The 57,671-nt window shown below is 58.8% G+C and carries 47 protein-coding genes and 1 pseudogene (1 of these 48 running past the window's edge); 25 read left to right on the top strand and 23 right to left on the bottom strand.

All coding sequences use genetic code 11. The features are described 5' to 3' along the window. A protein-coding gene (gene uvrD, locus QYH43_RS12220; protein ID WP_095057895.1) for a DNA helicase II crosses the window boundary here: on the bottom strand, window positions 1–1,500 show its 5' portion. Its footprint begins 684 nt before the window's first position; the window shows 1,500 of its 2,184 coding nt (coding positions 1–1,500); it begins with the start codon at window positions 1,498–1,500; its stop codon lies off the left edge, out of view. Window positions 1,501–1,756: 256 nt separating this feature from the next. Here uvrD and QYH43_RS12215 point away from each other — a divergent pair, with 256 nt between their 5' ends. The 3 genes from QYH43_RS12215 to QYH43_RS12205 all read left to right on the top strand — a co-directional run bounded on the left by QYH43_RS12215 (window position 1,757) and on the right by QYH43_RS12205 (window position 6,038). Continuing rightward, window positions 1,757–4,630: an EAL domain-containing protein gene (locus tag QYH43_RS12215; RefSeq protein ID WP_301157121.1), complete on the top strand. Its 2,874-nt coding sequence runs from the start codon at window positions 1,757–1,759 to the stop codon at window positions 4,628–4,630. 134 nt (window positions 4,631–4,764) lie between these two features. Then, entirely contained in the window at window positions 4,765–5,631 is an 867-nt protein-coding gene (gene hexR, locus QYH43_RS12210) for a transcriptional regulator HexR (protein WP_007954250.1), read from the top strand. A 200-nt stretch (window positions 5,632–5,831) separates the two neighbouring features. Next, window positions 5,832–6,038 carry a PA3496 family putative envelope integrity protein gene (locus tag QYH43_RS12205; RefSeq protein WP_095057893.1) on the top strand — a complete coding sequence of 69 codons (207 nt, stop codon included), beginning with the start codon at window positions 5,832–5,834 and terminating at the stop codon, window positions 6,036–6,038. Here QYH43_RS12205 and QYH43_RS12200 read toward each other — a convergent pair. Then, a complete protein-coding gene (locus QYH43_RS12200; RefSeq protein WP_095057892.1) occupies window positions 5,980–6,942 on the bottom strand; it encodes a LysR family transcriptional regulator in 963 nt (320 codons plus the stop codon). The two genes, QYH43_RS12205 and QYH43_RS12200, sit on opposite strands and share 59 nt — an antisense overlap. A 190-nt stretch (window positions 6,943–7,132) precedes the next feature. Between QYH43_RS12200 and QYH43_RS12195 the strand changes: the two genes are divergently transcribed. Further along, window positions 7,133–8,548, top strand: a complete 1,416-nt coding sequence (locus QYH43_RS12195) for an acetyl-CoA carboxylase biotin carboxylase subunit (RefSeq protein WP_008045577.1) — start codon at window positions 7,133–7,135, stop codon at window positions 8,546–8,548. Window positions 8,549–8,559: 11 nt separating this feature from the next. Then, on the top strand, window positions 8,560–10,368 hold the full coding sequence (gene oadA / locus QYH43_RS12190; RefSeq protein ID WP_095057891.1) for a sodium-extruding oxaloacetate decarboxylase subunit alpha: 1,809 nt from the start codon (window positions 8,560–8,562) through the stop codon (window positions 10,366–10,368). An 83-nt stretch (window positions 10,369–10,451) separates the two neighbouring features. Here the strand turns inward: oadA and QYH43_RS12185 are convergent, their stop codons facing one another. Continuing rightward, window positions 10,452–12,902 (bottom strand): autotransporter domain-containing protein, encoded by a 2,451-nt coding sequence (locus QYH43_RS12185; RefSeq protein ID WP_301157120.1) that lies wholly within the window; start codon window positions 12,900–12,902, stop codon window positions 10,452–10,454. A gap of 403 nt (window positions 12,903–13,305) precedes the next feature. On the opposite strand from QYH43_RS12185, the pseudogene QYH43_RS12180 reads away from it, so the two are divergent. Continuing rightward, window positions 13,306–14,467 (top strand): annotated as a pseudogene (locus QYH43_RS12180) (HipA domain-containing protein). Further along, entirely contained in the window at window positions 14,464–14,742 is a 279-nt protein-coding gene (locus tag QYH43_RS12175) for a helix-turn-helix domain-containing protein (protein ID WP_095057889.1), read from the top strand. Before QYH43_RS12180 ends, QYH43_RS12175 begins: the two are co-directional and overlap by 4 nt. A 62-nt stretch (window positions 14,743–14,804) precedes the next feature. Here QYH43_RS12175 and QYH43_RS12170 read toward each other — a convergent pair whose 3' ends face one another. The 3 genes from QYH43_RS12170 to QYH43_RS12160 are packed head-to-tail and all read right to left on the bottom strand — an operon-like array spanning window position 14,805 to window position 16,572. Continuing rightward, complete coding sequence (locus QYH43_RS12170; RefSeq protein ID WP_095057888.1) at window positions 14,805–15,476, bottom strand: GNAT family protein; 672 nt, start codon at window positions 15,474–15,476, stop codon at window positions 14,805–14,807. Between the two features lie 17 nt (window positions 15,477–15,493). Next, window positions 15,494–15,940, bottom strand: a complete 447-nt coding sequence (locus tag QYH43_RS12165; protein WP_095057887.1) for a GNAT family N-acetyltransferase — start codon at window positions 15,938–15,940, stop codon at window positions 15,494–15,496. 2 nt (window positions 15,941–15,942) lie between these two features. After that, complete coding sequence (locus QYH43_RS12160; protein ID WP_095057886.1) at window positions 15,943–16,572, bottom strand: FMN-binding negative transcriptional regulator; 630 nt, start codon at window positions 16,570–16,572, stop codon at window positions 15,943–15,945. 91 nt (window positions 16,573–16,663) lie between these two features. Here QYH43_RS12160 and QYH43_RS12155 point away from each other — a divergent pair, with 91 nt between their 5' ends. Further along, entirely contained in the window at window positions 16,664–18,220 is a 1,557-nt protein-coding gene (locus QYH43_RS12155; protein WP_301157119.1) for a PLP-dependent aminotransferase family protein, read from the top strand. A 14-nt stretch (window positions 18,221–18,234) separates the two neighbouring features. Here the strand turns inward: QYH43_RS12155 and QYH43_RS12150 are convergent, their stop codons facing one another. From QYH43_RS12150 to aspA, 5 genes are all read right to left on the bottom strand, one after another. Beyond that, a complete protein-coding gene (locus QYH43_RS12150; protein WP_301157118.1) occupies window positions 18,235–22,734 on the bottom strand; it encodes a DUF6543 domain-containing protein in 4,500 nt (1,499 codons plus the stop codon). 188 nt (window positions 22,735–22,922) lie between these two features. Further along, a complete protein-coding gene (locus QYH43_RS12145; RefSeq protein WP_095057883.1) occupies window positions 22,923–23,954 on the bottom strand; it encodes a histone deacetylase family protein in 1,032 nt (343 codons plus the stop codon). 150 nt (window positions 23,955–24,104) lie between these two features. Next, window positions 24,105–25,103, bottom strand: a complete 999-nt coding sequence (locus QYH43_RS12140; RefSeq protein ID WP_095057869.1) for an AraC family transcriptional regulator — start codon at window positions 25,101–25,103, stop codon at window positions 24,105–24,107. A gap of 182 nt (window positions 25,104–25,285) precedes the next feature. Continuing rightward, on the bottom strand, window positions 25,286–26,290 hold the full coding sequence (locus QYH43_RS12135) for an asparaginase (RefSeq protein ID WP_095057868.1): 1,005 nt from the start codon (window positions 26,288–26,290) through the stop codon (window positions 25,286–25,288). Window positions 26,291–26,477: 187 nt separating this feature from the next. Continuing rightward, window positions 26,478–27,902 carry an aspartate ammonia-lyase gene (aspA, locus tag QYH43_RS12130; RefSeq protein WP_008045549.1) on the bottom strand — a complete coding sequence of 475 codons (1,425 nt, stop codon included), beginning with the start codon at window positions 27,900–27,902 and terminating at the stop codon, window positions 26,478–26,480. A 180-nt stretch (window positions 27,903–28,082) separates the two neighbouring features. On the opposite strand from aspA, the gene QYH43_RS12125 reads away from it, so the two are divergent. After that, the gene (locus QYH43_RS12125; protein ID WP_095057867.1) at window positions 28,083–28,994 is read left to right on the top strand and encodes a LysR substrate-binding domain-containing protein; all 912 of its coding nucleotides are present in this window, start codon (window positions 28,083–28,085) and stop codon (window positions 28,992–28,994) included. A 61-nt stretch (window positions 28,995–29,055) separates the two neighbouring features. Here the strand turns inward: QYH43_RS12125 and QYH43_RS12120 are convergent, their stop codons facing one another. Both QYH43_RS12120 and QYH43_RS12115 read right to left on the bottom strand, forming a co-directional pair. After that, a complete protein-coding gene (locus tag QYH43_RS12120; protein ID WP_095057866.1) occupies window positions 29,056–29,613 on the bottom strand; it encodes a hypothetical protein in 558 nt (185 codons plus the stop codon). An 85-nt stretch (window positions 29,614–29,698) separates the two neighbouring features. Then, window positions 29,699–30,289 (bottom strand): reprolysin-like metallopeptidase, encoded by a 591-nt coding sequence (locus QYH43_RS12115; RefSeq protein WP_301157117.1) that lies wholly within the window; start codon window positions 30,287–30,289, stop codon window positions 29,699–29,701. A gap of 363 nt (window positions 30,290–30,652) precedes the next feature. On the opposite strand from QYH43_RS12115, the gene purE reads away from it, so the two are divergent. The 4 genes from purE to QYH43_RS12095 all read left to right on the top strand — a co-directional run bounded on the left by purE (window position 30,653) and on the right by QYH43_RS12095 (window position 33,216). Beyond that, entirely contained in the window at window positions 30,653–31,144 is a 492-nt protein-coding gene (purE, locus tag QYH43_RS12110) for a 5-(carboxyamino)imidazole ribonucleotide mutase (protein WP_034149342.1), read from the top strand. A gap of 11 nt (window positions 31,145–31,155) precedes the next feature. Continuing rightward, window positions 31,156–32,238, top strand: coding sequence for a 5-(carboxyamino)imidazole ribonucleotide synthase (locus QYH43_RS12105; protein WP_095057864.1), 1,083 nt, complete (start codon window positions 31,156–31,158; stop codon window positions 32,236–32,238). Window positions 32,239–32,351: 113 nt separating this feature from the next. Beyond that, entirely contained in the window at window positions 32,352–32,597 is a 246-nt protein-coding gene (locus tag QYH43_RS12100; RefSeq protein WP_301157116.1) for a GlsB/YeaQ/YmgE family stress response membrane protein, read from the top strand. Window positions 32,598–32,679: 82 nt separating this feature from the next. Then, window positions 32,680–33,216 carry a DUF3299 domain-containing protein gene (locus QYH43_RS12095; protein WP_095057862.1) on the top strand — a complete coding sequence of 179 codons (537 nt, stop codon included), beginning with the start codon at window positions 32,680–32,682 and terminating at the stop codon, window positions 33,214–33,216. Window positions 33,217–33,291: 75 nt separating this feature from the next. Here QYH43_RS12095 and QYH43_RS12090 read toward each other — a convergent pair whose 3' ends face one another. Next, on the bottom strand, window positions 33,292–34,191 hold the full coding sequence (locus tag QYH43_RS12090; protein WP_095057861.1) for a D-hexose-6-phosphate mutarotase: 900 nt from the start codon (window positions 34,189–34,191) through the stop codon (window positions 33,292–33,294). A 69-nt stretch (window positions 34,192–34,260) separates the two neighbouring features. Further along, window positions 34,261–34,665, bottom strand: coding sequence for an acyl-CoA thioesterase (locus QYH43_RS12085; RefSeq protein WP_053164119.1), 405 nt, complete (start codon window positions 34,663–34,665; stop codon window positions 34,261–34,263). A gap of 372 nt (window positions 34,666–35,037) precedes the next feature. On the opposite strand from QYH43_RS12085, the gene QYH43_RS12080 reads away from it, so the two are divergent. The 8 genes from QYH43_RS12080 (at window position 35,038) to QYH43_RS12045 (ending at window position 45,800) form a co-directional block, all read left to right on the top strand. After that, the gene (locus QYH43_RS12080; protein WP_095057860.1) at window positions 35,038–36,336 is read left to right on the top strand and encodes an MFS transporter; all 1,299 of its coding nucleotides are present in this window, start codon (window positions 35,038–35,040) and stop codon (window positions 36,334–36,336) included. Between the two features lie 235 nt (window positions 36,337–36,571). Then, complete coding sequence (locus tag QYH43_RS12075) at window positions 36,572–37,573, top strand: phosphate ABC transporter substrate-binding protein PstS family protein (RefSeq protein WP_095057859.1); 1,002 nt, start codon at window positions 36,572–36,574, stop codon at window positions 37,571–37,573. A gap of 465 nt (window positions 37,574–38,038) precedes the next feature. Further along, window positions 38,039–40,072, top strand: coding sequence for an ABC transporter permease subunit (locus tag QYH43_RS12070; protein ID WP_177408800.1), 2,034 nt, complete (start codon window positions 38,039–38,041; stop codon window positions 40,070–40,072). A 16-nt stretch (window positions 40,073–40,088) separates the two neighbouring features. Continuing rightward, on the top strand, window positions 40,089–41,759 hold the full coding sequence (gene pstA, locus QYH43_RS12065; protein WP_095057857.1) for a phosphate ABC transporter permease PstA: 1,671 nt from the start codon (window positions 40,089–40,091) through the stop codon (window positions 41,757–41,759). 164 nt (window positions 41,760–41,923) lie between these two features. Then, entirely contained in the window at window positions 41,924–42,757 is an 834-nt protein-coding gene (gene pstB, locus QYH43_RS12060) for a phosphate ABC transporter ATP-binding protein PstB (protein WP_095057856.1), read from the top strand. A 120-nt stretch (window positions 42,758–42,877) separates the two neighbouring features. Continuing rightward, window positions 42,878–43,639, top strand: coding sequence for a phosphate signaling complex protein PhoU (phoU, locus tag QYH43_RS12055; protein WP_008064514.1), 762 nt, complete (start codon window positions 42,878–42,880; stop codon window positions 43,637–43,639). Between the two features lie 168 nt (window positions 43,640–43,807). After that, window positions 43,808–44,704 (top strand): response regulator, encoded by an 897-nt coding sequence (locus QYH43_RS12050; protein ID WP_301157115.1) that lies wholly within the window; start codon window positions 43,808–43,810, stop codon window positions 44,702–44,704. A 175-nt stretch (window positions 44,705–44,879) separates the two neighbouring features. Then, on the top strand, window positions 44,880–45,800 hold the full coding sequence (locus QYH43_RS12045; RefSeq protein ID WP_301157114.1) for a peptidoglycan DD-metalloendopeptidase family protein: 921 nt from the start codon (window positions 44,880–44,882) through the stop codon (window positions 45,798–45,800). A gap of 69 nt (window positions 45,801–45,869) precedes the next feature. Here the strand turns inward: QYH43_RS12045 and QYH43_RS12040 are convergent, their stop codons facing one another. The 3 genes from QYH43_RS12040 to phoB all read right to left on the bottom strand — a co-directional run bounded on the left by QYH43_RS12040 (window position 45,870) and on the right by phoB (window position 49,386). Beyond that, window positions 45,870–47,210, bottom strand: a complete 1,341-nt coding sequence (locus tag QYH43_RS12040; protein WP_095057853.1) for a hemolysin family protein — start codon at window positions 47,208–47,210, stop codon at window positions 45,870–45,872. 124 nt (window positions 47,211–47,334) lie between these two features. Continuing rightward, on the bottom strand, window positions 47,335–48,621 hold the full coding sequence (phoR, locus tag QYH43_RS12035) for a phosphate regulon sensor histidine kinase PhoR (protein ID WP_256580321.1): 1,287 nt from the start codon (window positions 48,619–48,621) through the stop codon (window positions 47,335–47,337). A gap of 75 nt (window positions 48,622–48,696) precedes the next feature. Further along, a complete protein-coding gene (gene phoB, locus QYH43_RS12030) occupies window positions 48,697–49,386 on the bottom strand; it encodes a phosphate regulon transcriptional regulator PhoB (protein ID WP_003229608.1) in 690 nt (229 codons plus the stop codon). A 151-nt stretch (window positions 49,387–49,537) separates the two neighbouring features. Here phoB and QYH43_RS12025 point away from each other — a divergent pair, with 151 nt between their 5' ends. Next, window positions 49,538–49,921: a hypothetical protein gene (locus QYH43_RS12025; RefSeq protein ID WP_095057851.1), complete on the top strand. Its 384-nt coding sequence runs from the start codon at window positions 49,538–49,540 to the stop codon at window positions 49,919–49,921. A 57-nt stretch (window positions 49,922–49,978) separates the two neighbouring features. On the opposite strand, the gene ubiA is transcribed toward QYH43_RS12025, so the two are convergent. Beyond that, complete coding sequence (gene ubiA, locus QYH43_RS12020) at window positions 49,979–50,869, bottom strand: 4-hydroxybenzoate octaprenyltransferase (protein ID WP_095057850.1); 891 nt, start codon at window positions 50,867–50,869, stop codon at window positions 49,979–49,981. Then, window positions 50,869–51,432 (bottom strand): chorismate lyase, encoded by a 564-nt coding sequence (locus tag QYH43_RS12015; protein ID WP_095057849.1) that lies wholly within the window; start codon window positions 51,430–51,432, stop codon window positions 50,869–50,871. Before QYH43_RS12015 ends, ubiA begins: the two co-directional genes overlap by 1 nt. Before the next feature lie 200 nt (window positions 51,433–51,632). On the opposite strand from QYH43_RS12015, the gene QYH43_RS12010 reads away from it, so the two are divergent. The 3 genes from QYH43_RS12010 to QYH43_RS12000 all read left to right on the top strand — a co-directional run bounded on the left by QYH43_RS12010 (window position 51,633) and on the right by QYH43_RS12000 (window position 53,439). Next, entirely contained in the window at window positions 51,633–51,800 is a 168-nt protein-coding gene (locus tag QYH43_RS12010) for a rubredoxin (RefSeq protein WP_003437744.1), read from the top strand. A gap of 20 nt (window positions 51,801–51,820) precedes the next feature. Next, window positions 51,821–52,969, top strand: coding sequence for an FAD-dependent oxidoreductase (locus QYH43_RS12005; RefSeq protein ID WP_301157113.1), 1,149 nt, complete (start codon window positions 51,821–51,823; stop codon window positions 52,967–52,969). A gap of 194 nt (window positions 52,970–53,163) precedes the next feature. Further along, window positions 53,164–53,439 (top strand): HU family DNA-binding protein, encoded by a 276-nt coding sequence (locus tag QYH43_RS12000; RefSeq protein WP_003195589.1) that lies wholly within the window; start codon window positions 53,164–53,166, stop codon window positions 53,437–53,439. A gap of 93 nt (window positions 53,440–53,532) precedes the next feature. Here the strand turns inward: QYH43_RS12000 and QYH43_RS11995 are convergent, their stop codons facing one another. The 3 genes from QYH43_RS11995 to QYH43_RS11985 all read right to left on the bottom strand — a co-directional run. Next, complete coding sequence (locus QYH43_RS11995; RefSeq protein WP_301157112.1) at window positions 53,533–53,928, bottom strand: DUF6124 family protein; 396 nt, start codon at window positions 53,926–53,928, stop codon at window positions 53,533–53,535. A 555-nt stretch (window positions 53,929–54,483) separates the two neighbouring features. Continuing rightward, entirely contained in the window at window positions 54,484–54,822 is a 339-nt protein-coding gene (locus QYH43_RS11990) for a tryptophan synthase subunit beta (RefSeq protein WP_095057846.1), read from the bottom strand. A 146-nt stretch (window positions 54,823–54,968) separates the two neighbouring features. Further along, window positions 54,969–57,671 (bottom strand): Ig-like domain-containing protein (locus tag QYH43_RS11985; protein WP_301157111.1); only part of this gene is annotated, 2,703 nt, incomplete at its 5' end.

The following is a 57,671-nucleotide window of genomic DNA, read 5'->3' as shown; positions in this document are numbered from 1 at the left end:
TTTTTCCGCTTCGTGGTAGGCAATCAGGCCAGACTGCTCGATGACCGTCTGGGTCATCAGGTGCAGCGGCATGTCCATGCACTTGGCGGCGAGGTTTTCGATCAGCTCGATAAAGGCGCCCAGGGCACCCGCTGCACGACCGGTCAGGCCCTTATTGGCCACCAGCAAGCGCATCGCTTCCCACATCGACACATCGCTATGACGGGCATGATCGCGAATAGCCTCGACGGTTTTTTCGCCAATGCCACGGGCTGGCACGTTGATCACTCGCTCAAGCGCGGCATCGTTGCCCCGGCCTTCGAGCAGGCGCATATAGGCCATGGCGTTTTTGATTTCCGCCCGTTCGAAGAAGCGCTGACCGCCATAAATGCGGTACGGAATGCGCTCGCGCAGCAAGGCTTCTTCCAAAACGCGCGATTGGGCGTTGGAGCGGTACAAAATCGCGATATCGCTACGGGAAAGTCCGGTTTTCAGCGCACTTTCGATGGTTTCGACAACGTAACGAGCTTCGTCGTGTTCATTGAACGCGGCGTACAGGTTGATCGCTTCGCCGTCGCCGCCATCGGTCCACAGTTCTTTGCCCATGCGGCCAGTGTTGTTGGCGATCAGGGCGTTGGCGGCTTTGAGAATGCCGGCCGTAGAGCGGTAGTTCTGCTCCAGACGAATGGTCTCGGCATCCGGGAAGTCGTCGGAATACTGGTAGATGTTCTCGATTTTCGCGCCACGCCAGCCGTAGATCGACTGATCGTCGTCGCCGACCACCATGAGGCTGTCGCCACCTTTGGCCAGCAGGCGCAACCAGGCGTACTGCACGGCGTTGGTGTCCTGGAACTCGTCGACCAGAATGTGCCGGAAGCGTTTCTGATAGTGCGCCAGCAGGCCTGGGTGATCGCGCCACAGGTCGAGGGCGCGCAGCAGCAATTCGGAGAAATCGATGACGCCCGCACGCAGGCACGCGGCCTCGTAGGCTTCATAGATGCTGCGCATGGTGGCCAGGAACAGATCGCCGCTGGCTTGAATGTGTTGCGGGCGCAGACCTTCGTCTTTCTGCCCGTTGATGAACCATTGGGCCTGTCGGGCCGGCCAGCGTTGCTCGTCCAGACCCAGTTCGCGGATCACCCGCTTGACCAGGCGTTGTTGGTCGTCGCTGTCAAGAATCTGGAAGGTCTGGCTCAGGCCGGCTTCCTGCCAGTGCGCCCGCAGCAAGCGGTGCGCCAGGCCGTGGAAGGTGCCGACCCACATGCCGGCCGGGTTGATACCCATCAACTGCTCGATGCGATGACGCATCTCGGCAGCGGCCTTGTTGGTGAAGGTCACCGACAGGATGGAGTGGGGCGAGGCGTTTTCGACCTGGATCAACCAGGCGATACGGTGCACCAGCACTCGGGTTTTACCGGAACCAGCACCGGCCAGGACCAACTGACGACCCACGGAGGCAGCTACGGCCTGGCGTTGGGCATCGTTGAGGGAGTTCAGCAGAAGGGAGAGATCATCGCGCATCGGGGCATTCTAGGGGGCGGCGACACACCGGGCAAACTTCGCTTCGCTTTTGCCGATGAAAGATCGTTCGGGACGACCGGTCAGTCATTGGCCGCAAGCGTTGACGGGACACGCTCATGGTCTTTTCAGGGGGATCGGGGGGCGAGAATTTTGGCGAATTATTGATCAGATGCAGTTTGGTCCAGGCCCCTGCTTGTGTATGCTCCGTCGACGTTTCGGGCCCATGCTCATCATTATAAGAACAAGAACATTGCCTATGACCCTCAGCTCCGACCTGTCGGGCCCCACTGTGGAGCCCCGGGTTATCCGCAAACAGTACGTCCTGGAAATGGCGGTCGAACGCACGCGCCTGCTGTATCAGGGTTCCTTGTTGCCCACTTTGTTCATGCTGATCAATGGCCTGGTGTGTGCCGGATTGCTCTGGAGCCCGCAGCGCTATTTTCTGCTCAGTGTGTGGTTGATCTGGTTGTTGTCGCTGGTGGCCCTGCGGGTCATTCAGGTCGCCGCTTTTGACTCGGCCATTCCTCACCGTCAGGCCAATCCAATCTGGCGTCGCATGTTCTTGCTCGGTTCGGGCCTGACCGGGCTGACCCTGGCCGGCGCCGGTATCGCCCTGGTACCGGCCGATAACTTCATCCAGCAAGCCTGGGTGTTCGGCCTGATCGGTGCCGCAGCGCTCTCGGCCAGCGTGGCCTACGCGGTCAGCTTGCCGGCCTTCCTGTCCTTTGTCTTGCCCTGCCTGTTGCCGGCCATTGCCTATATGTTTTGGGGCGGTGACGAACAACAGCACGGCTGGGGATGGTTTGGCCTGATCCTGCTCGGCGCGTTGAGCGTAGTGGCCTGGCAAGTCAATCGGGTGATCGATCGTGGACTGTTACGGCGTTTTCAGAACCAGGCGCTGATCGAGCATTTGCAGCAGGCTCAAAACGACAGCGACCAGCTCAATCAGAAGCTGGCCCAGGAAATCGACCAGCGCCGACGGGCCGAGGATGAACTGCGGCAGATTCAGATCGAACTGGAAAGCCGTGTTGCCCAGCGCAGCCTGGAGCTGGACGCGGCCAATCAGGCCTTGAGCAAAAGTGAGGCGCGTCTGGCACTGGCCTTGAAAGCCAGCGAACTCGGGTTGTGGGACTGGAACCTGCAAACCGACGAAGTGCATCACACGCAGATTCAAGAGTTGTTTGGGCTCGAGCCCGATCACGTGACCGCGATGCTACGCCACCTCAAGCCGCGCTTGCACCCCGACGACCTTCCGGCCCTGCGGCGAGCACTGGTCGAGCATTTGAAGGGGCGCAGCGAGGATTATCAGGTCGAGTACCGTGTGCGCCATGGCGCGGGTCATTGGGTCTGGATCGAGGACCGAGGGCGAGCGGTCGAGCGCAGCGCAAACGGCCGGGTGATCCGCATGGTCGGGACGCGCCGCGACATCAGCGTCAGCAAGGCCATGGAAGAGCAGCAGCAACTGGCAGCGACAGTGTTTGAAGCAGCCAGCGAAGGCATCGTGATTTTCGACCCCCAATACGCGTTGCTCGCGGTCAACCAGGCCTTTAGTCAGGTGACCGGTTACGACATCGAAGAGATTCTTGGGCGCAACGTGGTCGAGTTGCCGTGCAGCCGCGACGCACGCCGTCATTACGCAACCATCCATCAGGCGCTGGAGCAGCATGGCAGTTGGCAGGGAGAGCTCGTAGAGACCCGTAAAAACGGTGAAATGTATCCACAATGGCTGCAGCTGAATATGGTTCGCGATCCTCGGGGAAGGGTCAGTCATATTGTCGGCTTCTTTGCTGATCTCTCCGCAAGGCGCGAATCTGAAGAGCGCATGCGATACCTGACCCATTACGACGAACTCACCGGGCTGGCGAACCGGTCGCTGTTCCGTGAACGGCTCAGCGAGGCGCATCAACGGGTGCGCCAGGGCGGTTATCGCAGTTTGGCGTTGCTGCATATCAATCTGGACCGCTTCAAGTTGCTCAATGACAGCCTGGGCCATGAAATCGCCGACCAGTTGTTACAGAAGATGGCCCGTCGCCTGGTCAACGCGCTGCCGGAGGCCGACACCATCGCTCGGCTGTCGGGCGATGAGTTCGCCGTGCTGTTCAACTCTTACGGCAACCTCTCGAGCCTGGCGCGGGTGGCGACACGATTGGCAACCAAACTGCGGGTACCGATCGCGGTCAATGGGCATGAGTTGGTGATCAGTGCCTCCATGGGCATCAGTCTGCTTCCAGACAACGCCCGGGAAATTTCGGCACTGGTCAATCAATCGAACATGGCCATGCAACATGCCAAACATTTGGGCGGTAACAATTTCCAGTTCTATACCGACAGCTTGCAGGCCAGCACGATGGAGCGTTTGAATCTGGAAAACCAGCTGCGTAAAGCCATCGAGGAGCAGCAGCTCAAGGTGTTTTACCAACCGAAACTGTGCCTGGCCACGGGGCGGCTGAATGCTGCCGAAGCACTGGTGCGCTGGGATCATCCGACCATGGGGCGCGTGCCGCCAGGGGACTTTATCGGGCTGGCCGAAGAAACCGGGTTGATTGGTCCGATCGGCGAATTTGTGTTGCGCCAGGCCTGCTGGCAAGCCTGCGAGTGGCAGCGCCAAGGGCTTGAGCCGATTCGGGTGTCAGTCAATTTGTCGGTGTATCAGTTACGCCAAGGCAAGCTGGTCAGTCTGGTGCGGCAGGTGCTGGAAGAAACCGGGCTGGCGCCGCACTTGTTGGAGCTGGAACTGACCGAAAGCCAGTTGCTGGACAACGTCGAGCACATCATCGCGACGTTCCAGCAGTTACGTGATCTTGGGGTGAAACTGGCGATCGATGATTTTGGCACCGGTTACTCGTCCTTGAGCTACCTCAAGCGCATTCCAGTGGATTACGTGAAGATCGATCAGGCGTTTATCCGCGGACTGGGGGAGGGCACAGCAGATTCGGCGATCACCCGCGCGATCATCGCCATGGCGCATGGCTTGTCATTGAAGGTGGTGGCTGAAGGCGTGGAGCGAGAGGAGCAGCTCGAGTTTCTGAGGAAAGAGCGCTGCGATGAGGTTCAGGGGTATTTGATCAGTCGGCCGGTCGAAGCGAGGGATCTGGCCGTGCTGCTAGATATGAGTGAAAAGGCCCTGTAGGGCTACATGGAGTGTACGACGCGTGAAATGGGGACATCGAGTTACGCATTGAGCAGGCAAAAAGCCGATTCATGTAGTATAACTACAAGCGTGCTACATCCCCGGCGCCTGCCAATAACAAAGAGTCCAGCCCTTTGAATCTGCTGCAACACATCGCCCAGTCTCGCCACCTGTTACGCAAGTCGGAGCTCAAGGTCGCTGACCACGTGCTGCTCGATCCTGCGGCCGTGATGCACAGTTCCATGGCCGACCTGGCCCACAGCGTGGGTATCAGTGAACCGACCATCGTGCGTTTTTGCCGTGCCATCGGTTGTTCCGGGTTTCAGGATCTGAAGCTGAAGCTCGCCCAGAGCCTGGCAGCGGGTGCGAGTTTCGGGCAGTTCGCGATCCACGAAGACGATTCGGTCGCCGACTACAGCCTGAAAATCTTCGACACCACCCTGCATACACTGATGGAGGTTCGCGAGAAGCTCGATCCGCTGGAATTGCAGCGAGCCGTGACGTTGATGTCCCAGGCTCAGCGTGTCGAGTTCTACGGTTTCGGCGCTTCCGGCGCGGTAGCGGCAGACGCCCAGCACAAATTTTTCCGGTTGCTGCTGACGGCGGCGGCGTATTCCGACCCGCACATGCAGGCGATGTCGGCGGTGACGTTGAAGCCGACCGACGTGGCGATCTGCATTTCCCAGTCCGGACGTTCCAAGGATTTGCTGATCACCGCTAACCTGGTGCGCGAAAGCGGCGCTTCGTTGATCACGCTATGCCCGAGCCAGACACCGTTGGCCGAGCTGTCCACCGTCAACCTGGCGATCGACGTGCATGAAGACACCGAAATCTATACGCCGCTGACGTCGCGTATCGCCCACCTTGTGGTGATCGATGTGCTGGCGATGGGCGTCGCCATGGCGCGTGGCCCGAGCCTGGTCAACCACCTCAAGAGCGTGAAGCGCAGTCTGCGCAGCTTGCGGTTGTCGCCCAAGTCGGTGAAAGCGCTGGACGACTGACGTCGTCGTAAGGTCGTTCCGACCTTAATCGCGAGCAGGCTCGCTCCCACCTTTGACCCGATCTCCTGTGGGAGCGAGCCTGCTCGCGATGGCGTCCTCGAATACGCAGCAATTTTCATCAGCCTGTAACACCCAAGCCGCCAAACCGTCATCCCCCACGCCTATCTTGAAACTCCCGTACTCGCCTTGGGAGACTCGAAATGGCCCCTTACGAAGAACGCAACAGCGCTGTCAAAACCCGTCGTCAGCAAGAAGATCAGCGCCGCATGGAATTTCGCCGCGCCATCGAAGATCGCTGTGAACGCCGCCAGCTGTTGGCCGAAATTGGTGACTTTCCTGAATTGGAACTCAATTTCTGGCAGGCATCGCCCTCGACTTCCCGTCGAAACGCTCAACCAGCGCGCTGATCTGAATTCGTTCGCTACGAATAAACGCAAGGAAGGCGTGAGCCACGGGTGACAGGCGTTTTGCCTTGGCCTGCACCAGACACCAACTGCGCATTAACGGAAGCTCTTCGACCGGTAATTCGATCAGTCCGCCGGTTGCCAACTCAAGGTTCAGGGCGTGGCGCGTCAACAGCGCAACGCCCAGGCCTGCCAACACACACTCGCGCTGGGCTTCGGCCGATGAGACTTCCTGAGTCTGGTTGAAGTGCACACGTTTCTCTTTGAAGTATTCTTCGCAGGCGAGCCGCGTCCCGGAACCGGGTTCGCGCAGCAGCAATGTGTAGGGCTCCAGATCCTGCAAGCGCAACGGTCCCAGATGACACAGTGGATGATTCGGAGGCGCCACGGCGACGATCGGATTATTGAGGAAGGGCAAGAATTCCAGCCCCATGTCCTGCGGCACCATGGACATGATCACCAGGTCGTCGCGATTGTCCGACAGGCGTCGAATGACTTGGCCGCGATTGACTACAGTCAGTTGCAGGTTCACTTCCGGGTGCTGGCGTTTGAATGCGGCAAACAGGTGCGGCACGAAATACTTGGCGCTGGATTCCACCGCCAGTTTCAATTGCCCCTGCAACGAGCCCTGCATGTCCGACAGCTGCATGTCGAGGTTTTCCAGGCGCCCGAAAATGTCCCGACTGGCCCGCTGTAACGCTTCAGCGGCTTCGGTCATGTAAAGCTTTTTGCCGACGTAATCGAACAATGGCTGACCGACCAGCTCCTCAAGTTGACGAATCTGTAGGCTGACGGCAGGTTGTGTGAGTGACATTTCGTCGGCTGCGCGGCTGTAGGAACGTAAATCGCAGACCTCGTTGAAAATCTGCAATTGACGCAATGTCAGGCGCATCAATGACTTACGCATTATGTAGGCGCTCGCGTCGCTGGGGATGCCTCAACTATAAGTCTTTACTTATGCATGACCCAATAATTATTCATTTTTGTTAATCCCTTGTGCACGCTAGTGTGGACCTGCGACTAAATTGAAACATTTGGTCACGCGTCGACCTGGGTCTAGCAGGTCGTGGGTACCACCGGCTCAAGGGAAACTCCAAGTGATAACAAAGATCCTGATCGCCAACCGTGGTGAGATTGCCGTACGAATCGTACGTGCCTGTGCCGAAATGGGCATTCGCTCGGTCGCGATCTACTCCGACGCCGACCGTCATGCTTTGCACGTTAAACGTGCAGATGAGGCCCACAGCATTGGTGCCGAGCCGCTGGCTGGCTACCTGAACCCGCGCAAGCTGGTGAACCTGGCGGTGGAAACCGGTTGCGACGCACTTCACCCAGGCTACGGCTTCCTTTCGGAAAACGCCGAACTGGCGGAAATCTGCGCCGAACGCGGGATCAAATTCATCGGTCCATCGGCTGAAGTGATTCGCCGCATGGGCGACAAGACTGAAGCTCGCCGCAGCATGATCAAGGCCGGCGTGCCGGTCACTCCAGGCACCGAAGGCAACGTGTCGGGCATCGAAGAAGCCCTGACCGAAGGCGATCGCATCGGTTACCCGGTGATGCTCAAGGCCACCTCCGGTGGTGGCGGTCGCGGCATTCGTCGCTGCAACAGCCGTGAAGAACTCGAACAAGCATTCCCGCGCGTCATTTCCGAAGCCACCAAGGCCTTCGGTTCGGCGGAAGTGTTCCTGGAAAAGTGCATCGTCAATCCGAAGCACATCGAAGCGCAGATCCTCGGCGACAGCTTTGGCAACGTGGTTCACCTGTTCGAGCGTGACTGCTCGATCCAGCGCCGCAACCAGAAGCTGATCGAAATCGCCCCGAGCCCGCAACTGACCCCGGAACAGCGCGCCTACATTGGTGACCTGTCGGTGCGTGCAGCCAAGGCCGTGGGTTACGAGAACGCCGGCACCGTGGAGTTCCTGCTCGCCGAGGGCGAGGTGTACTTCATGGAAATGAACACCCGGGTGCAGGTGGAACACACCATCACCGAAGAAATCACTGGCATCGACATTGTCCGCGAGCAGATTCGCATTGCCTCCGGCCTGCCGCTTTCGGTGAAACAGGAAGACATCCACCACCGTGGTTTCGCCCTGCAATTCCGGATCAACGCCGAAGACCCGAAGAACAACTTCCTGCCGAGCTTCGGCAAGATCACCCGTTATTACGCACCCGGCGGCCCCGGTGTGCGCACCGACACAGCGATCTATACCGGCTACACCATTCCGCCGTACTACGACTCGATGTGCCTGAAACTGGTGGTGTGGGCGCTGACCTGGGAAGAGGCGATGGACCGTGGCTTGCGCGCCCTCGACGACATGCGTCTGCAAGGGGTCAAGACCACCGCCGCGTACTACCAGGAAATCCTGCGCAACCCGGAATTCCGTAGCGGCCAGTTCAACACCAGCTTCGTTGAAAGCCACCCTGAACTGACCAACTACTCGATCAAGCGCAAACCCGAAGAGCTGGCCCTGGCCATCGCCGCCGCCATCGCCGCCCACGCAGGCCTGTGAGGAATAGAATAATGAGCAAGCAAATCCACGTTACCGACACAATCCTGCGCGACGCCCACCAATCGCTGCTCGCGACCCGCATGCGCACCGAAGACATGCTGCCGATCTGCGACAAGCTCGACAAAGTCGGCTACTGGTCGCTGGAATGCTGGGGCGGCGCAACGTTCGACGCCTGTGTACGTTTCCTCAAAGAAGATCCGTGGGAGCGTCTGCGCCAGCTGCGCGCCGCGCTGCCTAACACTCGCCTGCAAATGCTGTTGCGCGGTCAGAACCTGTTGGGCTACCGCCACTACAGCGACGACGTGGTCAAGGCCTTCGTCGCCAAGGCAGCTGTCAACGGCATCGACGTGTTCCGCATCTTCGACGCCATGAACGACGTGCGTAACCTGCGCGTGGCCATCGAAGCCGTGAAAGCCGCCGGCAAACACGCCCAAGGCACCATCGCCTACACCACCAGTCCGGTGCACACCATAGAGGCCTTCGTAAACCAGGCCAAGCAAATGGAAGCCATGGGTTGCGACTCGGTGGCGATCAAGGACATGGCTGGACTGCTGACCCCGTACGCCACCGGCGAGTTGGTCAAGGCTCTAAAAAGCGAGCAATCGCTGCCCGTGTTCATCCACTCGCACGACACCGCTGGCCTGGCCGCGATGTGCCAGATGAAGGCCATCGAAAACGGTGCCGATCACATCGATACCGCGATCTCCAGCTTCGCTTGGGGCACCAGCCACCCGGGCACCGAATCGATGGTCGCCGCCCTTAAAGGCAGCGAGTTCGACACCGGCCTGAACCTGGAGCTGTTGCAAGAGATCGGCCTGTACTTCTACGCCGTGCGCAAGAAGTACCACCAGTTCGAAAGCGAATTCACTGCCGTCGACACCCGTGTTCAAGTCAACCAGGTGCCGGGCGGGATGATTTCCAACCTGGCCAACCAGTTGAAAGAGCAGGGCGCACTGAACCGCATGAGCGAAGTGCTGGCTGAAATCCCGCGTGTTCGTGAAGACCTCGGTTTCCCTCCTTTGGTGACCCCGACTTCGCAAATCGTTGGTACCCAGGCGTTCTTCAACGTTCTGGCCGGCGAGCGCTACAAGACCATCACCAACGAAGTGAAGCTGTACCTGCAAGGCGGCTACGGCAAAGCGCCGGGCATCGTGAACGAACAACTGCGTCGCCAGGCCATCGGCAGCGAAGAAGTGATCGACGTTCGCCCAGCCGATCTGCTCAAGCCGGAAATGGCCAAGCTGCGTGCCGACATCGGCGCTCTGGCCAAGTCTGAAGAAGACGTGCTGACCTTCGCCATGTTCCCGGACATCGGTCGCAAGTTCCTCGAAGAACGCGCGGCTGGAACCCTGACACCTGAAGTGCTGCTGCCGATTCCGGAAGCCGGCAAGGTGGCTTCGGCGGGCGGCGAAGGCGTGCCGACCGAGTTCGTCATCGACGTTCACGGCGAAACCTACCGCGTCGACATCACCGGTGTGGGCGTCAAGGCCGAAGGCAAGCGTCACTTCTATCTGTCCATCGACGGCATGCCGGAAGAAGTGGTGTTCGAACCGCTCAACGAATTCGTCGGTGGTGGTGGCAGCAAGCGCAAGCAAGCCACTGCACCGGGCCACGTCAGCACCACCATGCCGGGCAACATCGTTGATGTGCTGGTCAAGGAAGGCGACACCGTCAAGGCTGGCCAGGCTGTGCTGATCACCGAAGCGATGAAGATGGAAACCGAAGTCCAGGCTGCCATCGCCGGTAAAGTCACCGCCATTCATGTGGCCAAGGGCGACCGGGTCAACCCGGGCGAAATCCTGATCGAGATCGAAGGCTGATTTAACAGCCTCGATACAACGCTTTAAACCTCGGGGGGGCATGTGCTCCCCTTTTTTTCGTCCGGGATTTGTGGAGACGGTTTTTAGAAGGTCATCCGCCACTGAGCCGTTGCGCCATGGTTTCGGCTGTCGGTTGCCATCTCGCCATTTACGCCGACGCCCAGCGTCTGTCGCGCCGAAAGCCCCAACTCCAGCCCCGCGTCCACCATCAGGCTGTCCCGATCCAGCGGCGCACCGGAAACGGTGTACTTGCGACCACCCGTGATCAACCGTTGGCGGGTTTCTGTGGCGATCTCTCCGTAGGTATGTTTCCAGCTGGCACTGAACCGTGGCGTCAGTTGCATGCCGTTATCCAGGGTATTGATCTTCGCCAGTCTCAGACCAAAGGTGCTGTTGAGGTTGTTCTGTTCCTGACCATCGACCTTCAACGCCGCCGCGCCGCCTTTTTCCGTGTAGCCATTGCGCTGATAGCGTTGGTAGCCAAGACCTGCGAAGGGCTCAATGCTGGTGTTAGCCCGGCCGAGGTTATAGCCCACTTCTGCAAACGCCTGCTGGGTGCTGGAATCGTACTGACCTTCCAGGCGATCACTGAAACCCTTGAAGGCTACGCGGCGTTTTGTGCTGCCGTCGTGGTTGCTGTAGGTCGCGCCGAGACGCAGAGACATCGGACCGTTCTGACGCAATGCATAGGCCCCCAGATGCCAGCTATCGAGATCACCGTCGAGTTCTCGGCTGTCCATGCGCGTTTGGGATTTGCCGCCGATCAGGCCGATGCGCCACTCGTGGTCGACGGCCCAATCCGTCCCCATGACCAGACCTTGGGTGGAGTGTTTCAAGGTATCGAAGTCACGATCCAGTTTTCCGCCATGTCCCAATGCCTGGAGCCAGACGCGGCCATTGGCTTCGTTACCGGCCGCCAGTTGAGGTGCTCTTTTCCGGCCACCAGAAGCGGCGGCACTGTTCAGTTGGCGCATGGCCGCGAGCATCGAGGCGCTCACGGGAGCGTCGCTGTTCAACGTCACTTTCGCGAGGTTGGGGATGCTGCCGCCGGCCAGTTGTTCGATGGCGTAGGGCGCAGTTTTTTTGTCGGTGGCGAGTATGGCTGCGACAGCTGCGTTCGTTGGAGTAGCCGTTTTGGGCGCAGGGCTCGTGGGATTTGTCGCAGGCGTTGGTGCCGGGGTTGTCGGAGCTGGATTGGCGGCAATGGTTGGCATTGAAGGGGTGGTCGGCGTCTGCGCTGCGATGGATGCAGTGTCGATTTCGGTCGTACCGGCAGTTACCTCTGAAGTGATGGCGACATTATCGGGTGGCAAATGCGCTAAAGGCTCTGATGGAGGCAACGTGGCTGGCGTTGAATTGGCCAATGCTGGTTCGTTGTCGGTCGGCGCTGCAGAGGGGGCTGGAGTTTGCGCTGTAGTCGGTGATACGGCGGGAGTCTCGACAGTGTCTGCCTCTTGATTGTGAACTACGAAATCCGGGGGCACATCGTCATCAGAGAGCAGGAGGCTCGGTATGTCTTGGTTTTCTTCAATGCTTTCAGCGAGGTTTCGGCCATTATCGTTGGTTGCGAAGATCGCGATTGGTTCGCCATTACGTTCGAAGGTCAGCCCGACCGATTTTGCGAAGCGACGGGGGGTTGCTTTCATGTACGCCAAATCGTTTTTAATGACGCCGAATTCACCTGTGATGCTACCGGCCTTGATGATTGTGTACTGTCGGTTTTCCAGATAATTACCCGGTAGCGCGACGACTTTGAGCGTTGCGCCTTCGATGTTGGCGTTACCGCTGACCTTGATCGTTTCCCCGCCACCGTCGGGAGAGACTTCGTAGGCAAGTACCCCGATGTCAGAAATAACCAGGTCACCTTTGACCCGTGGAGCACCGTTCAATTTATCGACGTTCAGCTGACCGGAGACATCCAGGCTCCCAACACTGCCAGCACCTGCAAAACTGCCCCCCTTCATGACGATCACATCGCCCTTGATATCGCCCTTGTTGAAGAGACTGCCACTCACTAGCGCGCTGCCTTCGACTTTTCCATTGTTGGTCAGGGTGCCGCCTTGCTGTACGAGTACGCCTTGTTTGAAATCCCCCACACTGTTCAGCAACCACGTTCCTTGTGTGACATACAGGCCGTCAAAGTTACGAGTATTGCCCAATTCGCCGCCGCCCTCAGCTGCAGCAAGTTGTATGACGTTTTCGCCTTTACCCCCATCGACCCGGCCTTCAAAGCTAGCTCCATTCCTGATGATGAGGAGGTCATCGCTGTCGCCCAGTTTCAGGGATACGCCTTTTGTTGCAGGGTGAGCCGAATCAACTTCCTTGAGCACCGTGGTATCAGCGGTGATAAGGGCCTGGAGCCTGCCGATGAGGTCTGTCTCTGGAACCTTACCTTGGTGCTCGACCATTTCGCCGGGGATTGTCGGTTCAATGTCATTGGTTGGCTGTTGGGCACTTGAGTATTCAGTGCAACCCAATGCCAGTGCTATGGCGAGTGCCAGATATTTGGGCCGGAATCTGTGTTGAATGTGCATCGAATTTGGTCTCGGTTTAAATGAGGCCAAACTCTAAAAGAGGGGCTATAGGCGCCGATGTCAGCTGCTTCCGGCACCTTTGAAAGACGTATCAGATCGTCGTGTAGAAAATGACTGATGACTTGAGAAGGGCAGTTTTTATCCCTTTGATCTGACGTATTTTCTTACAGCAATTCGAGATGTGCGCGGCTATCGCAGCTCAAAGAGCAGGTCTACCGTACTGCTCGTGCAGTATTCAATACCAAAGGTGATCTGCATTGTTTTGCGTAATTCTCGGCACAAGTTACGCAGGTCTGCATTTTATTGCGTACTTTCTAGTTTTTCACGATTGAGAATGCACTATATTGCAGTTCATGGTTCGGGCGCTGCACAACAATGTGCATTTAGATGCAGGTACCGCTTTATGTACGATCTGACCTTACAAATCTATGAAGCCGGGAACTGGCAGGACGCTATGGTTTTGAGCTTCGACAGTCCTGAAAAAGGATTCGAAAGTCGATGCAGCTTTGGTTATGCGCAAACCTATCTTTTTGATAACTATGAGGACATCGGCACGCCATTCGCCAAAGCGGTGAGTGCGAGGTTTCCCTTGGATTGGGATGGTCGGAGATCCAACGCACCGGCATTTGTGCATGACATTGCACCTGCCGGTGCGGCCAAAAGGTTTCTTCTGGCGCGCATGGGGCGAGACAAGCCTGTTGATGTGGGTGCTGACCTTTTCTTGTTGGCCAGAAGCACTCCGGCGCCGATCGGGAACATGCGGGTAAAAGAATCCGCTGAAGCGATGGACCAACGTGAGTCGATGGGGTTTGAACGGCAGGACGTTATTAGTCGCGATAATCGGTTTCTTGAGTATGCCTATGAGCAGGGTGCTGCCATTGGCGGTGCTACGGGGGCTGGTGGTGAGGCACCGAAGCTATTGTTGACCCAGAACAAGGCAGGTCTTCTTTACCCTGATGCAGCGTTCTGACCGCCATGTAAACCAAACAGGTGTCGAGCGCTTTGCCGTGGAGTCCATCTACTCGCTGGCAAACATCACTACACCGGGTAGTGCTATGGATCACATGGAAGTTATCCGGTTATTGGCAGGGCTTTGGCGTGAAGCGGGGCAGACGGAGCAAATTCCTGATCTTGTAGCCGATTACTTGCGTCGGGATTTGCTCAACAAAATCCTCGGTAACTCGGATAACCATGGGCGCAACATCGCAATTATCCGTGACGTGGCTTCGTTTCGCCTGGCACCGATCTACGATCTGGCGCCTATGGTGATGGACGATGAAGGTATTACTCGGTCTACCAAATGGCCAAAGAATTTAGAACGAGCGGGAGACGTCGATTGGCGTGGTGTGTGCCGGGCAATATCCAACATCGACAATCCGAAAGACCCGTTGGCAGGGTTGAGTGATTTGCAAGACTCTTTTGAGCGCCTGCGTGAAGATGCCAACCATTTTATGGCTCTCCCGGACATCCTGGCAGCGGGCGGATTACCTGAAGTAACCATGAATCATCCGCGAATAGCATTGAAGAATCTGGAGCAACGTTTGAAAGACTGGGGCTTGAAATGAGCATGACCGTTGCCGAGCGCACTTTGCTCATAGAAAGTATTCAAGAGGCGTTAGCTCAAGGCACGCTTGAAGTTGGCGAAGCGGTTCGCCGATTGCGCGTTGAAATCACCGGTCTGCACCAGACGCAATTCGCGAAGATGTGCAAAATTTCGGTACGGACGCTGGTGCATATCGAGCATGGAGAAGGGAATCAGACGCTTAAATCGTTGAATGCTGTATTCAGACCATTCGGATTGAAGATGGGTGTGGTGCGAATTCGGCGTGAATTCAGCTGATCTCTCAAAGATCGCAGTCTTCGGCAGCTAGCTCTCTCGAAGTCTGCGATCTCTCAGGAATCTTATCCTCGGCACTCCACAAGGCCTTTCACCTGCCCGGACGCCGTCTGATTCTCATCGCTCAACCACGTTTCAAACCCGGCGCCAATCGCAGGCCATTCCGAATCCAGAATTGAATACCACGCGGTATCACGGTTCTGTCCCTTGACCACCATGTGCTGGCGGAACACCCCTTCAAAACTGAAACCCAAACGCTCGGCGGCGTATTTGGAGCGGGCGTTGGCGTTGTTGCACTTCCATTCCAGGCGACGATAACCCAGGGCGAAGGATTCCTTGGCGAGCAGGTAAACCGCTTCGGTGCTTTTCGGTGAACGTTGCATCGGCGCGCCGAAAGTGACGTGGCCGATTTCGATGCGGCCTTGGGCCGGGACAATCGACATCAGGCTGAGGATGCCTTGTACATCGCCGCTCGCGCGGTCAATGACGGCGAAGAAGTACGGGTCGCTTTGGGTCGCGTGGTTGTTCAGCCAATCGTTGAATACGCTGCGCTCCGGGAAGGGGCCGTAAGGTAAGTAATCCCACAGTTTCGGGTCGGCGCCCGGGCCTTGCAGGGCTTTGAACAAGCCGTCGCTGTGGCGCGCCGGGTCGAGTCTTTCCAGGCGGACGAAGCGCCCTTCGATCAGTTGAACGCTAGGTGCCGGGACGCCTTTCCAGTCGGCGAGTGAGGTCGACATATTGCTCTCCTTGAACTTTAAATGGCTTTGCGAAACTGGATGAGCCCGGGGCGTTCGGCGATGCGCTCGTAGAGCTGGATCGCGGTCGCGTTGGATTCGTGGGTCAACCAATGGACCTTGCTGCAGCCGTCGGCCTTGGCCGTGGTGTAGACGAATTCGATCAACTGGCGGCCGACGCCGGTGCCGCGGGTTTCTGGCGCTACCAACAGGTCTTGAAGGTAGCAGGAATTTTCGATGGCCCAGTTCGAGCGATGGTAGATGAAATGCACCATGCCTACCGCTTTGCCATCGGCCCAGGCGAGGGCGGCGTGGGTCGGTTCGCTCGGGTCGAGCATGCGCTGCCAGGTGCTTTGGGTGACAGACTCCGGCAATTCGGTTTTATAGAAGGCCAGGTAGGCCTGCCACAGCGGCAGCCAGGCAGCGTGGTCGTCGGCGCTGACCTGGCGGATTTCGATCTGACTCATGTTCATTCCTTGGGCATCAAATGGGCGCAGGTCTGGTCGTGGACGTCGGGGCTGGCGCTCAACCCTTCACGCACGCCGGCGATGTCGGCGGCATTGCGGTTCTGGCTGAGCTTGCGTTTGCCTTCCAGGCGCTGGATCGGCAGGGCAAACCCGACGATAGCCTTGAGCATCCCTTCAATGTAGTCGGCGGGTGCATCGGCGACTTTCCATGGCTGGGCGCGGCTGGCTTCATGACGGTCGGTCAGGGCGCTGACCAGCTTGAGCAAGCGCTCGGCGTCGGTGAACACTTCAGCACTGCCGTAAGCGTGCACGGCCACGTAGTTCCAGGTCGGTACGACTTTGCCGTGTTCAGCTTTGCTCGGGTAAAACCCGGGGCTGACGTAGGCGTCGGCGCCGGCAAAAATGACCAATGCTTCAGCGCCGTTTTGCAGCTCCTTCCATTGCGCATTGGCTTTGGCGAAATGACCGTACAGCGTTCCGTTCGGCCCTTGCTCGGCATCAAGCAGTAGCGGTAGATGGCTAGCCTGCAGGCCTTGCTCACCGTGGGTGACCAGCAAGGCGAGGCGGGTGCCGAGTATCTGTTGCTGCATTTCCTGCAGGTCGTCGATGGCGAAGGCTTTTGGCGTGTACATGGAAATTTCCCCTTGGCGAATGCTTGCATCCTAGGCAGGATATTGGTCTGGTGTAAGAGCCATTTATGTGTAATTTCATAGGTCCATTGAAATGACCAACGAGCCACTGTCCTTGTCATTCAACCCCGCGGGTATCGAACTGGATCGCCGTCAGGGGTTGAGCCGTCAGCTCTATCAAGCGTTGCGGATGCGGGTGCTGGACGGACGCCTGGCCAGTGGCACGCGCTTGCCGGCGAGCCGCGATCTGGCGGCGGCGTTGGCGATTTCCCGAAACAGCGTGGTGCGTGCCTACGATCAGCTCTATGCCGAAGGGTTTATTGAGGGGCGGGTTGGAGACGGGACTTATGTCGCGCAACTGCCTCAGAATGCCTTGTCGCCAAAAAAACTATCCACAAAAGTATCCACAGGCTTTTCAACAGGGTTACCCACAGCCTTATCCACAAAACGGCTTGATTTACCTGTGGATCCATCCAGCAAAATTATCCACAGTGCTGCTTTAGGGCGCGTTGAAAAACACCATTTGCCCACGCCACCGAGTGGCCCGCCGCGGGCTTTTCGGGTCGGTGTTCCGGCATTTGATCTGTTTCCTTTCGAGGTTTGGGCCAAGCTGAACGCGGCTTTCTGGCGTAAACCGGATTTGCAGCAGCTGTGCTATGGCGACCCGGCGGGTGATGCACGATTGCGCGGCATGATCGCGGCGTACTTGCGCAGTTCCCGAGGCATGCAATGCACGGCTGAGCAAATTGTGATCACCAGTGGCGCACAGCAGGGGATTAGCCTTTGTGCACAGCTGCTGGTGGAGCCGGGGGACGGGGTTGCCATAGAAAATCCGGGGTATCGAGCAGCCGGGCATGCGTTCGCGGTGGCGGGGGCTCGATTGCACGGCGTAACGGTGGACAGCGAGGGCATCGCCTGTACTGAGTTGGCGGCGCTGGGCGATTGTCGTTTGGCCTATGTCACGCCGTCGCACCAGTACCCGACCGGGGTGGTCATGAGCCTGGCACGGCGTCTGGAATTGCTGGCCTGGGCCGAGCGTACTCAAGGCTGGATCGTCGAGGACGACTACGACGGCGAGTACCGCTACAGCGGCGCACCGTTGGCGCCGCTGGCGGCACTCGATCGCAGTGGTCGAGTGTTGTACGTCGGCACCTTTGGCAAAGTAGCCTTCCCGGCGTTGCGCCTGGGATATCTGGTGTTGCCGCCGGGGCTGGTGGACGCCTTTGCGCAACGTCGGGCGGTGGATGTGCGTCATTCCGAAGTGAGCACCCAGGTGGTGATGGCCGAGTTCATGGCCGCCGGGCACTTCCAGCGGCATATCCGGCGCATGCGCCGCGCCGCCTTGAGTCGACGCAATGCCTTGATGAGCGACTGGCCTGTGGATATCCCGGGCGTAGGCAGCTTGCCCAGTGTGGCGGCGGGGCTGCACATGACCGTGCCGGTAGACAATCTGGAGCGCGAACGTGAGTTGGTTGAAAAGGCTGCCAGTGTCGGTGTCGAAATCAATCGACTGAGCAGCTATTGGCTGCCAGATTCAAAGACACCGGAGGACAATCGTGCAGGTCTGGTCCTGGGGTTTGCCGCTGTGCCTGAAGCGGCGATAGCGGCAGCCCTGGTGCAACTGAAAGAGGTATGGCGTGGCCCCGATTAGCCGGCCAGCCGGTGTCAGGTTTTGGGTTCCAGATCAAAAAATACCGCCGGCTCGGTGATGGCGCGCAATACGTAGTCGATGGGCGCCAGGTCCATCAGTTCCTTGCGACGTTCAACACTCAATGTGGCCAAATGCTGATCAGCGATTTTCAGGTGTGCTGCAGTGAATTGCTCTTTCGCAGCCCCAAGCGTGTCGTAGTGAAAGTGCGCCAGCCACAATGGCTGATCCTTGTTGGTGAAGTCGAGAATCCGGTATTCCTCAAAGTAATCCTTGCGTTGTTTTGTCTTGATCCGGCCTTGCTCGTTTTTGACGATCCGTACCTGGTTATTGCTTAGCATCCATTGCAGATAGGCCTGACGGGGATAGCGCTCCTTGAGCATCATGGCGCGGGTTTTGATGCCTTCCTTGCGTAAGCGGGTGGCCTTTGCTCTGAGCTCTCCGGGGAGGGACGCGACGGGAAACGTACCTGGGGACTTGCGCAGGATCTGCTCGACATCGACAGCCATTTGCTCCATCCGGTTCGCTCGTAGATCGAAGAGGTCCTGCATGTCTGCGGGCACTCGCTGGGGTTTAAGGGCATCCTTACGTGTTCGCTCGACGAAGTTATCAACGTCCAGGTTTAACTCATCGCCCTCGTAGACAGTAAGCCTGTCGGTACGTACCGGTAACAAGGCAGGAGCTGCCTTGACGGGCAGAGCCGCTTCAAAATCCTGATCCTCGTTCTGCGACTGTTCAGGTTCCGAAACCTTTGATTTCGCAGAGGCCCGCGGTCGGCTTTTACTGACTTTGCCGGCGAGCCTTGAGGGGCCTGCGACGGCGTGTTTGACGGTGGTAGTTTTAGCGGTCGCCTGACTGGGTATCAGTTTGCCCAACTGGTCTTGCCCCGACGCCTTGAATTCGCAGATCAGGCCGCGCACCCGCTCCAATTCGACAGGTTGAACCTGTTCCGGGAAGTCGTTGGGTAAATCCTGCAAGCGCTGTTCGGCATCGGCTAATGTGTCGATCTGAGTGCTTAAGGTTTCGATGCGAATTGCGGTGGTCGTATCGTCTGCTGGTGTTTTCAGGAGTTTTGCCACTTGTCGGCTGGCGGTCGTTGCATCCACGATGACCTTGGCAACAGCTTCGGATACCGGCTCCATATCGATGCCGGCAGCGGGCTTCAGAGTCAGCTCGTAGGACATGGCAATCTGGTTGGCCTTAAGGTCCCACTGTGTGAAAGCTGGCAGCAATCTCTTCATCGCGGATGCTTGAGGTATACCGATTTTGCCAACATCAATGAGTCGATCCATGGTTGCGTGGGAAAGTTGGAGCTGGGCAATCATCTTGTCGCTCAACTGAATGGCCTTGTTGGCATCGTCCAGCAAGGTTTGCCGTGAAGCGGTTGCCCCAGATTCGTTCGTCAGACGGCGAAGGAGCTCTGCGTAGGTCTTTCTTTTAGCTAAAAACCACAGGCCGATGTATTTTTCCAGTTCACAGGACAGGTTTCTAAAGTCCCGCTCATTGCCACCATTGCTACCAGCCTTAGGCAACGACCTCAGCTCCTCGACTTGCTCCAGAGCCGCCTTGTAGTCCGTGATTTGCTGTTCGAGAAGCGTAAGGAACGAACCCTCTGTTTCTTCTTCGAGCTTTTCAGGAGTGGTTGCCAATTGCTCTTGTGAGTTTTCGAAGGCAGCACGTTTGGTGTCCTCAAGGTTTTTGAATTCCTTTATCGCCTTTTCCAGCTCCTCTTTTCTTGCGAGGTCTTTTTTGCGCTTGGCGTGCAACTGGCTTTTGAGGCTTACCCCGCCGGCACCACCACGCAGCCGCAGGCGCAAGTCCAGATGCCAATGCCCCTGTAGATCATGAATCAATAGAGGACCCGTACGTGCAGGGTTGGCCGGGTAAGCAATTTTTACATCCCCGTCTTCATCTTCAACAACCTTGAACCAGCGCTCGCCGACTTCTGCGAATAGTGTGTCCTCCAGTTGATGCAACGAAGCGTTGCCTCGTTTGAGCAGCGTCAAACCGTCACTCGCCAGATCAGGCATCGGGACTTTGATGCTGTCCAGATATTTACCCAGCGCTGTGGGTGAGCGGCGGGGGATGGAACCGCCGACTTCAAGCGATGAGTAGTGGCTGATGGGCAGGTCGCCGGTGAGGGGCGTGACATTCATTTCTATCGTCGGCGGCGTGACGGGTTCTGGGCGAATGATCGTTTCGGCCATCTCACTTCGTCGTCCTGATTCAGGCGTCACTTCTGCCTTGCGTCTTGAAACAGCTCGATGGGCCAACACCATGCCCAGCATCAACAGCAGGTCACCCATTGCCGACCACTGAGTAAGTTTGTCGCCACGCAAATTGGCATCCTGCGCTTGCTGAATATCGGCGAATGCTTGCCAGACCCACACCGCGACGCCCGCCGCGCCACTGAAGAAATTCGACGCGACGTTGAACACTGCCCACCCGCTTTCGCGCAGCAATGCCCACCTTCGCTCGGCGTTGGATTGCGATTGCCGATCAGCGAGTTCGGCCAAGGCTTTGGCATTGCTCTTGAACAGCACGGAAAACACATCGCCCGTCAATTCATCAGAAGAGAGCCCGACCGGGCCGGCCCATGTGATTGAAGTCCAGGGTTCGGCCAGTATTTGGGTCGACAGCCAAGGCGAAGGCAGGCCGACAGGAAATGCGTACTGGGCATATTTGAAGCTCAGGGCGGTGTCGGGCAGCCAGGCCAGAACTGAGTCACGCAGCTCTCCCGGTTGATGCAGGGCATAAATCAGGTTTTGCTCTGCAGGGAACTGCAGCAAGGGTTTTTCGAACAGCGGGCGATAGAGCAGGCAAGGCCCGACGTCGGTATCGCGTGCAGCGATGATGAACATGTTGGCGACGTTATCGCCGGTATGCCTGCCGCCATGGGTGAAGGTGAGAGGGCGAATGACCACGGGTTGCGGATTGCCCGGCGTGGGGTTGAGCCATGCACGCAGGGTACGGTAGCCCTGTTCATCAATGCCTGCGAGTTGACGAAGTTTGTGCTCCAGCGCCATAAGCGGCAGCAGTACGCGCAATTGCTTGATGTAAGCACTTTCTTGCAGAGCTGACTGAACGTTGTCATCAATCAGCTTGCTCTTGATCAACGTCGGATACGTCTCACCAATATTGACCTGAGCTGCCTTGGCCGTCAGGTAATCGATGGTCAGCCAGTCGGGGACTGTGTGTTCATCTGTGAAGCGCAGAGTGGCCTGGTAGGGCGCCTCGTTTTCGAGAGCATATTCACCGAGCGTTTCGGTGTGCCTGTCGAGCGGGTTCGGGAGTGTCAATCCACCCGCTTCGAAGCTGTTGGTGATAGTGATTTCGAGCTTGTCGAGGGGCAGCGCGGCAGCGTTTGTCTTGTTGTCCGCCAGGATCGCTTCACGCATTTTTTGCTGAGCAAAGTCAGTAATGGGCGGGATCTTGTAGAGCGCAGGGTCGGATACTTTGAGCAATTTACCCATGGCCTTGATGGATTGACTGTAGACATCCAGATCCGCAGCCGAGGCATCAGCCAGCCAGTCAGGTATCGCCTCGTCAAGTTGGCTTCGCGCAGGCCCTTGAGGGGCGTTGTGATGCAAGGGTTCTTCCGATGGGTTTTCACCGGTGATGGCACTCAACGTGTCAATTTGCGTACTGATCAGCGCCCAGGCCATGTGGTCGAAAAAATTGCCGTCTGGTTCGAACAAGCGCCATTGCATGCTACGCCTTGCCAGCTCGTCGTCTATCCGTGCAGGCAGCGAAGCGCCGAGTTTTTCCAGTGAGTCGAAGGATTCATAATCGTCTTCTACGGAGTACATCATCACTAGGTTGCGACCTTTGTATTGCCCGGTAATGACGGCTGCGCCGCCGATCATCAGATGTCGGGTGCCTTGCGCGTCGACAGTATCAATGTCGATCAGACAGACCTTGATGTTGGCAACCGTTGGATCCTGCTTTGTTCTTTCCTGTTTATCGGGATATTGAAATACAGCTCGCGCCACATAGCATTGATCGCTGTTCCAGCCGTTGGCGCTATTTACGTCCAGCATTTTTTGCAGCGCGTTGGACAGCTCCTGCCAGCGAGGCGCGCTGTGCCCCTTGTCGTTCCAGAACGCTAACTGGCGCTGGCCAAATGCGACAAACAAAAGAGGCGCGTAGTCGTTGAGCAACTCGCCGATTTCTTCGATGCTGATGTTCAGGTGCACGACGGGCGTGAGCAGCGGCAGGCGGGTCAGGAACTGCTCACCTTCGAAATAGTGGGCGGTGGAGGAGGTGAAGAACTGTCGCACCAACGCCTGGGTCAGCGTTTCGTATTGAATCGGGCCGGCGATCAGTTGATCTTCAATGTATTGCCACTGCGGGGTGCCGATGAGTATCTGGTCGGGATCGAGATCGCGGGTCGGGTAGCGCTCTTTCAAGGCCTGTCGCAGCATTTGCGCCGCCACATCGCTGACGGTGGGGCCTTGTCGGGTTTCGTGGGCCGCAGTACTTTTCTTCGGCAGCGGTGTGTTAGCCGTCTCTGTCATTGTCATTTCCCTGTGACGATGTGGGCGATGGGATCATCGCCTCGGGACATCTACGGTAGGGGAGCATGTACCTGACAGGGTGGTAGATATGTATCGGTTACCTTTCGATCAGCGAAAAACTGTGGCGAGGGAGCAAGCTCCCTCGCCACAGGGTTCAGTGTTGCGCTTAAGTGCATTGCAGTCGTTGTTCACTGGCCGCTTTCAAAGCCCTGCAAAACGTTCACGGCGTTGATGCCGATTTCTTCCACCGCGTAACCGCCCTCCATCACAAACAGTGTCGGCTTGCCGAGGCCGGCGATGCGCTTGCCCATGGCCAGGTAATCCGGGCTGTCGAGCTTGAACTGCGAGATCGGGTCGTCCTTGAAGGTGTCGACGCCCAGGGAGACGACGATGATGTCGGCGCCGTAGCTGTTGATCTCGTTGCAGGCGTGCTCCAGCGCCGCGCTCCATGCCTCCCAGCCCGAACCGGCCGGTAACGGATAGTTGAAGTTGAAGCCTTCGCCGGGGCCTTCTCCCGGCTCGTCTTCATAGCCGAGGAAGAACGGGAATTCGGCTTCCGGATGGCCGTGGATCGAAGTGAACAGCACGTCGCTGCGTTCGTAGAAAATCGATTGCGTGCCGTTGCCGTGGTGGTAATCGACGTCGAGGATCGCGACTTTCTTGTGGCCCTGATCGAGGAACGCCTGGGCGGCGATGGCGGCGTTGTTGAGGTAGCAATAACCGCCCATCAAATCGCCGGCAGCGTGATGTCCCGGTGGACGGCACAGGGCGAATGCACTGCGTGCGCCGCGCTGGATTTCCGCTTGGGCCGTCAGGGCGACTTGCGCTGCGCTGTACGCGGCTTGCCAGGTTCCGGCGGTGATCGGCGCGCCGCCGTCGAAGCTGTAATAACCGAGCTGACCGTGCAGGCTGGTCGGTTTGATCGGTCGCAAGGTGCGGGCCGGCCAGGTGTAGGGCAGCAGATCACCGTCGGTGTTGAACTCGGTCCAACGGGCCCAGGCACCCTTGAAGAAGTCGAGGTAGTCGCGACTATGAATACGCTCGATCGGGTCGCGGCCGAAATCCTTGGGCGCTTCCACCGGGCCCAGATTCTGGTTTTGCACCCTGGCCAGCACATGGTCGGCGCGCGAAGGCATCTCGAAGCAGGGCTTGAGTTGCCCGTCTATCAATTCGCAACGGCCGTGGTGCAGGTGGTGATCGTCCGAGTAGATCGTCAGCATTTCTTGTTCTCCGAAGGCGGATTCGATTGAACACAGTCTTGCGGCATGGGCAGTTTTGGAGAACGGCAGGAAAGGCCAAAAGGGGATCGATACGGCCAAAAAAACTGACCGAAATTCGCCCCTTACTTGTCAGGGCGCGCTCCTACAGTGTTATCCGTGTGGGCGGAACTGGCTCGGCGCCACACCGCTCCAGCGCACAAACGCATGGCGAAAACTCGCGGTCTCGCTGAAGCCCAAAGCCTCGGCGATTTGATAGATCGGCAGCTGATCCTCACACAACATTTGCTTGGCCTGCTCGAAACGCAATTCGTCGAGCAATTCCTGATAGCTGCAACCCAGATCCTTGAGATGTCGGCGCAAGGTGCGCGCTGAGCAGTTCATCTGCTCGGCCAGTCCTTCGAGGCCTGGCGCGGCATTGAGCTGTGCGCTGAGCAATTGCCGAATCCGCCCCAGCCAGGCCTGACGTCCGGTGAACTCTACATTCTGTTTGCGGCAGCGCTCGGCCATCGTTTGATGGGTGATGATATCGGCCAGTGGCAAGGGTTGATCGAGCCAGCGTTTGTCGAAAGCGAACGCATTGTTGGGGCCCTCGAACTGCAGCGGGCAATTGAAATGCTCGGCGTAGGTCGCTTCGTAGTCGGGCGCGGTATGTTCGAAACGTGCGGCGAGCAAGGGCAGCGGGTGGCCGAGCAAGTCGTCGCAGGTGACTTTCAGTGAAACCAGGCAGAACTCGGCATTGAACACCGCCATCGAGGGGCTTTCACGATAATCGGCGGCAGAGAACCAAACCCGTTCGCCATCTTCTTCCAGGCTCAGCTCGAACACTGTTCCCAATAGCGCCGGATAGCGCATCGCCAGACGCAAAGCGTCACCGAAGGTGGCACTGGTGAGCAGGGCGTAACCGAGCATGCCGTAGCAGGAGACGTGCATCCGCCGGCCCAGTTCCAGGCCGATATCGCGTTTGAGCGCGACGGCGTTGGCGCAGACCTGCATCTCTTGATTGGTGGTGATGTGCGTGTCGGCCCGGCTCAGGTCCGCCGCACTGATACCGCTGCCGGCCAGCAGTGCCTCGCTGGACAAACCCTCGGCCTTGAAGGTGTTGAGGATCAGCGAAACGGCGTTGAGAGTGGTGAGGTGGGAGTGGAGCATGAGTACTTCCAGCCTTTGGGATGCTGGAACACGGAGCAAGTTGTGTGCCGAGACTGGTTGGGCTGGCATCGATCCTGTAGGAGCGGGCTTGCCCGCGATTGCGGTGTGTCATTCACGAGAATGCCGGATGTGCCGCCGTCATCGCGGGCAAGCCCGCTCCCACAGGTTTACAGGGTGTCAGGTCAATTCAGTTCGCCGCACAGGTCCAGTTCGACAAGTCGCCGTACTTCCTCTGTATCAAGCCCCGCACCCAACAGTGCATGCAACTTGCCGAACGCTGCCTCGCGGGTCATGCCGCCACCCGACAACACGCCCACATCGCGCAAACGGCTGCCGGCCTCATACACATCCAGCTCGACGCCTCCTTCATGACACTGCGTCAACGCGACCACCACCACACCCTTGTCCCGCGCACGGCCCAGGCTGGCGAGAAACTCGGGGTTGTCGCCCGGCCCGGTGCCGCTGCCGTAGCACTCCAGCACCAGACCCTGGATGCCGCTGTCGACCAGGCCATTGAGAATCCCGGCGCTGATGCCGGGAAACAGCGGCAGCACTGCAACGTTCGCCAGCTGTTTGGGTTGCTGGTAGTTCAGCTGTTGCGGCATCGAAGACACTTTCACGCCACCACCCTGGCGCTCCAGGCGCTTGAACGGATGACGACCGAAACTGCGGACCTTCGCGCAATGGGTCGGGTCAAGCAGCTCGCCGTGAAAGTACAAGTGAACGCCCGGCGCCAGGCCTTGGCCAAGGGCAACCAAAGCGCCGCCGAGATTTTCCCAGGCATCGCTGTCGGTCACGCCGGCCGGCAGCATGGAGCCGGTGAAACACACGCGAGCATGCAGGCCGAGCAACTGGAAACTCATGGCGGCGGCGCTGTAGGCCAGAGTGTCGGTGCCATGCAGGATCAGCACGCTGTCGCAGCCTTGCACATCCACCGCATCGACCACTGCTTCACGCAATTGCTGCCAATACACCGGCGTCATGTTGGCGCTGTCGATCAGCGGCGACATCTCGCGAAAGCGCCACTGCGGTACAACCAGTTCAGGCTGACTGTGCAGGTAATCGCGCATCCGCGCTTCGAAACCGGACGCCGGGGCCAGGCCATGCGCGCTGGCTTGCATGCCGATGGTGCCGCCGGTGTAGAGCACCATGACGTGCTGGGCGGCAGGGTAGGTCGAGGCATTCATGGTGGATCTCCGAAAAAACTGAAACGGCTTGAGGCGGAGCATGACGCTGAGCGTCAGCCGTGTCACGTCGTACGGTACCGAAAAAAAAGCAAAAAAAAGGGCCTGGAGAATGATCTCCAGGCCCTCAAAAGGTGAGAGGTGTCTAGTCCCTCGACCTGGTGAGCGGTGCTACAAGTAACGCGTCGGTTCAGGCTTTGAGCGGAACCAGACGCGGAGCAATCATGTTTTCCGGGCGCAGGATGTCGGCGAGCATGGCTTCGTCGAGCAGACCTTCTTCGCGCACCAGTTCCAGCACGCCGCGGCCGCTTTCAAGGGCGAGGCCGGCGATACGGGTGGCGTTTTTGTAGCCGATGTACGGGTTCAGCGCGGTGACCAGGCCGATCGAGTGCTCGACCAGTTCACGGCAGCGGGCTTCGTTAGCGGTGATGCCGACGATGCAGTGCTCGCGCAGCATGTCCATGGCGCGTTGCAACAGGCGGATCGAGTCGAAGATCTTGAAAGCGATCAGCGGCTCCATCACGTTCAGTTGCAGTTGGCCGCCTTCGGCTGCCATGGTCAGGGCCAGGTCGTTACCGATGACCTGGAACGCTACCTGGTTCACGGCTTCCGGGATAACCGGGTTGACCTTGCCTGGCATGATCGAGCTGCCTGGCTGACGTGCCGGCAGGTTGATTTCGTTGATGCCGGTACGCGGGCCGCTGGACAGCAGGCGCAGGTCGTTGCAGATCTTCGACAGCTTGACCGCGGTGCGCTTGAGCATGCCGGAGAACAGTACGAAGGCGCCCATGTCGGACGTGGCTTCGATCAGGTCGGCCGCCGGAACCAGCGGTTGACCGCTGATCAGCGCCAGGCGCTGTACCGCCAGCGCTTGATAACGCGGGTCGGCGTTGATGCCGGTGCCGATCGCGGTGCCGCCCAGGTTCACTTCAGTCAGCAGTTCCGGGGCCAGCGTCTTCAGACGGGCCAGGTCTTCGCCCATGGTGGTGGCGAAAGCGCGGAATTCCTGACCCAGGGTCATTGGTACGGCGTCTTGCAGCTGGGTACGACCCATCTTCAGGACGTGGTTGAATTCCTGGCCCTTGGCCGCGAACGCCTGAATCAGGCTGTCGAGGCTGGCCAGCAGCGCGTCGTGACCCAGTAACAGACCCAAGCGGATTGCCGTCGGGTAGGCGTCGTTGGTCGACTGCGCCATGTTCACGTCGTCGTTCGGGTGCAGGTATTGGTATTCGCCTTTCTGATGGCCCATTGCTTCGAGCGCAATGTTGGCGATCACTTCGTTGGCGTTCATGTTGGTGGAAGTACCGGCGCCACCTTGAATCATGTCGACCACGAACTCTTCGTGGAAATCACCGCGGATCAATCGTGCACAGGCTTCGCTGATGGCAGCGTGTTTGGCTTCGCTCAGATGACCCAGCTCGCGGTTAGCGTCGGCAGCGGCCTGTTTGACCATTGCCAGGCCCACAACCAGTTTCGGGTAATGCGAAATCGGAACGCCCGAGAGGCGGAAGTTGTTCACCGCTCGCAGGGTCTGGATGCCGTAATACGCTTGAGCCGGTACTTCGAGGGCGCCAAGCAGGTCGTTTTCTGTGCGGAAAGATGCAGCGGAGGACATGATAGAAATCATCTCGATATGAACCCGGTCTATGCCGGAACGCTGCGAATGCTAGGCTCGTGGAGATTTTTGGGCCAATGCTGTTAAACACTAGGCTATGCATATTCGGCATAATGCCCGTGTGACGCCGGATTGACGGCGAGCGTGTGACCTAAATTGGTGCGTGTCCGGGAGGACGTGATGAATCTGGAAAGCAAATGGCTGGAGGACTTTAGTGCTCTGGCTGCCACCCGCAGTTTCTCCCAGGCGGCTGAACGACGTTTCGTCACGCAGCCGGCGTTCAGTCGGCGCATCCGCAGTCTGGAGGCAGCGTTGGGGCTGCAGTTGGTCAATCGCTCGCGCACGCCGATCGAGCTGACGGCAGCGGGGCAATTGTTTCTGGTCACTGCCCGAACCGTGGTTGAGCAACTCGGTGAAGTGCTGCGCCATCTCCATCACCTGGAAGGCGGGCAGGGCGAAGTGATGCAGGTCGCGGCCGCGCACTCGCTGGCGCTGGGTTTCTTTCCGCGCTGGATCGCACAGCTGCGTAACGAAGGTTTGAACATCGCCACACGCTTGGTGGCGACCAACGTCGGCGACGCCGTGCATGCCCTGCGCGAAGGCGGATGCGACCTGATGCTGGCGTTCTATGACCCGGACGCGGCGATGCAGATGGACCCGGAAATTTTCCCCTCGTTGCACCTGGGGCACACCGAAATGCTGCCGGTCTGCGCGGCGGATGCGGATGGCAAACCGCTGTTCGATCTGGAAGGCGAGGGCAGCGTGCCATTGCTGGCCTACAGCGCCGGTGCGTTTCTTGGCCGTTCGGTGAACATGTTGTTGCGACAACGGGCATTGCGCTTCACCACCATCTACGAAACTGCCATGGCCGATAGCCTGAAAAGCATGGCCCTGGAAGGTTTGGGCATCGCCTGGGTACCGCAACTTAGCGTGCGCGCCGAACTGGCGCGCGGTGAGCTGGTGGTTTGTGGTGGGCCGCAATGGCATGTGCCGCTGGAGATCCGTTTGTATCGCTGCGCACTGGTGCGCAAGGCGAATGTGCGGTTGCTCTGGCGCAAGCTTGAAGGGGGCGCGGCGAGCTCTGCTGTATGAGGGCGAAATCCTCCTGGCCACGCGAGTGGCCTGGATCCAGCGGCGTTGTCGCAATCCTGTCTCAATCGTACTGACCGAGGTAACGGCGAATATTGTCCTCATTGCTTTGGCTGAAGCGGGCGCCGATACCGTCAGCGGTTGCATGCATGAGCGACTTGGCGGGTCCGTAGTAAGTCGTGATGTCGCCGCTGTCCTCATGGCTCGCACCGAGCATGTGACCCAGTTCGTGGGCCGCAGTGAAATAGTCCGTGATCGATGCGACTGCGAAAGCGCCTGGACTGGCAGCCACCCCCAGGGTTGTTTCGTTAATGATGTCGCGCGTTAACAGCATGTATTTGTGAATGGCATTTTCGAAACTACCGTTAGTATTTTTTACATAAAGTACGACTTCGGCATTAAATTTTTTAAGAAGGTGCTGAAGATCCTCGGTTTTGTAATCGATGCTGCTGATGCCAGGCGCGTCTGAAGGTTTTATGAATTCGGTATTCATGTCGCGACCTGAAATTACGGTGATGTGGTCTTCCAGCCAGTCAAAGTAATGACTGCAGAGCAGATTCAGGTTTTGGTCTTTCAGATCTTCATGCAAAAAAACGGTTAAGGTAATCGGAAGTAGCGGCATCAGTGATTCCTTTCTATGGAAGCGCTATATCGACAAGTCAGAATTTCAAAATGGGTTTTGGTGTCGGTTGTTGGCGGTACTTTGACTATGCAAATTTGTTGAGGTGTTCGCGAATGTTTTCCCTGTTCTTGTCACTGTATCGATAGGCGTTTCCGCGCACGCCTGAGAACGAGTCCGACAACATGATCGAATCGTGCCACCAGCCGTCATAGATGACTTCGCTGTCTTCATGTGTTGCGCCAAGCATGTGTCCAATTTCATGTGCGGGAGCGCGGACGGATGTGATTGCTGCAATTGCACAGTGCCCTTTGATTTCGGCGTATCCGAGTGTCACTGCGATAAGTCCGCCTGCCGTTGCGTTGATGTTGTTTCGAGTCAATAAAAGGAATTTGGTCAGGTTCGACTCATACTCGCCGGTTTGCGTCAGGCTTATATACCAGTCTTGTATCAAGTCTCTCCAGCCATCCAGCGATGCCGAAGCGTCTTCGTTCCTGAAGTTGTACTCTGCCAGTTTCGGTACTTCATCGTGATGAAGCATATAAAACCGGACATCCCGCCCGGAAATGGATTCGAGCTCTGGTTTTAGCCACGAAAAATAATCGGCATATAAAGCAGCTTTTTGATGGTTTTGAAGGTCTTTATGAATGACGATCATTATCGAGATGGGTTTTTTCATGTTTTGAACTTCCTGTTCAGTTACGTATCAATGTCATTGATAATTATCTTGGTGTAAGTCTTCTGGCAAGTTTCAAGTTGTTTTAAGTTATTTAAGGTGTTCGATATTTACTGATCCAGAAAATCAGGGAAGTTCACGATCGGCCGGCATTCGATTGACTGACTTGATAGTCAGGAAATACCTGTTTTTTGCCCGTATGACAGATGGTCACCACAGGGGCTGTTTATCTGCTTCTTTGAGGTATACTGCGCGGCCTTCGGCCGGTTACGACCGGCCATAATTTCGTACAATCAAGCCACGCATAATGCGTGGCTTGTTGTTTTTTGATGCGCCTGCGGGCGCCCAGAGAGAAGAGGCACGACGATGAGTGCATTGGTTGGCGTGATCATGGGCTCCAAGTCCGATTGGTCCACCCTTAGCCACACCGCCGATATGCTGGAAAAGCTCGGCATCCCTTACGAGGTGAAAGTGGTTTCTGCCCACCGCACCCCGGACCTGCTGTTCCAGTACGCTGAAGAAGCCGAGGCGCGTGGCATCGAGGTGATCATTGCCGGTGCCGGTGGCGCGGCCCACTTGCCTGGCATGTGTGCGGCCAAGACCCACCTGCCGGTGCTCGGTGTGCCGGTGCAGTCGGCGATGCTCTCGGGCGTCGATTCGCTGCTCTCTATTGTGCAGATGCCTGCGGGCATTCCGGTCGCCACCCTGGCCATCGGCAAGGCTGGTGCGATCAACGCTGCCTTGCTGTCGGCGAGCATCCTGGGCGCCAAGCACCCGCAGTTCCATGAAGTGCTGAAAACCTTCCGTGCTGAGCAGACAGACAGCGTCCTGGAAAATCCAGACCCACGCATCGCCTGAGGTTGTTGACGATGAAGATCGGTGTAATCGGTGGCGGCCAGTTGGGTCGCATGTTGGCGCTGGCGGGCACTCCGCTGGGCATGAACTTCGCTTTCCTCGACCCGGCGCCGGACGCTTGCGCGGCGGCGTTGGGCGAACACCTGCGTGCCGACTACGGCGATCAGGATCACTTGCGTCAACTGGCCGATGAAGTCGATCTGGTGACGTTCGAGTTCGAAAGCGTTCCAGCCGAAACCGTGGCGTTCCTGTCGCAGTTCGTGCCGGTTTATCCGAGCGCCGAGGCCCTGCGCATCGCCCGCGATCGCTGGTTCGAAAAGAGCATGTTCAAGGACCTGGGGATTCCAACCCCGGCGTTCGCCGACATCCAGTCCCAGGCTGATCTCGATGCCGCCGTGGCTTCCATCGGCCTGCCGGCCGTGCTCAAAACCCGCACCCTGGGTTACGACGGCAAGGGCCAGAAAGTCCTGCGCACCCCTGAAGACGTCGTCGGCACGTTTGCTGAGCTCGGTAGCGTGGCGTGCCTGCTGGAAGGCTTCGTGCCGTTCACTGGCGAAGTCTCGCTGATCGCCGTGCGCGCTCGAGATGGCGAAACGAAGTTCTATCCGCTGGTGCACAACACCCACGACAGCGGCATTCTCAAGCTGTCCGTGGCCAGCACCGATCACCCGCTGCAAGCCCTGGCCGAAGACTACTCCAGCCGTGTGCTCAAGCAGCTGAATTATGTCGGCGTGATGGCGTTCGAGTTCTTTGAAGTCGACGGTGGCCTGAAAGCCAACGAAATCGCCCCGCGTGTGCACAATTCCGGGCACTGGACCACCGAAGGCGCCGAGTGCAGCCAGTTCGAAAACCACCTGCGGGCCGTGGCCGGTCTGCCGTTGGGTTCGACGGCCAAGGTTGGCGAAAGCGCCATGCTCAACTTCATCGGTAAAGTACCGGACACCGAGAAAGTCGTGGCCATCGCCGATTGCCATCTGCATCATTACGGCAAGGCGTTCAAGGTCGGCCGCAAGGTCGGTCACGCCAACCTGCGTTGTGCAGACCGCGAGACGCTGGCCGCGCAGATCCTCAAGGTCGAAGCGCTCATCGCCGAATAGTTTCATGTGGCAGCGGTGGAACCATTGAGGTTGCACCGTTCTCTGATGGCAGGATGCCAAAGTCTGACTAGGCTTTGGCTAGGACTCAGCCAATTCAATCAGAGGGAAATGCCATGGGAATTATCGGAACCATCTTTATCGGCTTGATTGTCGGCCTGCTCGCGCGGTTCCTGAAACCGGGCGATGACAACATGGGCTGGATCATGACCATCCTGCTCGGTATCGGCGGTTCGCTGGCAGCCACCTACGGCGGCCAGGCCCTGGGTATTTATCATGCGGGTGAAGGTGCCGGCTTCATCGGTGCACTGGTAGGCGCTGTTGTATTGCTGGTGATCTACGGCCTGGTCAAAAAGAGCTGATTCAAGTGACAAACCCTCTCGGCCGTGCAAGCCGGGAGGGCTAGAATGCTCGGCGATTTCCTTATCCTTGCCGAGCACCTTCATGCGCCGTCTTCTGCTGACTTTTCTATTACTGGGTGCGGGCCTTGCCCATGCCGGCGAGCTGCCGGAAACCGACTGGCTCGACCTGATGCCCAAGTCGGACCAGAAAGCCCTCGAGGCCATGCCCGAAATCGATCACGACTCGCCCGAAGCCACTGGCACCTTTACCGAAAAGGGTGGGATGAAGCAGGCCAAAGGTTTGCCGGCGGTGATGTATTCGACCAAAACCGTGGCGTCGATGAACGACAAGAACATTCGTATCGGCGGTTATCCGGTGCCGCTGGAAACCGACGCCAAGGGGCACAGCACATTGTTCTTCCTCGTGCCGTATCCGGGCGCCTGCATCCATGTGCCGCCTCCGCCGCCCAACCAGTTGGTGCTGGTGCGGTATCCGAAAGGCTTGAAGCTGAACGATATCTACACGCCGCTGTGGGTGACCGGTACGTTGAAGGTCGAGAAGGTCAGCAATGATCTGGCTGATGCGGCGTATGCGCTGGATGCGGCGAAGGTCAGAGTCGTGGAAGAGTCGGATTTGTAAAAGTACTGTAGGAGCCGGCTTGCTGGCGAAAGCGATCTTGAGGGCGCCATCGCCGGCAAGCCGGCTCCTACAGGTTTACAGCGGTTTGCTACCGATACTCACGCCAAGGGTATGACTGGCACCCGGTGCCAGATTCACCACATCACCCATCACGTTCGCCGTCTCGATGCACAGCATGCGTTGCCAGCCATCGTCAGCCATGTCGCTGAACGCGGCGGCGCGAGCGATCCATGGATTCCAGATCACCGCCGAACGCGAGCCGCTGCTGGTGAGTTCAATGCGTCGTTCCCATTGCGGATCAACGATGCTCAATTGCGCCGGCGTGTCGAGGTAGATGCGGTCGGTTTCGCCGGCAAAATGCAGGTCACCGCGCTGGGTGACAGTTTTCCAGTCGTCCAGGGTCTCGATGTAGTTCAAACCATCGAGGCCTTCGACATGCACCTGGCGCACATCACTGACGGCGAAATAACTGTGCAGCGCCTGGCTGATGCTGACGGTTTCAGCGCCCTGGTTATGGCTGGTCAGGCTGATATGCAGTTGCTCATCCAGACGAATGCTCAGCTTCAAGTCCACCTGGTGCGGCCAGCCTGGCAGGCCACCTTCGGGGTAGGGCAGAAGGAACTCGATCTTCAGGCTTTCGCCTTCGGCTTCGATGCCGCCCAACTCCCAGTCCATCGCTCGCACCAACCCGTGAGCCGGCGGCGCTTCAGCGCTGACGCGCATCGCCTGGACACTTTGCGGATTGCGCGTCAGGTTGCCAAACCACGGCCAACAAACTGGCACGCCGGCGCGGATGCTCTTGCCGGTCTTGAACACGGCCTCGTCATTGAGCCAGATCAGCGGCGGCTCGCCCGCCAGTTGATAACTGAGGATGTGCGCGCCTTGCTGGGCCACCAGTAATTCGGCCTGACCGTGGCGGATACGCCAGCAGTTCAGTTCATCCAGTTTTACCGCTTCAACGTTGGGCGTGTTCATGGGACAGCTCTCGATCAGGAACAATGACGACTACAGACCGCAAAACAAACGCCAGGTTTAGAATCGCCTTCAGCGAGCCCTTGCTGGAACCGAGCGGGTGCGACCGCTGCCATCGATGGCGACGAACACAAACACCGCTTCGGTCACTTTACGCCACTCGCTGGACAACGGATCGTCGCTCCAGACTTCAACCATCATCTTGATCGAGCTGCGGCCGATTTCCAGCGCCTGGGTATAAAAGGAGAGCTGAGCACCCACCGCCACCGGCACCAGGAACGCCATACGGTCGATCGCCACGGTGGCGACGCGCCCGCCAGCAACCTTGCTGGCCATCGCCGTGCCTGCCAAATCCATCTGCGCCACCAGCCAGCCGCCGAAAATATCGCCGAAGCCATTGGTTTCGCGAGGAAGCGCGGTGATTTGCAGGGCCAGGTCGCCTTGCGGGATTGGATCTTCTTGTTCGAGCTCTATCATGCCGGGGGTGCCTCTGACCCGTGACTCTTCGTTGGTACTGCTGGTGGTAGCCGTCTTCGGGAAAAACGATTCAGCACCGAACATACTACGTTCGTCACGTTTTCCTAAGGCGTCTAAAGGGAAACTCTGCGAAATCGGCTGGCCTCGGTGAATGAGGCCAACGACGTCTTCGCACAGCAACCCCTCGAAAACCGGAGCAGGCTGCGAGTATATCGGTCGGTAGACTCCGAGACGACCGTCCGGTTCTCATTTTGACCGTCAAAAACGCACCTCTATGTGCTTTTTCGAACAATTTGCTATCGTGCCCGACCTGCCCAAGCCTCTACCAGCGTTGTTGAGGTTGCAAATCCGACTATAAGAGAAGCCCTTGCCATGACCCCAGCGCCCTCGAGCATCGCGCAACCCGAGCAACCCGCACGTCCATTGACCGGCAACGACTACAAGACGCTGTCGCTGTCCGCTCTGGGCGGTGCGCTTGAGTTCTACGACTTCATCATCTTCGTGTTTTTTGCCACCGTGGTGGGCAAGCTGTTCTTCCCGCCGGACATGCCCGAGTGGATGCGCCTGATGCAGACGTTCGGCATCTTCGCTGCCGGTTACCTGGCGCGGCCGCTGGGCGGCATTGTGATGGCGCACTTTGGCGACCTGCTGGGTCGCAAGAAGATGTTCACCTTGAGCATTTTCATGATGGCGGTGCCGACCCTGATCATGGGCCTGTTGCCGACCTATGCGCAGATTGGCCTGTGGGCACCGATCCTGTTGCTGTTGATGCGGGTGATTCAGGGCGCGGCGATTGGTGGTGAAGTGCCGGGGGCGTGGGTCTTTGTTTCCGAACACGTGCCGCAGCGTCACATCGGTTACGCCTGCGGCACCCTGACCAGCGGCCTGACGGCGGGGATCTTGCTGGGTTCTCTGGTCGCTACCGCAATCAACAGCATTTATACCCCGGTGGAAGTGGCGGATTACGCCTGGCGGATCCCGTTCCTGCTGGGCGGCGTGTTCGGCCTGTTCTCGGTGTACCTGCGTCGCTGGCTGCACGAAACCCCGGTGTTCGCCGAGTTGCAACTGCGCAAGGCCCTGGCCGAAGAAGTGCCGCTGCGTGCGGTGCTGCGTGACCATCGTGGCGCCATCGCGATTTCGATGCTGCTGACCTGGTTGTTGTCTGCCGCTATCGTGGTGTTGATCCTGATGACCCCGACCGTTCTGCAAACGGTCTATCACTTCTCGCCCACCACGTCCCTGCAGGCGAATAGCGTGGCGATCGTGTTCCTGAGTTTTGGCTGCATCGTTGCCGGCGCACTGGCCGATCGCTTCGGTGCGGGACGCGTCTTCGTCTTTGGCTGTGCGGCGTTGCTGGCCAGTTCCTGGACCTTCTACCACAGCCTGGCCGACCATCCCGACTGGCTGTTCCCGATGTACGCCCTGACCGGTCTGCTGGTCGGCACCATCGGCGCGGTGCCGTACGTGATGGTCAAAGCGTTTCCGCCGGTGGTGCGCTTCAGCGGTCTGTCGTTCTCCTACAACGTGGCCTACGCGATTTTCGGCGGCCTGACGCCGATGGTTGTCAGCTTGCTGCTCAAGGAGAGTGCAATGGGCCCCGCTTATTATGTGGCGGTGCTGTGCGGGGTCGGGATTGTGGTGGGTGCGTATCTCTGGAAGAAGGGTCGCTGATTTCGACTTTTTCATTGTCTGTACCGGCCCAATCGCCAGCAGGCTGGCTCCCACAGTTGAAATGCATGCCAAGTGTGGGAGCCAGCCTGCTGGCGATTGAGGGCGGCGCGAATCATCCTGCAAATAACCGAATGCTGGCCTTTCATCCAATTGTCATATTTCAGCCATAGAGTGTTCACACGGCCTGCTGATACTTGGCCCCGACTTAACACACCCTATCTGCTAGGAGTAAGGCATGAAACTGAAGCGTTTGATGGCGGCAATGACTTTTGTCGCTGCTGGCGTTGCGACTGCCAACGCGGTTGCCGCTGTTGACCCTGCTATCCCGAGCTACACCAAGACCACTGGTGTGTCGGGCAACCTGTCCAGCGTTGGTTCCGATACTCTGGCCAACCTCATGACCCTCTGGGCTGAGAACTACAAAAAAGAATACCCGAACGTAAACATCCAGATTCAGGCCGCTGGCTCCGCCACTGCGCCACCTGCGCTGACTGAAGGCACCTCCAACCTGGGCCCGATGAGCCGCAAGATGAAGGACACCGAACTGGCTGCCTTCGAGCAGAAGTACGGCTACAAGCCAACCGCTATCCCGGTTGCCGTGGACGCCCTGGCTGTTTTCGTTCACAAGGACAACCCGATCCAGCACCTGACCATGGAACAAGTCGACGCGGTCTTCTCGTCCACTCGTCTGTGCGGCGCTAAAGCCGACGTGAAAACCTGGGGTGACCTGGGCGTGACCGGCGACCTGGCCAACAAGCCGGTTCAACTGTTCGGTCGTAACTCGGTATCCGGCACTTACGGCTACTTCAAAGAAGAAGCCCTGTGCAAAGGCGACTACAAGCCAAACGTGAACGAACAACCAGGTTCGGCTTCGGTCGTGCAGTCGATCAGCTCCTCGCTGAACGGCATCGGTTACTCGGGCATCGGCTACAAGACCGCTAGCGTGAAGACCGTGCCTCTGGCCAAGAAAGGCAGCCAGGACTTCGTCGAAGACACCGAAGAAAACGCCCTGAACGGCAAGTATCCTCTGTCGCGCTTCCTGTACGTCTACGTCAACAAAGCCCCGAACAAGCCTCTGGCCCCGCTGGAAGCCGAGTTCGTGAAACTGATTCTGTCCAAGCAGGGTCAGGAAGTTGTGGTGAAAGACGGCTACATCCCACTGCCGGCCAAGGTTGCTGCAAAAGCACTGGCTGACCTGGGTCTGAAAGAAGGCGGCCCTGAAGTCGCAAAAAAGTAAAACCCTGAGTCCGGGCTAGTCCCGGACTCTGTAGGAGCCGGCTTGCTGGCGATGGTCATCCATCCGCAGAAAATGTGTCGGATGTACCATTTTCGCCAGCAAGCCGGCTCCTACACCCCCAAATTTCTCTATCCGCTGCTGGCTACCCCCAGCGGCGGATTTGTCGCGTCACTGCACTGTCATCTTTCTGTCATACAGGATCGCTAGGGTGTGCGAATGAATGATCTGGCCAATTCCAACATGACTACTAATCCCCCCAAGCGGATTGATTTCAATACGCCTGAGTTGCAACGCAAGCGCCGCATCCGCGCGCTCAAAGATCGGCTGACTCGCTGGTACGTCCTCGTGGGCGGCCTCGCTGTTCTCGGCGCGATCACCCTGATTTTCTTCTTCCTTGCCTACGTCGTTGCGCCCCTGTTCCAGGGTGCCAGCCTGACGTCCAAGGACGCCATCACGCCAGCCTGGATGCAAGACGCCGGCAAGCCGTTGATGTTCTCCCTGGAAGAGCAGAACCAGGTGGCCATGCGGGTTTCCGACAAGGGCCAGGCATTGTTCTTCGATATCGACAGTGGCGCCGAACTCAAGCGCGTCGATCTGCCTGTTCCGGCCGGTACCACCGTAACCTCCATCGGTAAAGACCAGCCAGGGCAACCGTTGGTAGCCGTGGGCTTGTCCAACGGCCAGGCACTGGTGTTCCGCCACACTTACAAAGTCAGCTACCCGGACGGCAAGAAAACCATCTCGCCGGCCATCGAGTATCCGTATGGCGAAGCGCCAATCGCGCTGAACGAAGCCGGCGGTGCCCTTGAGAACGTCAGCCTCAACGCCAACGATTCGACCCTGATGCTGGTCGGCTCCACCGGTTCGCAACTCAATGTTCTGTCGCTGACCAGCGAAGAAAACATGATGACCGGCGAAGTCACCAACGAGCAGAAGCGCATCGACCTGCCGCAAATGACCGAGCCGGTGAAGAACATCTTCGTCGACCCGCGTCAGCAGTGGCTGTACGTGATTAACGGGCGTGCCCAGGCCGACGTGTTCAGCCTGCGCGACAAGAGCCTCAACGGGCGCTACAAATTGCTGGAAAACGCCGACGCTGAAATCACCGCCAGCACTCAACTGGTGGGCGGTATCTCGCTGATCCTTGGCGATTCCAACGGCGGTCTGGCCCAGTGGTTCATGGCGCGTGACCCCGATGGCGAACAACGTCTGAAGCAGATCCGTACCTTCCAGATGGGCACCACGCCTATCGTTGAAATTACCGCCGAAGAGCGCCGCAAGGGTTTCATTGCACTCGACGCCTCCGGCAAGCTCGGCGTGTTCCACAGCACCGCCCACCGCACTTTGCTGGTGGAGCCGGTTGTTGAAGGCAAGGGTGTTTTCGGTCTGTCGCCTCGCGCCAACCGCCTGATCGTGGAAGCCGGTGGCAAGCTTCAACCGCTGCTGCTCGACAACCCGCACCCGGAAGTCTCGTGGAGCGCGTTGTGGAGCAAGGTCTGGTACGAGAACTACGACGAGCCTAAGTACGTCTGGCAATCGACCGCCGCCAACACCGACTTCGAACCGAAACTGAGCCTGTCGCCGCTGACCTTCGGTACCTTGAAAGCGGCGTTCTACGCGATGCTGCTGGCCGCTCCGCTGGCCGTTGCGGCGGCGATCTACACCGCGTACTTCATGGCTCCGGGCATGCGCCGCAAGGTCAAGCCGGTGATCGAGCTGATGGAAGCGATGCCGACGGTGATCCTCGGCTTCTTCGCCGGCCTGTTCCTCGCACCGTATGTGGAAGGGCATTTGCCGGGCATCTTCAGCCTGCTGATGCTGCTGCCGATCGGTATTCTGGTTGCCGGCTTCGCCTTCAGCCGCCTGCCTGAGTCGATTCGCCTGAAAGTCCCTGATGGCTGGGAAAGCGCCTTGCTGATCCCGGTGATCCTGTTCGTGGGCTGGCTCTCGCTGTACATGAGCCCGTTCATGGAGAACTGGTTCTTCGGCGGCGACATGCGCATGTGGATTTCCCACGACCTGGGCATCACCTACGACCAGCGCAACGCACTGGTGGTCGGTCTGGCCATGGGCTTCGCGGTTATCCCGAACATCTACTCCATCGCCGAAGACGCCGTGTTCAGCGTGCCACGTGGCCTGACCCTGGGCTCTCTGGCCCTCGGTGCGACGCCGTGGCAGACGATGACCCGCGTGGTGATCCTCACCGCCAGCCCGGGCATCTTCTCGGCACTGATGATCGGCATGGGCCGTGCGGTCGGTGAAACCATGATCGTGTTGATGGCCACCGGTAACACCCCGGTCATGGAAATGAACCTGTTCGAAGGCCTGCGCACCCTGGCCGCCAACGTTGCGGTGGAAATGCCCGAATCGGAAGTCGGCGGCAGCCACTACCGCGTGCTGTTCCTCTCGGCGCTGGTGCTGCTGTTGTTCACCTTCATCATGAACACCCTCGCAGAACTGATTCGTCAGCGTCTGCGCAAGAAATACTCGTCGCTTTAAGCAAAGGTAGAAGTCTGTGAAACAGAACTCCCTGAAAGGATGGTTCAAGAGCGGCGCCCCCGGCGTCTGGATCAGCGGTGGCGCGGTGTCCATCGCGGTCATCATGACCATTGGCCTGCTGGCAGTGATTGCCGTGCGCGGTCTGGGTCACTTCTGGCCGGCGGACCTGATCCACGCCAGCTACGACGTACCGGGCCAGGCTAATCACCTGGTCATCGGTGAAGTGGTCCAGAAAGAAGAAGTGCCACGTGCGCGTCTCAAGAGCGCGGGCCTGCCAGTGCCGGACCAAGGCCCTGAGTTCATGACCCGCGAGCTGATCAAGGTCGGCAACCGTGACTTGAACGGCACCGACTTCACCTGGATCGTCGGCGAATGGCTGACCAACCAGAAGACGCCACCTGAGCTGATGGCTATCGAGCGTCGTGAATGGGGCAACTTCTACGGCTACCTGGTCAACGTCAAACAGGATGGCAAGGTCATCGCCGAAGGCGAGGCATCGTGGCCTGAGCTGCAAGCGCGGATCGACCGCGTGAACGGGCTTGCTGCGCAACTGAAGTCGCTGGAAAAGACCGACATCGGCGCGATCAACGCCGGTCTCGAACGTATCCGCCTGCACACTCGCAAACTGGAACTGGAAGGCAAGCTCGATGCCGCCGCGCAAGCGGACATGGAATCCGAGCGCGCCGAGCTGAATGCGCGTTATCAGGACGTTGAAGCGCGCTTGGCCGATCTGCATGCGCAGTTCAACCGCGACAGCCTGACCGCCCGCGACGCCAACGGTAAAGAAGTCGAAATCGGCCTGGGTAAAGTGGTTCACGCCTACCAGCCGAACGCCATGGGCACGTTCACCAAGATCGGTTTCTACTTCAGCAAGGTCTGGGAATTCCTGAGCGACGACCCGCGTGAAGCGAACACCGAAGGCGGGATTTTCCCGGCGATCTTCGGCACCGTGATGATGACCCTGATCATGGCGATGATCGTGACCCCGTTCGGCGTGCTGGCGGCGGTGTACCTGCGTGAATACGCCAAGCAGAACGCGTTGACCCGCATTATCCGCATCGCGGTGAACAACCTGGCGGGTGTTCCGGCCATCGTTTACGGCGTGTTCGGTCTGGGCTTCTTCGTTTACGTGCTGGGGGGTTCGGTCGACCGTCTGTTCTTCCCTGAAGCATTGCCGGCACCGACTTTCGGTACACCGGGTCTGCTCTGGGCTTCGTTGACCCTGGCGCTGCTGGCGGTGCCGGTGGTGATCGTGGCGACCGAAGAAGGTCTGGCGCGGATTCCTCGCACCGTGCGTGAGGGCTCGCTGGCCCTGGGCGCGACCAAGGCTGAAACCCTGTGGAAGATCGTGCTGCCGATGGCCAGCCCGGCCATGATGACCGGCATGATCCTCGCCGTGGCCCGTGCCGCCGGTGAAGTGGCGCCGCTGATGCTGGTGGGTGTGGTGAAACTGGCGCCGTCGTTGCCGCTGGACGGTAACTACCCGTACCTGCACCTGGACCAGAAGATCATGCACTTGGGCTTCCACATTTATGACGTCGGTTTCCAGAGCCCGAACGTCGAAGCCGCACGACCGCTGGTCTACGCCACGGCGCTGCTGCTGGTGCTGGTGATCGCGACGTTGAACCTGTCGGCGGTCTACATCCGGAACCACCTGCGCGAGAAGTACAAAGCGCTGGATAGCTGATCAACCCTGTAGGAGCCGGCTTGCTGGCGAAGGCATCACCATGGTGAGCCTGCTGGACCGAGTTGCCAGCATCGCCAGCAAGCCGGCTCCTACAAAGAATTGTGTAACCCGCGGGCACGGCCCGCGGTCTACTGAACCGAATTTGTTAGCACAGGGAGCCTCCCATGCAGCACGAAACACATACCCACGGCATCAACATGTCGGCGCTGGGTCGCGACAAGCAGAGCCTGAACCTCGAGCAGGAAACCGTAGCCATCGAAGTGCCGGGCCTGAGCCTGTTCTACGGTGACAAACAAGCGCTGTTCGACGTCAGCATGAACATCCCGAAACAGCGCGTGACCGCCTTCATCGGCCCGTCCGGCTGCGGCAAGTCCACGCTGCTGCGGACCTTCAACCGCATGAACGACCTGGTCGATGGCTGCCGCGTGGACGGGGCGATCAACCTGTACGGCAACAACATCTATCGCAAGGGCGAAGACGTGGCCGAGCTGCGCCGTCGCGTCGGCATGGTGTTCCAGAAGCCGAACCCGTTCCCGAAAACCATCTACGAGAACGTGGTCTACGGCCTGCGTATCCAGGGCATCAACAAAAAGCGTGTCCTTGATGAAGCCGTTGAGTGGGCGTTGAAAGGCGCGGCACTCTGGGAGGAAGTCAAAGACCGTCTGCACGAGTCGGCACTGGGCCTGTCCGGTGGTCAACAGCAACGTCTGGTGATCGCCCGCACCATCGCCGTAGAGCCGGAAGTGCTGCTGCTCGACGAACCGTGCTCGGCACTCGACCCGATCTCCACGCTGAAAGTCGAAGAGCTGATCTACGAGCTGAAATCCAAGTTCACCATCGTCATCGTGACCCACAACATGCAGCAGGCCGCGCGGGTTTCCGACTACACGGCGTTCATGTACATGGGCAAACTGGTGGAATTCGGTGATACCGACACCCTGTTCACCAATCCGGCGAAGAAGCAGACCGAAGACTACATCACGGGCCGATACGGCTAGCCGAACAGCCGCCAGCTACAAGCTACAAGCGGCAAGATAGAAGCGGTGCGATTTCAGGATTTATACATAACTGCTTGAAGCTTGCAGCTTGAAGCTTGCAACTTTCGCGGAGCGAAAAAGATGATTAGTAAAGAAGGCCTTACCCACCACATTTCCGCGCAGTTCAACGCCGAACTGGAGGAAGTGCGCAGCCACCTCCTGGCCATGGGCGGGCTGGTCGAGAAGCAGGTCAACGACGCGGTGACCGCGCTGATCGAGGCCGATTCCGGCCTGGCCCAGCAGGTGCGCGAGATCGACGACCAGATCAACCAGATGGAACGCAACATCGACGAAGAATGCCTGCGCATTCTGGCCCGTCGTCAGCCGGCCGCGTCTGACTTGCGTCTGATCATCAGCATCTCCAAGTCGGTGATCGACCTGGAGCGCATCGGTGACGAAGCGACCAAGATTGCCCGTCGCGCCATTCAGTTGTGCGAAGAAGGCGAAGCGCCACGCGGTTACGTCGAGGTTCGCCACATTGGCGACCAGGTGCGCAACATGGTTCGCGATGCATTGGACGCGTTCGCCCGTTTCGACGCCGACCTGGCGTTGTCGGTGGCGCAGTACGACAAGATCATCGACCGCGAGTACAAGACAGCCCTGCGTGAGCTGGCGACCTACATGATGGAAGACCCGCGCTCTATCTCGCGAGTCTTGAGCATTATCTGGGTGCTGCGTTCGCTGGAGCGCATCGGCGACCACGCGCGCAATATTTCGGAGCTGGTGATTTACCTGGTGCGCGGTACCGACGTGCGACACCTGGGCCTCAAGCGCATGAAGGAAGAAGTTGAAGGAACCAGCGGCGAAACCGCTAATGTTCCGGGCAAATCTGACGATAAGTAAGGTTGCCCACGTAAAGCGCCCGGCCTTTTGGCCGGGCGTTTTCGTTTGCGGCTCACGAATTCGAAAAGCAGCACCCCGCGAACGAAAAGTCCGGCGTGACTGAAGGTTTTTGGCAAAGTGCCATCAGCAAAGCGGTATGCTGGCCGGGATTTTTTAAAGGGGTTTTGGATGAGTAAGGTCAGTGTGTTGGTCGTGGACGATGCCTCGTTCATTCGTGACCTGGTGAAGAAGTGCCTGCGCAACTATTTCCCCGGCATGCGGATCGAAGACGCGGTCAACGGCAAAAAGGCGCAAGCCATGCTGGCCAAGGAAGCATTCGACCTGGTCCTGTGCGACTGGGAAATGCCCGAAATGTCCGGCCTTGAACTGCTGACCTGGTGCCGCGAGCAAGACAACCTCAAAACCATGCCCTTCGTCATGGTGACCAGCCGTGGCGACAAAGAGAACGTCGTCCAGGCAATTCAGGCCGGAGTTTCCGGCTATGTCAGCAAGCCGTTCACCAACGAGCAGCTGCTGACCAAGGTCAAACAGGCGCTGCACAAGGTCGGCAAACTCGATGCCTTGACCAACATCGCCGCCACCAAGACGAGCCCGGCCTTTGCCAACGACTCCTTGAGCGCATTGACCGGTGGCAAGCCTGCCGTGGTTGCTGCACCTGCCGCCGCGCCTGCCCGTGGCTTGCTCAACAGCCCTTCGGTCAAGGCCCCGGTGGCTGCCGCCGCCGGAGGAGGGCGTGGTCAGGGTCAACTGCGGTTGCCCAATGGCATTCAGCAATGCGTGATCAAAGCCTTGAGCCTCAAAGAGGCGTTGTTGTTGGTCAAGCGCACCGAGACCCTGCCGCAAATCCTCGACAGCGCCGTGCTGGACCTCGAGCAAGGCGACAACGCTGAAGTCGCCCGTCTCAACGGCTACCTGCACGCGGTCGTCGCCCACGAGCCAAAACCTGACAGCGACTGGCTGCAATTGACCTTCCGCTTTGTCGATCAGGATGCGCAGAAACTCGACTACATCTCCCGCCTGATTGCCCGAGGCACGGCGCAGAAACACTTCATTCCAGGCGCTTGAGGTGTGTCGCCTGATAGGCCCCATTGTCGGATCGCCGCGTGGAGCGAGCTCGCGATGGGGCCATCACGGCTACCGCACATCTGCTGAACACGCGTTCTGAAACATCTGCCGACTAGCCGGGTCCATTGCAGCTGCTAGGCTGAGTTCCAGGCCTAACTCGACAGAGCCTTTGCCCATGTTCACGCGCCTGCTGTTTTTATGTGGCCTATTCATGGTCGCCACCTCGGCCGTGGCGATGACCATCTACAAGTCCAAAGACGTCTATGGCGTGGTCACCTACAGTGACCGCCCCAGCAAAGGCGCCCACGTGTTCGTTTTTCGCGATCGCATGGAGGAGCACCTTGAGCGCCAGGTACGCCTCATCGTCACGAAGAAAAACGGCGTGCACAGTGTGTACGTGCGCAATGACCTGTATGCGCCGGTAGAGGTTGAATTGAGTTTCGCCGGGGTGAAGAACGCCAGCGGGGTGCCGAAGCGGACGATTCGGCGGGTGATACCGCTACGCTCCAGTGTTCGTCTGGCGCAGCTCACGGCGACCAATGCTGGAAAGCCCCTCGCGTATGTCCCGACGTTCAAATACTCCCTGGGCGACCCCTCAGGGCCCATGGTGGGTTATCGGTATCCATTGCCCTGGCGTGGCGGGCCGTTCCGGATAAGCCAGGGCGCCAATGGCCCCTACAGCCACTTCGGCCCCAAGAGCCGTTATGCGATAGACATTGCGATGCCTGAGGGCACGCCGATCATTGCCGCCCGAGGCGGGGTGGTGGTGAAAACCGAGAACAGACAGCGCGGGCGCGGCAGCGATGCATCCGGCAATTTCGTGCGGGTGTTGCACGAAGACGGGACCATGGGGGTTTACCTGCACTTGAAGAAAGGCTCGGTAAAGGTTCGAGAAGGGCAACAGGTGGCGGTGGGCAGTGCCTTGGCGCTGTCGGGCAACACCGGCAACAGCACCGGGCCGCATTTGCACTTTGTGGTGCAGCGCAATACCGGGCTGGGGCTGGTATCGATTCCGTACCAGTTCAACCAGCCGGTGAGCGCACTGCCCAACTTTGCGTTGGGCAGTAGGAGCCGGCTTGCTGGCGATGAACGATAACGCGGTATCACATGACACCGCGGCGCACCCATCGCCAGCAAGCCGGCTCCTACAGGTTCGCGAAAGACGTCAATCCAGCATCAACACCTTGGCCAGAACGATCTTCGGTCCTTTCATCTTCTTGATGATGATCCGCAAACCTTCGACTTCCAGCACTTCTTCCTCTTCCGGAACCCGTTTCAGGCTTTCGTAGACCAGCCCGGCGAGGGTTTCGGCTTCGACGTGGTCGAGGTCGATGCCCAGCAGGCGCTCAACCTTGAACAGCGGCGTATCGCCCCGTACCAGCAGCTTGCCCGGTTGATAGGCGAGAATGCCGCGTTCGGCCTTGCGGTGTTCGTCCTGAATGTCGCCCACCAGCACTTCCAGCACGTCTTCCATGGTCAGGTAGCCGATGATGTTGCCATCGGCCTCTTCGACCACGGCGAAGTGCGAGCCACCCTTGCGGAACTGTTCCAGCAATTGCGACAGCGGCATGTGCCGCGACACACGCTCCAGCGGGCGGGTCAGTTCAGCCAGGTTGAACGACTCCGGGATGTGGTCCAGGGCTGCCAGTTCCAGCAGCAGGTCCTTGATGTGCAGCAGGCCGACGAACTCCTGGCGCTCGCTGTCGTACACCGGATAACGGCTGAACTTGTGGCGACGGAACATCGCCAGAATTTCCTTGAGCGGTGCGTTGAACTCCAGGGTCACCAGGTCTTCGCGGGAGTTGGCCCAGTCGACCACTTCCAGCTCGCCCATTTCCACTGCCGAAGCCAGTACGCGCATGCCTTGGTCACTCGGGTCCTGGCCACGGCTGGAGTGCAGGATCAGTTTCAGTTCTTCACGGCTGTAGTGGTGCTCGTGATGCGGGCCGGGCTCACCCTGGCCGGCGATGCGCAGAATGGCGTTGGCACTGGCGTTGAGCAGGTAAATGGCCGGGTACATGGCCCAGTAGAACAGGTACAGCGGCACGGCGGTCCACAGCGACAGCAATTCGGGTTTGCGGATGGCCCAGGATTTCGGGGCCAGCTCGCCGACCACAATGTGCAGGTAGGAAATGATGAAGAACGCGGTGAAGAACGACACGCCCTTGACGATCTCGGCCGACTCGACGCCGACGGCGCTCAGCAACGGCTCAAGAATGTGCGCGAAGGCCGGCTCACCGACCCAGCCAAGGCCCAGGGAAGCCAGGGTAATACCCAGCTGACAGGCCGACAGGTAGGCATCGAGCTGATTGTGCACGGTGCGCAGGATGTGCCCGCGCCAGCCGTTCTGTTCAGCGATGGCCTCGACCCGGGTCGAGCGCAGTTTGACCATGGCAAATTCCGCCGCAACGAAGAATCCGTTGAGCAAAACCAGGATCAAAGCAAAAAGAATCATGCCGAAGTCGGCGAAAATGGTAGCGAGGGTCAAACCAGGGGAAGGGTCCATGATGGAGTTTTGCGGGTTCCGTGTAATTCAAAAGGGAAGAAAAAATCGCGCCTGAAAGGCAGGCACAAGTCAGCCAATGTAGCGGCTGACTTGTCGATTGCCTAGTGGCGCGTGCTGGCCGGTATCAATCCGTGGTGCTGATAAGCCGGGATCGAGTGACCTGGGCCGGTGCGAAATGGCAGGTAAAGGTGCTGCCGTGACCGGGCACGCTGCTGATTTCCATCCGCGCGCGGTGGCGCAGCAGTACGTGCTTGACGATTGCCAGCCCAAGGCCGGTGCCGCCGGTGTTGGAGTTGCGGCTGGAGTCGACGCGATAGAAGCGTTCGGTCAGGCGCGGCAGGTGTTTGCTGTCGATACCGATCCCGGAATCCTGCACGCTCAGGTGTGCACCCTGGTCATCGCCCCACCAGCGAATGCGGATATTGCCTTCGGCCGGGGTGTACTTCACCGCGTTGAACACCAGGTTGGAAAACGCGCTACGCAATTCGGCTTCGCTGCCCTTGAGCAGAATCGTCGCATCGGCTTCCAGGGTGATGCGCTGGTTTTTCTGCCCCGAGAGCTGTTGGGCATCACTCTTGATCGATTGCAGCAAACCGTCGATGGGCACGGGCTGGTTGTCCGACGGGTAATCGGTGGCTTCCAGTTTGGCCAGCAGCAGCAAATCGTTGAGCAGTGTCTGCATGCGCCCGCCCTGTTGCTGCATCTGCTGCAGGGCTCGGGTCCAGCGCGGGTTCACTTCCTCGACGTTGTCGAGCAGGGTTTCCAGGTAGCCGCAGATCACCGTCAGCGGCGTGCGCAGCTCGTGGGAGACGTTGGCGATGAAGTCTTTGCGCATCTGTTCCAGCTGATGAATGCGCGTGACGTCGCGTACCAGCATCAGGTGCTCGTTGTTGCCGTAGCGAGTGATGTACAGCTGGATACGCACGCGGTCGTTGGTCGGCGAAGGGATTTCCAGCGGTTCGGCGTAGCTGTCCTGCTCGAAGTATTCCTTGAAGCGCGGATGGCGCACCAGGTTGGTCACCGGTTGGCCGCTGTCTTGCGGGGTCTTGAGGCCCAGCAGGGTTTCGGCGGCGCGGTTCCACCACTCCAGGTTGCCATCGGAGTCGAGCATGATCACCGCATCTTTCAGCGCAGCGGTGGATTCCTGAACTCGGTCGATCACCGCTTGCAGGCGCCCGCGCACCCGTTGGTCGCGGCGTTGCAGGTGATAGATGCTGTCGAACACCTCGCCCCACAGGCCGTAGCCGTCGGGTGGCGCTTCATCGGGTTTGTGCAGGCGCAGCCATTCGTGCAGGCGCAGCAACTGTTTGAGGGTCCAGGCCAGGTAGATTCCCAGGCCAACGGCAAGGCTCCAGCCGTAGTAGCCGGTGATCAGGCCGATCACCAGGCAGGCGGTGACCAGTAGCAGCATGTGGCGAATCAGGGTGCCATGCCAGTTTTGATTCACGGAAAATTTGCGTCCTTGTCAGCGAGTCTGGCGGTCGGATCAGGCTTTGGTCGAGAACCGATAGCCAGTGCCGCGCACGGTTTGTACCAGATTTTCGTAAGCATCGCCGAGGGCTTTGCGCAGACGGCGGATGTGCACGTCGACGGTGCGCTCTTCAACGTAAACGTTGCCGCCCCAGACCTGATCCAGCAACTGGCCACGGGTGTAGGCACGTTCCTGGTGGGTCATGAAGAATTGCAGCAGACGGTATTCGGTCGGGCCCATCTCGGCAGGACGGCCGTCGATGGTCACGCGGTGGCTGATCGGGTCCAGCAGCAGGCCACCGACTTCAATCGGGGCCTCGCCATCGGTCGGGCCGGCGCGGCGCAGCACGGCCTTCAGGCGTGCCACCAGCTCGCGAGGGGAAAACGGTTTGGTGATGTAGTCGTCGGCGCCAACTTCCAGGCCCTGGATCTTGTTGTCCTCTTCACCCTTGGCGGTGAGCATGATGATCGGGATGTCCCCGGTCAGTTCATCACGCTTGAGGCGTCGCGCCAGCTCGATGCCAGACGTGCCGGGCAGCATCCAGTCGAGCAGGATCAGGTCCGGTTTGCGGTCGACGATAATGGCATGGGCCTGCTGTGAGTTCTCTGCCTCCAGGCAGTCATAGCCGGCCATTTCCAACGCCACGGCGATCATTTCGCGAATGGGCGCTTCGTCATCGACGATCAGAATGCTCCTGCCAACCATGCCTTAATCCTCTTGTCATTTAACTGTCTTGCGCCGCATTAGATAACGGAATTATTGCAGTCGTGTGACAGTATTTTAGCCGCCCGGTGATTGGCTGGATCCTGAACTAAGCTTTAAGTCCGAATCCTGACAACCACAAAGGAAGGTTTCCATGACACAACACGCGCATTCCTTTAAAGCGTTGCTACTGGCGGCCGCGCTGCTGTTGCCTTCGATGGCCTTTGCTGGCGAACCGGCGATGATGAAAGACGGCATGATGACCGACCATAAAGGCATGACCTTGTACACCTTCGACAAGGACACGGGTGGCAAGTCGGTGTGCACCGGGCAATGCGCAGAAAACTGGCCGCCGCTGAAGGCCGAGGCGGGCGCCAAGCCTGAAGGTAAATGGACAGTCATCACCCGTGACGACGGGACGATGCAGTGGGCTTACGGTGGCAAGCCGCTGTACTACTTCGTCAAGGACAAAGCGCCCGGAGACATGACGGGCGACAAGATGAAAGACGTCTGGCACGTCGTCCGCGAACATATGTAAATCGCAAAATGATCGCAGCCTTCGCAGGCGCTGCCGAAGGCTGCGATCTTTCAACGGTCACCGCAACGCATAATCCAGCACAATCCCGGCAAAAATCGCCAACCCCGCCCAATGGTTGTGCAAAAACGCCTTGAAGCAACGTATCCGGTCCTTGTCGCGGGTGTACCAGAATTCCCAAGCAAAGCAGCCCGCCGCCGTCAGCAAGCCGAGGTGGAACCAGCCGCCAAGGTCGAACTTCGACCCCGCCAGCAACAGGCAACCCAGCGCCAACCCTTGCAGGGTCAGGATGATCACGCGGTCCGCCTCGCCAAACAGAATCGCGGTAGATTTCACCCCGATCTTCAGGTCGTCATCGCGGTCGGTCATCGCGTAATACGTGTCGTAACCCACCGTCCACATCAGGTTGGCGATCCACAGCAACCAAGCGACAGCTGGCAATTCACCGGTTTCTGCGGTGAACGCCATCGGCATGCCCCAGGAAAACGCCGCGCCCAGCACCACTTGCGGGTAATAGGTGTAGCGCTTCATGAACGGGTAACTGAACGCCAGCGCCAGCCCGCCCAGCGACAGCCAGATCGTGGCGGCGTTGGTGCACAGCACCAGCAGGAAACTCACGCCCATCAGCAGCGCAAAGAACACCAGCGCTTCTTTGGAGCTGATCTTGCCGCTCACCAGCGGGCGTTGCTCGGTGCGTTTCACGTGGCCATCGACCTTGCGGTCGGCCCAGTCGTTGATCACGCAACCGCCTGCGCGGGTCAGCACCACGCCGAGGACGAAAATCACGATGTTCGCCAATGAAGGCGAGCCCTTGCCGGCAATCCACAACGCCCACAGCGTCGGCCACAGCAGCAGGTAAATGCCGATCGGCTTGTCCATGCGGGTCAACTGAATGAAATCCCACGCCCGTGGGTTCAAGCGGTTCAGGGACTTGAGCAGGCTCTGGTACATCAACGGTTCTCCGGTTGGACGCCGGCGGCGTTCCACAGGGTCGGCAGGAAAATTTCAGCCACCAGGATGCTCAACGCACCCCGATCGAAACGCGAACGGCGGCCCCATAATTCAGGTGCCCGCACGTCGCTCGGCAACCACGCTTGCGGGTAATGGCAAACCTCAATGGCCTGGCGCTGGAACGCCCGGTCGCAAAACAGCAATTCGCCCAACGAGCGGCTGCCCAGTTCATCCATGTGCAAGCCGTCGCCTTGCAAGGCACTGCGTGATGCCACGCTGCGGGCGAACACCCACGTTTCGCCATGACCACGCAAATACACCTCGCGCACCCAGCCTTCACTGCCTTCGGCCAGGTCCAGCGCAGCGCATTCATCGGTGCGCAGCGGCTGCCAGCCTTCGAACAGCGGTGTGACGCTGAAGGCATCATTCGACAGGTGAATAAGGCGTCGGGTCAGCGAGCCTTCGTCGAAAAGCCAGTCCAGAATGGGGGCGTCGGGAAGGCGCGCCAATCGGCTGCGGGAGAGCCAGAGCGGGGCCGGGGAGGGGGAGTCTGTGTGTTGCACAATGAGTCATTATTGGCAGCAAATGAGGCGGCGAGCTTACCATGTCAGCCACCGATATTGATTCAACGGCCCGCCGTTGCGCCGAACAGGCTTGCATCTGCCGGGCTCGATCAGTACAAAACGCCCTGAGCCGGACGGCAGCGCTTCAACCATCGACCGTTCGCGCCGGCAAAACGCCTGAAACCTGAGGAAGTACCTGAATGAAAAAGTGGCAATGTATCGTCTGCGGCCTGATCTACAACGAAGCCGACGGCTGGCCGGATGACGGCATTGCGCCTGGCACTTTGTGGCAGGACGTGCCCGAAGACTGGCTGTGCCCGGACTGCGGCGTGGGCAAAATGGATTTCGAAATGATCGAAATCAACTGATCAAACATTGGGAGTTAGGAATGAACGCACCTGTCGTAATCGTTGGCACCGGGCTCGCTGGCTACAACGTGGCCCGCGAGTTTCGCAAACTCGATAGCGAAACCCCGCTGCTGCTGATTACCGCCGATGACGGGCGCTCCTACTCCAAACCGATGCTCTCCACCGGTTTTGGCAAAAACAAAGACGCCGACGGCCTGAGCATGGCCGAACCCGGCGCCATGGCTGAGCAACTGAAGGCCGAAGTGCGCACCCATACGCGCATCAGCGGCATCGACCCGGGCCACAAGCGCCTGTGGATCGGCGAAGAAGCGGTGATCTACCGCGACCTGATCCTGGCCTGGGGCGCCGAAACCGTGCGCGTTCCGATTGAAGGCGACGCCGCCGATAGCGTGTTCCCGATCAACGACCTCGAGGACTACGCCCGTTTTCGCGCCGCAGCGGCCGGCAAACGCCGTGTCTTGCTGCTCGGTGCCGGCCTGATCGGCTGCGAATTCGCCAACGACCTGACCTCGGGTGGCTACGAAGTGCAACTGGTTGCCCCGTGCGAACAAGTCATGCCGACCCTGCTGCACCCGGCCGCCGCCGCCGCGGTGCAGGCTGGCCTCGAAAGCCTTGGCGCACGTTTCCACCTCGGCCCGGTGCTCAATCGCCTGCAAAAAGTGGCGGACGGCCTGGAGGCGCACCTGTCCGAGGGCCAGGTGATCCCGTGCGACGTGGTGGTCTCGGCCATCGGCCTGCGCCCACGCATCGACCTGGCCGCAGCGGCGGGCTTACAGGTCAATCGCGGCGTGATGGTCAACCGCCACCTGCAAACCTCCCACGCCAACATCTACGCCTTGGGCGACTGCGCCGAAGTCGACGGCCTGAACCTGCTGTACGTCATGCCCCTGATGAGCTGTGCCCGGGCGCTGGCCCAGACCCTCGCCGGCAACCCGACCGCCGTGACCTATGGTCCGATGCCAATCACCGTGAAAACCCCGGTGTGCCCGTTGGTGGTTTCCCCGCCACCACGGGGTGCAGAAGGTATTTGGACCGTCGAAGGGCAGGGCGCCGACATCAAGGTTTTATGCCGCGATGCCTCGGGCAAACTGCTCGGTTATGCCCTGACAGGCGCGGCCGTGATGGAAAAACTGGCCTTGAACAAAGAGCTTCCGGCTCTGTTGGCGTAAATACTGGTCGTTCTGTCGGAATCACCCCCCTTTTGCCCTAACAATGGCCGCGTCGATACTGGCGCGGGGCCTCGCTGCGTGCCATCCTCACTCCCGTCTGCCGCAGAGTAGAGCACCTGCGGCGCTTTGGGCGCTGCTCCGCAGAGAGCAGCACGGACATAACAACAACAAACCGTCAAAGGGGCTTCACTCATATGCGTAAACCAGATCTCGCCGCCGCCATTGCTGAAAAAGCAGACCTCACCAAAGAGCAAGCCAACCGCGTTCTCAACGCCGTGCTGGAAGAAATCACCGGCGCCCTGCACCGCAAAGACAGCGTAACGCTGGTGGGCTTCGGCACCTTCCTGCAGCGCCACCGCGGTGCCCGCACCGGCAAAAACCCGCAAACCGGTGAACCCGTCAAAATCAAGGCCAGCAACACCGTAGCGTTCAAGCCAGGTAAATCGTTGAAAGACAGCGTTAATCCGTAAGTGATATCCACCGCTCGCGTATCGCGGGACGGCATTAAAAATGGGCACGCCAATCAGGTTGGGTGCCCATTTTTTTGTTTCTGGTTCAGCGGATCAGCCCGCCTGGCCTTGTTGCCTGGCAATGATCGCGGCCATTTCGGGTTCATTCAGATGATCCAGTGCCTGCTCTATCAACAAATGCACCCCGTCGGCCATGCGGCTGACCGCCAACGCAATGGAGCGGCGTGAGCCATCCACATCGTCTGCGAGGCCGGCGGCGATGGCGCTGATGGACAGCAAATCTTCTGAGGCGTTGGCCAGGAGTGCTTCAGTGTTGATGCCCGGGCAGACGCTGAAGAGTTGGCCGTTGCGCTTGGGCGGTTTCTTTTCTGCCGGTGGAATGTGAGGGTCGAGGGCGCGTTCGGCGGCTTCGTGAAGCGTGTGGGCGTCGAGGGGTTCGTAGGGCGATGCCGGATCTGTTTCCGGCGGATTGGGTGTCACCTTGAACATGTTTGCAAACTCCCTGAATGGAGCCGCAACCGCCTCGCTACTAAACGAAGTGGGTGGCAGCTGTACGCAGGTTAGTAGACCGGGGGAGTTAGCAAAACCGGCGCACCCGAAGGCGCCCTACGCACAGCCACCATCAAGTGCAGACCTATGAGCCTGACTGACGAGAACGCTATGCACCTTGCTAACAACCCATGGGCTACTAAACCCGATCACTGATAGGCAGTGACGGGGATCAAGTTACTGAGCTGCGCCAAGGCGCACAAGCCGGCGGATTCTGGCGCAACTGTAGGCAAAGGCACAAGGTGTTGTGGCTTTCATGAAGTAACTATGAAGGCCGCTAAACAAGGTTTATCGGGTTGTGTTTTCTGGGTGTAGGAAGAGCGTTTTCGCGTGATGAAACCGCCCAAAACATCGAGGAAAAATCCGACGTTTTGCCAGGGTATTAGCAGCGAAGAAGACCAAGCCCAAGGCTTGATGGCGGTCAGCAAGACCGAGTGATACTCATCGCGGAAAAACCCGCGATGGCGTCAGTACAGGCAACGATGGCGGGGGGGGTTAGATCAACCCTCCCTCATCTTCATCAATCAAATGGCTCAAGCCTCCCAACGCTTCACGGGCCTGGGTTCGGTCCATGAGCTTGGCTTGTGCCGCCGGTGGCAGGTCGGTGACGCGGATTACACCTTTCTGGGTCAGCACCTGAATCAAGTCGTCGAGTACCCGGATCATTTCCGAGTCGCTTCGCTTGAGGTGGTTCAGGCTGTGCTCAACGGTTTCGTTGGCGTACCAGGCCTGGATTTCATGATGGTCGGCCGACAGCGTTTCCGTGGCCTCGGCATAAGCCGCGGCTTCCACGCGAACCAATTGGCCTTGCGCATCGCGTTGCACGTAAAACATTGAGCATCCCTCAGAATGAACCAGCGTCATGCTGTCAGCAGCATAGGCCAACTGCACGCCAGTATGAGGCGCGCCGACGAAATCGTCATCGGGCCTTGATCACAAACGTGACGGCCGCCCCACAAGGGGCGGCCGTTATTTGTGCATCAGCTGTTGTTATGGTCGACCTTAATGGTCGGGTCGCTACCGGCAATCAGGTTGTGCAGGTTGGCGGATGACCAGTTGTTGCCTTCCAGTTTGATCGTCACGTCCGGCGTAGCGGCGGCTGCGTTGCCCGAGTTGAACTGGCCTGTGCTGCTGACTTGTAGTACGCCAGCGTCCGTGATCTTCAGGAAGTTGTCGATGGTGCTGCCGGTTTCACCCTGCAACAGATCGCGCAGGTCGATGCGATCGCCTTGGTCGGCGTTGAAGTCCTTGATCACGTCGTTGCCGGTATCGCCTGCTTTCCAGACGAAGGTGTCGCCACCCAGGCCGCCGATCAGGGTGTCATTGCCTTTTCCACCCAGGAGAACGTCATCGCCGGTACCACCGAGCAGAATGTCATTGCCGGTACCGCCGTCGAGAGTGTCGATGCCACCCTGGCCAAAAATGATGTCGTTGCCGGCACCACCCAACAGCGTATCGCCGCCATCATGAGCGCCAGACACATCGAACACGTTGTAATGCTCGGTGATGTACTGGTGCACGTTGCTTGGGGTGACTTGGCTGGTCTCGGCGCCGGTTTGCAGGCCGACGAAAGACTGAAGCGCGGTGTAGCCCTCACCGGTTACGCCATTGAAGCTCACCAGGTCGCCGAAAATCAGGTCATTGCCTTCGCCGCCGCTGATGGTGTCATTGCCCGGCAGTGTGGCCGCGCTGTGGCCAAGAATCGCGTTGGCCAGATCTGACGGGTCGATGTTGGCCAACGGCTTGCCAGCGGTGGTGTTGTACGGGGCCAGTTGGTTTTCGTGGACGCTGTTGTTCAGCCCGATGGCTTGAACAGTGGAATTGGCAGCGGCCAGTAACGCAAATGCCGCTGCCGCATGGCTGGCAGAGGTACTGACAGAGGAAAAACCACTGTTGTAGGACAGCTCGTAGGTGCCATCGCCTTGCGCATGAATTGTCCCATCGAGCAAGGACGATGACCATTTGCCTTTGTTGTTTTGGCTCCATTTGTACACATTGCCGTCGGAATCGATCAACGTACGAACGACACCTTCGATCTTTGTGGTGAACACATTGCCTGGCTGGTAGTTAACAAATTTCAACAGCCCGTCTAGCGTCGCGTCCGGGGTGCTGTTTTGTTTTTCGTGGTAGTCGACGAGGACCGGGTTGACCTGTTCATTGCTGGTGTAAGCGGTCGGCTCACCGTCGGTAATGAAGTAGGTGAGGTTGATCACATTCGCGTTGCTCATCGCATCGGCGCTTTTGAACCAGTTGGCGGTGGTTTTGAACACGTCCTCGTAGTTGGTGTTGCCACCCGATTCCATGTTCTTGAGAATGGACTTCAATTGATCCAGAGCGCCATTTTTCGACAGGTCGACCGCAACCGATTCCCTGACCGTCGAATCGAAGTCCACGAGGAAGACTTTCACGACGCCCGGGTTGCCGTCTTTCGACGTTGCACTGGCAATCAGCGAGTTAAACACCGCTTCCAGGGATTTCTTCGCCGCCGCCATGGAGGCATCACCCATACTGCCCGAGCTGTCGACCATGAACGCGATGTTGTAATTCTGGCCCGGTACGACCGACAGCCCACCGATGTCGGCAACAATGATGTCGTTGCCGTTGGTGCCGCTGAAATTGTCATCTCCTGCTGTGCCAGTGACCGAGTTATAGACCGCAGGATTAATCGTGATCGGAATTTGAGTCGTATTGCTGGCCGAATCACCCGTGCTTTCGGTCGAGACTGCCGTAACTGTCAGCGTGTTGGTGCCGGTGGCATACGGAGCCGGCGTGTAGCTCAGCTTGCTCACATCCCATCCGTTGAGGTTGACGACAGCGTTGCCGGTCGTGCCGGTAAAGGTATGGATGCCGTCGGTCAGCGTCGCACCGACCGGGATGCCGCTGATCGAGGTGATGGTCTGGGTTTCAGAGCCATCCGTATCCACGGACGTAACCTTCAGACCCAACGCAATGCTGCTGTTCTCGGCCACCTGAGTCGTGGTGGCGGTCACGATCGGTGCATCGGCAACGGCGGTCACACTGATGTCCAGCGTCGCAGTCGAACCGGTGCTGGTGATGTAGGTCACCGTCGGAACCTTGCCGCTCCAATTGCTGGCAGGGGTAAAGCTGTATTCACCGTTGGCACCGAGCGTCAGCCTGCCGACGTTGGCGATGGTGGCCGTGCCCCCTGCTGTGTACTCGATGCCACCCACCGTGAACTTGGCAACGCTGAGAGCGTTATCCACATCGCGGTCGTTGGTCAGTACGTTACCGGTCGCGACCTTGTCCTCAAGGACAAAGGTGACATCGGCAGCCAGCACGCTCGGGTCATCGACCGGCGTGACGTTGATGTTCAGCGTCGAGGTGTCGTTGGTGCCTGAACCGTCGGTGACGGTGTAGGTCACGGTCGGCACGGTGCCGTTGTAGTTGACGGCTGGCGTGAAGGTGTAGGCGCCGGTTGCAGCAATGATCAAGGTGCCGACGTTGGCGATGGTCGCAGTGCTGCCGGCGGTATAGGTGGTCGAACCGATGGTGAAGTTCACCACGCTGACCGGGCCGTCGACGCTGGTGGTGTCGGCGAGGACGCTGCCGGTGAGGGCGGTGTCTTCCAGGGTCGAGTGGTTTTCGTTGGCGTCGGTGAAGCTGTCGTCGACCGGCGTGACGCTGATGTTCAGCGTCGAGGTGTCGTTGGTGCCTGAACCGTC

Origin of the sequence: Pseudomonas sp. C32 (assembly GCF_030417915.1) — a bacterium.
In the GTDB taxonomy this organism is placed as follows: Bacteria; Pseudomonadota; Gammaproteobacteria; order Pseudomonadales; family Pseudomonadaceae; genus Aquipseudomonas.
Note: the sequence above shows the minus strand (reverse complement) of the source record. Positions and strands in the feature narration are given on the sequence as shown.

What these genes read in the sequence shown, in the direction of transcription:
- QYH43_RS12215 (WP_301157121.1), top strand. Translation starts at nt 1,757, where the DNA reads ATGACCCTCAGCTCCGACCTGTCGGGCCCCACTGTGGAGCCCCGGGTT.
- QYH43_RS12205 (WP_095057893.1), top strand. Translation starts at nt 5,832, where the DNA reads ATGGCCCCTTACGAAGAACGCAACAGCGCTGTCAAAACCCGTCGTCAG.
- QYH43_RS12200 (WP_095057892.1), bottom strand. Translation starts at nt 6,942, where the DNA reads ATGCGTAAGTCATTGATGCGCCTGACATTGCGTCAATTGCAGATTTTC.
- oadA (WP_095057891.1), top strand. Translation starts at nt 8,560, where the DNA reads ATGAGCAAGCAAATCCACGTTACCGACACAATCCTGCGCGACGCCCAC.
- QYH43_RS12185 (WP_301157120.1), bottom strand. Translation starts at nt 12,902, where the DNA reads ATGCACATTCAACACAGATTCCGGCCCAAATATCTGGCACTCGCCATA.
- QYH43_RS12175 (WP_095057889.1), top strand. Translation starts at nt 14,464, where the DNA reads ATGAGCATGACCGTTGCCGAGCGCACTTTGCTCATAGAAAGTATTCAA.
- QYH43_RS12170 (WP_095057888.1), bottom strand. Translation starts at nt 15,476, where the DNA reads ATGTCGACCTCACTCGCCGACTGGAAAGGCGTCCCGGCACCTAGCGTT.
- QYH43_RS12165 (WP_095057887.1), bottom strand. Translation starts at nt 15,940, where the DNA reads ATGAGTCAGATCGAAATCCGCCAGGTCAGCGCCGACGACCACGCTGCC.
- QYH43_RS12160 (WP_095057886.1), bottom strand. Translation starts at nt 16,572, where the DNA reads ATGTACACGCCAAAAGCCTTCGCCATCGACGACCTGCAGGAAATGCAG.
- QYH43_RS12155 (WP_301157119.1), top strand. Translation starts at nt 16,664, where the DNA reads ATGACCAACGAGCCACTGTCCTTGTCATTCAACCCCGCGGGTATCGAA.
- QYH43_RS12150 (WP_301157118.1), bottom strand. Translation starts at nt 22,734, where the DNA reads ATGACAGAGACGGCTAACACACCGCTGCCGAAGAAAAGTACTGCGGCC.
- QYH43_RS12145 (WP_095057883.1), bottom strand. Translation starts at nt 23,954, where the DNA reads ATGCTGACGATCTACTCGGACGATCACCACCTGCACCACGGCCGTTGC.
- QYH43_RS12140 (WP_095057869.1), bottom strand. Translation starts at nt 25,103, where the DNA reads ATGCTCCACTCCCACCTCACCACTCTCAACGCCGTTTCGCTGATCCTC.
- QYH43_RS12135 (WP_095057868.1), bottom strand. Translation starts at nt 26,290, where the DNA reads ATGAATGCCTCGACCTACCCTGCCGCCCAGCACGTCATGGTGCTCTAC.
- aspA (WP_008045549.1), bottom strand. Translation starts at nt 27,902, where the DNA reads ATGTCCTCCGCTGCATCTTTCCGCACAGAAAACGACCTGCTTGGCGCC.
- QYH43_RS12125 (WP_095057867.1), top strand. Translation starts at nt 28,083, where the DNA reads ATGAATCTGGAAAGCAAATGGCTGGAGGACTTTAGTGCTCTGGCTGCC.
- QYH43_RS12120 (WP_095057866.1), bottom strand. Translation starts at nt 29,613, where the DNA reads ATGCCGCTACTTCCGATTACCTTAACCGTTTTTTTGCATGAAGATCTG.
- QYH43_RS12115 (WP_301157117.1), bottom strand. Translation starts at nt 30,289, where the DNA reads ATGAAAAAACCCATCTCGATAATGATCGTCATTCATAAAGACCTTCAA.
- purE (WP_034149342.1), top strand. Translation starts at nt 30,653, where the DNA reads ATGAGTGCATTGGTTGGCGTGATCATGGGCTCCAAGTCCGATTGGTCC.
- QYH43_RS12105 (WP_095057864.1), top strand. Translation starts at nt 31,156, where the DNA reads ATGAAGATCGGTGTAATCGGTGGCGGCCAGTTGGGTCGCATGTTGGCG.
- QYH43_RS12100 (WP_301157116.1), top strand. Translation starts at nt 32,352, where the DNA reads ATGGGAATTATCGGAACCATCTTTATCGGCTTGATTGTCGGCCTGCTC.
- QYH43_RS12095 (WP_095057862.1), top strand. Translation starts at nt 32,680, where the DNA reads ATGCGCCGTCTTCTGCTGACTTTTCTATTACTGGGTGCGGGCCTTGCC.
- QYH43_RS12090 (WP_095057861.1), bottom strand. Translation starts at nt 34,191, where the DNA reads ATGAACACGCCCAACGTTGAAGCGGTAAAACTGGATGAACTGAACTGC.
- QYH43_RS12085 (WP_053164119.1), bottom strand. Translation starts at nt 34,665, where the DNA reads ATGATAGAGCTCGAACAAGAAGATCCAATCCCGCAAGGCGACCTGGCC.
- QYH43_RS12080 (WP_095057860.1), top strand. Translation starts at nt 35,038, where the DNA reads ATGACCCCAGCGCCCTCGAGCATCGCGCAACCCGAGCAACCCGCACGT.
- QYH43_RS12075 (WP_095057859.1), top strand. Translation starts at nt 36,572, where the DNA reads ATGAAACTGAAGCGTTTGATGGCGGCAATGACTTTTGTCGCTGCTGGC.
- QYH43_RS12070 (WP_177408800.1), top strand. Translation starts at nt 38,039, where the DNA reads ATGCAAGACGCCGGCAAGCCGTTGATGTTCTCCCTGGAAGAGCAGAAC.
- pstB (WP_095057856.1), top strand. Translation starts at nt 41,924, where the DNA reads ATGCAGCACGAAACACATACCCACGGCATCAACATGTCGGCGCTGGGT.
- phoU (WP_008064514.1), top strand. Translation starts at nt 42,878, where the DNA reads ATGATTAGTAAAGAAGGCCTTACCCACCACATTTCCGCGCAGTTCAAC.
- QYH43_RS12050 (WP_301157115.1), top strand. Translation starts at nt 43,808, where the DNA reads ATGAGTAAGGTCAGTGTGTTGGTCGTGGACGATGCCTCGTTCATTCGT.
- QYH43_RS12045 (WP_301157114.1), top strand. Translation starts at nt 44,880, where the DNA reads ATGTTCACGCGCCTGCTGTTTTTATGTGGCCTATTCATGGTCGCCACC.
- QYH43_RS12040 (WP_095057853.1), bottom strand. Translation starts at nt 47,210, where the DNA reads ATGGACCCTTCCCCTGGTTTGACCCTCGCTACCATTTTCGCCGACTTC.
- phoR (WP_256580321.1), bottom strand. Translation starts at nt 48,621, where the DNA reads ATGCTGCTACTGGTCACCGCCTGCCTGGTGATCGGCCTGATCACCGGC.
- phoB (WP_003229608.1), bottom strand. Translation starts at nt 49,386, where the DNA reads ATGGTTGGCAGGAGCATTCTGATCGTCGATGACGAAGCGCCCATTCGC.
- QYH43_RS12025 (WP_095057851.1), top strand. Translation starts at nt 49,538, where the DNA reads ATGACACAACACGCGCATTCCTTTAAAGCGTTGCTACTGGCGGCCGCG.
- ubiA (WP_095057850.1), bottom strand. Translation starts at nt 50,869, where the DNA reads ATGTACCAGAGCCTGCTCAAGTCCCTGAACCGCTTGAACCCACGGGCG.
- QYH43_RS12010 (WP_003437744.1), top strand. Translation starts at nt 51,633, where the DNA reads ATGAAAAAGTGGCAATGTATCGTCTGCGGCCTGATCTACAACGAAGCC.
- QYH43_RS12005 (WP_301157113.1), top strand. Translation starts at nt 51,821, where the DNA reads ATGAACGCACCTGTCGTAATCGTTGGCACCGGGCTCGCTGGCTACAAC.
- QYH43_RS12000 (WP_003195589.1), top strand. Translation starts at nt 53,164, where the DNA reads ATGCGTAAACCAGATCTCGCCGCCGCCATTGCTGAAAAAGCAGACCTC.
- QYH43_RS11995 (WP_301157112.1), bottom strand. Translation starts at nt 53,928, where the DNA reads ATGTTCAAGGTGACACCCAATCCGCCGGAAACAGATCCGGCATCGCCC.
- QYH43_RS11990 (WP_095057846.1), bottom strand. Translation starts at nt 54,822, where the DNA reads ATGTTTTACGTGCAACGCGATGCGCAAGGCCAATTGGTTCGCGTGGAA.